At 51.0% G+C, this 55,693-nt stretch carries 61 protein-coding genes, 1 pseudogene and 1 riboswitch (1 of these 63 running past the window's edge); of the genes and pseudogenes, 45 read left to right on the top strand and 17 right to left on the bottom strand.

Annotation, left to right across the window (positions count from 1 at the left end):
- From ctaG to MHI42_RS17730, 8 genes are all read left to right on the top strand, one after another.
- On the top strand, positions 1–132 hold the 3' end of the coding sequence (gene ctaG / locus MHI42_RS17765) for a cytochrome c oxidase assembly factor CtaG (RefSeq protein WP_340949016.1). It extends 795 nt beyond the left edge of the window; the window shows 132 of its 927 coding nt (coding positions 796–927); the start codon falls outside the window, past its left edge; it ends in the stop codon at positions 130–132.
- A gap of 18 nt (positions 133–150) precedes the next feature.
- Complete coding sequence (locus MHI42_RS17760) at positions 151–615, top strand: DUF420 domain-containing protein (RefSeq protein WP_042133229.1); 465 nt, start codon at positions 151–153, stop codon at positions 613–615.
- A 312-nt stretch (positions 616–927) separates the two neighbouring features.
- Positions 928–1,656, top strand: coding sequence for a hypothetical protein (locus tag MHI42_RS17755; protein WP_342424627.1), 729 nt, complete (start codon positions 928–930; stop codon positions 1,654–1,656).
- Positions 1,657–1,710: 54 nt separating this feature from the next.
- Positions 1,711–2,106 carry a GntR family transcriptional regulator gene (locus tag MHI42_RS17750; protein ID WP_342424626.1) on the top strand — a complete coding sequence of 132 codons (396 nt, stop codon included), beginning with the start codon at positions 1,711–1,713 and terminating at the stop codon, positions 2,104–2,106.
- Complete coding sequence (locus MHI42_RS17745) at positions 2,103–3,050, top strand: ABC transporter ATP-binding protein (RefSeq protein ID WP_342424625.1); 948 nt, start codon at positions 2,103–2,105, stop codon at positions 3,048–3,050. Before MHI42_RS17750 ends, MHI42_RS17745 begins: the two co-directional genes overlap by 4 nt.
- 3 nt (positions 3,051–3,053) lie before the next feature.
- Positions 3,054–3,956: an ATP-binding cassette domain-containing protein gene (locus tag MHI42_RS17740; protein ID WP_171720222.1), complete on the top strand. Its 903-nt coding sequence runs from the start codon at positions 3,054–3,056 to the stop codon at positions 3,954–3,956.
- Positions 3,949–5,238, top strand: a complete 1,290-nt coding sequence (locus MHI42_RS17735; RefSeq protein WP_342424624.1) for an ABC transporter permease — start codon at positions 3,949–3,951, stop codon at positions 5,236–5,238. The genes MHI42_RS17740 and MHI42_RS17735 overlap by 8 nt, the downstream gene beginning before the upstream one ends.
- Before the next feature lie 264 nt (positions 5,239–5,502).
- Positions 5,503–5,697 carry a hypothetical protein gene (locus tag MHI42_RS17730; protein WP_342424623.1) on the top strand — a complete coding sequence of 65 codons (195 nt, stop codon included), beginning with the start codon at positions 5,503–5,505 and terminating at the stop codon, positions 5,695–5,697.
- Positions 5,698–6,077: 380 nt separating this feature from the next.
- Here MHI42_RS17730 and MHI42_RS17725 read toward each other — a convergent pair whose 3' ends face one another.
- The 5 genes from MHI42_RS17725 to MHI42_RS17705 all read right to left on the bottom strand — a co-directional run bounded on the left by MHI42_RS17725 (position 6,078) and on the right by MHI42_RS17705 (position 8,317).
- Positions 6,078–6,677 (bottom strand): ZIP family metal transporter, encoded by a 600-nt coding sequence (locus tag MHI42_RS17725; protein WP_342424622.1) that lies wholly within the window; start codon positions 6,675–6,677, stop codon positions 6,078–6,080.
- 110 nt (positions 6,678–6,787) lie between these two features.
- On the bottom strand, positions 6,788–7,003 hold the full coding sequence (locus MHI42_RS17720; RefSeq protein WP_342424621.1) for a helix-turn-helix domain-containing protein: 216 nt from the start codon (positions 7,001–7,003) through the stop codon (positions 6,788–6,790).
- Positions 7,000–7,170: a YvrJ family protein gene (locus MHI42_RS17715; protein WP_342424620.1), complete on the bottom strand. Its 171-nt coding sequence runs from the start codon at positions 7,168–7,170 to the stop codon at positions 7,000–7,002. Before MHI42_RS17715 ends, MHI42_RS17720 begins: the two co-directional genes overlap by 4 nt.
- Positions 7,163–7,612, bottom strand: a complete 450-nt coding sequence (locus tag MHI42_RS17710; RefSeq protein ID WP_342424619.1) for a sigma-70 family RNA polymerase sigma factor — start codon at positions 7,610–7,612, stop codon at positions 7,163–7,165. Before MHI42_RS17710 ends, MHI42_RS17715 begins: the two co-directional genes overlap by 8 nt.
- 384 nt (positions 7,613–7,996) lie before the next feature.
- The gene (locus MHI42_RS17705; protein WP_342424618.1) at positions 7,997–8,317 is read right to left on the bottom strand and encodes a hypothetical protein; all 321 of its coding nucleotides are present in this window, start codon (positions 8,315–8,317) and stop codon (positions 7,997–7,999) included.
- A gap of 965 nt (positions 8,318–9,282) precedes the next feature.
- On the opposite strand from MHI42_RS17705, the pseudogene ltrA reads away from it, so the two are divergent.
- Positions 9,283–10,633, top strand: a pseudogene (ltrA, locus tag MHI42_RS17700) (group II intron reverse transcriptase/maturase).
- A gap of 89 nt (positions 10,634–10,722) precedes the next feature.
- Here ltrA and MHI42_RS17695 read toward each other — a convergent pair.
- Positions 10,723–11,043 carry a hypothetical protein gene (locus MHI42_RS17695; RefSeq protein WP_342424618.1) on the bottom strand — a complete coding sequence of 107 codons (321 nt, stop codon included), beginning with the start codon at positions 11,041–11,043 and terminating at the stop codon, positions 10,723–10,725.
- Between the two features lie 191 nt (positions 11,044–11,234).
- Here MHI42_RS17695 and MHI42_RS17690 point away from each other — a divergent pair, with 191 nt between their 5' ends.
- Positions 11,235–11,816 carry a hypothetical protein gene (locus MHI42_RS17690; RefSeq protein WP_342424617.1) on the top strand — a complete coding sequence of 194 codons (582 nt, stop codon included), beginning with the start codon at positions 11,235–11,237 and terminating at the stop codon, positions 11,814–11,816.
- A 110-nt stretch (positions 11,817–11,926) separates the two neighbouring features.
- On the opposite strand, the gene MHI42_RS17685 is transcribed toward MHI42_RS17690, so the two are convergent.
- Positions 11,927–12,583, bottom strand: a complete 657-nt coding sequence (locus MHI42_RS17685; RefSeq protein ID WP_342424616.1) for a class I SAM-dependent methyltransferase — start codon at positions 12,581–12,583, stop codon at positions 11,927–11,929.
- A gap of 129 nt (positions 12,584–12,712) precedes the next feature.
- Between MHI42_RS17685 and MHI42_RS17680 the strand changes: the two genes are divergently transcribed.
- The 3 genes from MHI42_RS17680 (at position 12,713) to MHI42_RS17670 (ending at position 13,784) form a co-directional block, all read left to right on the top strand.
- Positions 12,713–13,054: a hypothetical protein gene (locus MHI42_RS17680; RefSeq protein ID WP_342424615.1), complete on the top strand. Its 342-nt coding sequence runs from the start codon at positions 12,713–12,715 to the stop codon at positions 13,052–13,054.
- Complete coding sequence (locus tag MHI42_RS17675; RefSeq protein WP_342424614.1) at positions 13,054–13,512, top strand: hypothetical protein; 459 nt, start codon at positions 13,054–13,056, stop codon at positions 13,510–13,512. The genes MHI42_RS17680 and MHI42_RS17675 overlap by 1 nt, the downstream gene beginning before the upstream one ends.
- An 83-nt stretch (positions 13,513–13,595) precedes the next feature.
- Positions 13,596–13,784 (top strand): hypothetical protein, encoded by a 189-nt coding sequence (locus MHI42_RS17670; RefSeq protein WP_039306684.1) that lies wholly within the window; start codon positions 13,596–13,598, stop codon positions 13,782–13,784.
- A gap of 348 nt (positions 13,785–14,132) precedes the next feature.
- Here MHI42_RS17670 and MHI42_RS17665 read toward each other — a convergent pair whose 3' ends face one another.
- Entirely contained in the window at positions 14,133–14,579 is a 447-nt protein-coding gene (locus MHI42_RS17665) for a hypothetical protein (protein ID WP_342424613.1), read from the bottom strand.
- Between the two features lie 173 nt (positions 14,580–14,752).
- Positions 14,753–14,922: riboswitch (cyclic di-AMP (ydaO/yuaA leader) on the bottom strand.
- Between the two features lie 591 nt (positions 14,923–15,513).
- On the opposite strand from MHI42_RS17665, the gene MHI42_RS17660 reads away from it, so the two are divergent.
- Entirely contained in the window at positions 15,514–15,915 is a 402-nt protein-coding gene (locus MHI42_RS17660; RefSeq protein WP_342424612.1) for a MerR family transcriptional regulator, read from the top strand.
- Entirely contained in the window at positions 15,912–16,934 is a 1,023-nt protein-coding gene (locus MHI42_RS17655; RefSeq protein WP_342424611.1) for an oxidoreductase, read from the top strand. The genes MHI42_RS17660 and MHI42_RS17655 overlap by 4 nt, the downstream gene beginning before the upstream one ends.
- A gap of 72 nt (positions 16,935–17,006) precedes the next feature.
- Here the strand turns inward: MHI42_RS17655 and MHI42_RS17650 are convergent, their stop codons facing one another.
- Together MHI42_RS17650 and ytxJ are read right to left on the bottom strand one after the other, a co-directional pair.
- The gene (locus MHI42_RS17650; RefSeq protein WP_042133269.1) at positions 17,007–17,249 is read right to left on the bottom strand and encodes a glutaredoxin family protein; all 243 of its coding nucleotides are present in this window, start codon (positions 17,247–17,249) and stop codon (positions 17,007–17,009) included.
- Positions 17,246–17,572, bottom strand: a complete 327-nt coding sequence (gene ytxJ, locus MHI42_RS17645; protein ID WP_039306673.1) for a bacillithiol system redox-active protein YtxJ — start codon at positions 17,570–17,572, stop codon at positions 17,246–17,248. The genes MHI42_RS17650 and ytxJ overlap by 4 nt, the downstream gene beginning before the upstream one ends.
- Positions 17,573–17,803: 231 nt before the next feature.
- On the opposite strand from ytxJ, the gene MHI42_RS17640 reads away from it, so the two are divergent.
- The 4 genes from MHI42_RS17640 to MHI42_RS17625 all read left to right on the top strand — a co-directional run bounded on the left by MHI42_RS17640 (position 17,804) and on the right by MHI42_RS17625 (position 20,270).
- A complete protein-coding gene (locus tag MHI42_RS17640) occupies positions 17,804–18,526 on the top strand; it encodes an SDR family NAD(P)-dependent oxidoreductase (protein WP_342424610.1) in 723 nt (240 codons plus the stop codon).
- A 72-nt stretch (positions 18,527–18,598) separates the two neighbouring features.
- Positions 18,599–19,234 (top strand): ThuA domain-containing protein, encoded by a 636-nt coding sequence (locus MHI42_RS17635; protein ID WP_171719681.1) that lies wholly within the window; start codon positions 18,599–18,601, stop codon positions 19,232–19,234.
- A 135-nt stretch (positions 19,235–19,369) separates the two neighbouring features.
- A complete protein-coding gene (locus MHI42_RS17630) occupies positions 19,370–19,735 on the top strand; it encodes a MerR family transcriptional regulator (protein ID WP_171719682.1) in 366 nt (121 codons plus the stop codon).
- A gap of 193 nt (positions 19,736–19,928) precedes the next feature.
- Positions 19,929–20,270, top strand: a complete 342-nt coding sequence (locus tag MHI42_RS17625; protein WP_171719683.1) for a thioredoxin family protein — start codon at positions 19,929–19,931, stop codon at positions 20,268–20,270.
- Between the two features lie 183 nt (positions 20,271–20,453).
- On the opposite strand, the gene MHI42_RS17620 is transcribed toward MHI42_RS17625, so the two are convergent.
- Positions 20,454–21,356 (bottom strand): CHAD domain-containing protein, encoded by a 903-nt coding sequence (locus tag MHI42_RS17620; protein WP_342424609.1) that lies wholly within the window; start codon positions 21,354–21,356, stop codon positions 20,454–20,456.
- A 287-nt stretch (positions 21,357–21,643) separates the two neighbouring features.
- Between MHI42_RS17620 and MHI42_RS17615 the strand changes: the two genes are divergently transcribed.
- On the top strand, positions 21,644–22,540 hold the full coding sequence (locus MHI42_RS17615; protein WP_342424608.1) for a lipoate--protein ligase family protein: 897 nt from the start codon (positions 21,644–21,646) through the stop codon (positions 22,538–22,540).
- A 994-nt stretch (positions 22,541–23,534) separates the two neighbouring features.
- Here the strand turns inward: MHI42_RS17615 and MHI42_RS17610 are convergent.
- Positions 23,535–24,314 carry a carbon-nitrogen family hydrolase gene (locus MHI42_RS17610; protein ID WP_342424607.1) on the bottom strand — a complete coding sequence of 260 codons (780 nt, stop codon included), beginning with the start codon at positions 24,312–24,314 and terminating at the stop codon, positions 23,535–23,537.
- 109 nt (positions 24,315–24,423) lie between these two features.
- Here MHI42_RS17610 and MHI42_RS17605 point away from each other — a divergent pair, with 109 nt between their 5' ends.
- The 9 genes from MHI42_RS17605 to MHI42_RS17565 all read left to right on the top strand — a co-directional run bounded on the left by MHI42_RS17605 (position 24,424) and on the right by MHI42_RS17565 (position 32,644).
- Positions 24,424–24,852: a MarR family transcriptional regulator gene (locus MHI42_RS17605; RefSeq protein WP_342424606.1), complete on the top strand. Its 429-nt coding sequence runs from the start codon at positions 24,424–24,426 to the stop codon at positions 24,850–24,852.
- A gap of 39 nt (positions 24,853–24,891) precedes the next feature.
- A complete protein-coding gene (locus MHI42_RS17600; RefSeq protein ID WP_171719688.1) occupies positions 24,892–25,527 on the top strand; it encodes a nitroreductase family protein in 636 nt (211 codons plus the stop codon).
- Between the two features lie 58 nt (positions 25,528–25,585).
- A complete protein-coding gene (locus tag MHI42_RS17595) occupies positions 25,586–25,882 on the top strand; it encodes a putative quinol monooxygenase (protein ID WP_076246217.1) in 297 nt (98 codons plus the stop codon).
- 27 nt (positions 25,883–25,909) lie between these two features.
- A complete protein-coding gene (locus tag MHI42_RS17590; protein WP_342424605.1) occupies positions 25,910–27,097 on the top strand; it encodes a pyridoxal phosphate-dependent aminotransferase in 1,188 nt (395 codons plus the stop codon).
- A 242-nt stretch (positions 27,098–27,339) separates the two neighbouring features.
- Positions 27,340–28,968, top strand: coding sequence for a phosphatidylserine/phosphatidylglycerophosphate/cardiolipin synthase family protein (locus MHI42_RS17585; protein WP_342424604.1), 1,629 nt, complete (start codon positions 27,340–27,342; stop codon positions 28,966–28,968).
- Positions 28,969–29,033: 65 nt separating this feature from the next.
- Positions 29,034–29,411, top strand: coding sequence for a hypothetical protein (locus MHI42_RS17580; protein WP_342424603.1), 378 nt, complete (start codon positions 29,034–29,036; stop codon positions 29,409–29,411).
- Between the two features lie 112 nt (positions 29,412–29,523).
- Positions 29,524–29,850: a metalloregulator ArsR/SmtB family transcription factor gene (locus MHI42_RS17575; protein ID WP_039306638.1), complete on the top strand. Its 327-nt coding sequence runs from the start codon at positions 29,524–29,526 to the stop codon at positions 29,848–29,850.
- Positions 29,851–29,958: 108 nt separating this feature from the next.
- Complete coding sequence (locus MHI42_RS17570) at positions 29,959–31,737, top strand: SulP family inorganic anion transporter (protein WP_076246224.1); 1,779 nt, start codon at positions 29,959–29,961, stop codon at positions 31,735–31,737.
- 205 nt (positions 31,738–31,942) lie between these two features.
- Positions 31,943–32,644, top strand: a complete 702-nt coding sequence (locus tag MHI42_RS17565; protein ID WP_171719692.1) for a DUF1361 domain-containing protein — start codon at positions 31,943–31,945, stop codon at positions 32,642–32,644.
- Here MHI42_RS17565 and MHI42_RS17560 read toward each other — a convergent pair.
- Positions 32,620–33,012: an MGMT family protein gene (locus MHI42_RS17560; RefSeq protein ID WP_342424602.1), complete on the bottom strand. Its 393-nt coding sequence runs from the start codon at positions 33,010–33,012 to the stop codon at positions 32,620–32,622. The two genes, MHI42_RS17565 and MHI42_RS17560, sit on opposite strands and share 25 nt — an antisense overlap.
- Before the next feature lie 282 nt (positions 33,013–33,294).
- Here MHI42_RS17560 and MHI42_RS17555 point away from each other — a divergent pair, with 282 nt between their 5' ends.
- From MHI42_RS17555 to MHI42_RS17510, 10 genes are all read left to right on the top strand, one after another.
- Positions 33,295–34,842 carry a spore germination protein gene (locus MHI42_RS17555; protein ID WP_342424601.1) on the top strand — a complete coding sequence of 516 codons (1,548 nt, stop codon included), beginning with the start codon at positions 33,295–33,297 and terminating at the stop codon, positions 34,840–34,842.
- A complete protein-coding gene (locus tag MHI42_RS17550) occupies positions 34,839–35,993 on the top strand; it encodes a Ger(x)C family spore germination protein (RefSeq protein WP_342424600.1) in 1,155 nt (384 codons plus the stop codon). The genes MHI42_RS17555 and MHI42_RS17550 overlap by 4 nt, the downstream gene beginning before the upstream one ends.
- A gap of 2 nt (positions 35,994–35,995) precedes the next feature.
- Positions 35,996–36,199: a hypothetical protein gene (locus MHI42_RS17545; protein ID WP_171719696.1), complete on the top strand. Its 204-nt coding sequence runs from the start codon at positions 35,996–35,998 to the stop codon at positions 36,197–36,199.
- Between the two features lie 27 nt (positions 36,200–36,226).
- Positions 36,227–37,321, top strand: coding sequence for an endospore germination permease (locus MHI42_RS17540; RefSeq protein ID WP_171719697.1), 1,095 nt, complete (start codon positions 36,227–36,229; stop codon positions 37,319–37,321).
- 124 nt (positions 37,322–37,445) lie between these two features.
- Complete coding sequence (locus MHI42_RS17535; protein WP_076246237.1) at positions 37,446–38,066, top strand: hypothetical protein; 621 nt, start codon at positions 37,446–37,448, stop codon at positions 38,064–38,066.
- Positions 38,067–38,081: 15 nt separating this feature from the next.
- The gene (locus MHI42_RS17530; RefSeq protein ID WP_039306615.1) at positions 38,082–38,378 is read left to right on the top strand and encodes an antibiotic biosynthesis monooxygenase; all 297 of its coding nucleotides are present in this window, start codon (positions 38,082–38,084) and stop codon (positions 38,376–38,378) included.
- A gap of 17 nt (positions 38,379–38,395) precedes the next feature.
- Positions 38,396–39,211 carry a phosphotransferase gene (locus MHI42_RS17525; protein ID WP_042133294.1) on the top strand — a complete coding sequence of 272 codons (816 nt, stop codon included), beginning with the start codon at positions 38,396–38,398 and terminating at the stop codon, positions 39,209–39,211.
- Between the two features lie 27 nt (positions 39,212–39,238).
- Positions 39,239–39,784, top strand: coding sequence for a DUF1697 domain-containing protein (locus MHI42_RS17520; protein ID WP_342424599.1), 546 nt, complete (start codon positions 39,239–39,241; stop codon positions 39,782–39,784).
- A 261-nt stretch (positions 39,785–40,045) separates the two neighbouring features.
- Positions 40,046–42,124 (top strand): glycosyltransferase family 39 protein, encoded by a 2,079-nt coding sequence (locus MHI42_RS17515; RefSeq protein WP_342424598.1) that lies wholly within the window; start codon positions 40,046–40,048, stop codon positions 42,122–42,124.
- Between the two features lie 30 nt (positions 42,125–42,154).
- Complete coding sequence (locus MHI42_RS17510; RefSeq protein WP_342424597.1) at positions 42,155–43,138, top strand: glycosyltransferase family 2 protein; 984 nt, start codon at positions 42,155–42,157, stop codon at positions 43,136–43,138.
- 580 nt (positions 43,139–43,718) lie between these two features.
- Here MHI42_RS17510 and MHI42_RS17505 read toward each other — a convergent pair.
- The 3 genes from MHI42_RS17505 to MHI42_RS17495 all read right to left on the bottom strand — a co-directional run bounded on the left by MHI42_RS17505 (position 43,719) and on the right by MHI42_RS17495 (position 46,864).
- Positions 43,719–44,285: an FAD-dependent oxidoreductase gene (locus MHI42_RS17505; protein WP_342424596.1), complete on the bottom strand. Its 567-nt coding sequence runs from the start codon at positions 44,283–44,285 to the stop codon at positions 43,719–43,721.
- A gap of 225 nt (positions 44,286–44,510) precedes the next feature.
- A complete protein-coding gene (locus MHI42_RS17500; protein ID WP_342424595.1) occupies positions 44,511–46,181 on the bottom strand; it encodes a HAMP domain-containing sensor histidine kinase in 1,671 nt (556 codons plus the stop codon).
- A complete protein-coding gene (locus MHI42_RS17495; protein WP_039309913.1) occupies positions 46,178–46,864 on the bottom strand; it encodes a response regulator transcription factor in 687 nt (228 codons plus the stop codon). The genes MHI42_RS17500 and MHI42_RS17495 overlap by 4 nt, the downstream gene beginning before the upstream one ends.
- A gap of 481 nt (positions 46,865–47,345) precedes the next feature.
- Here MHI42_RS17495 and MHI42_RS17490 point away from each other — a divergent pair, with 481 nt between their 5' ends.
- From MHI42_RS17490 to MHI42_RS17480, 3 genes are all read left to right on the top strand, one after another.
- Entirely contained in the window at positions 47,346–48,509 is a 1,164-nt protein-coding gene (locus tag MHI42_RS17490) for a glucose-1-phosphate adenylyltransferase (RefSeq protein ID WP_171715674.1), read from the top strand.
- Positions 48,510–48,531: 22 nt separating this feature from the next.
- Positions 48,532–49,635, top strand: coding sequence for a glucose-1-phosphate adenylyltransferase subunit GlgD (glgD, locus tag MHI42_RS17485; RefSeq protein WP_171715675.1), 1,104 nt, complete (start codon positions 48,532–48,534; stop codon positions 49,633–49,635).
- A 105-nt stretch (positions 49,636–49,740) separates the two neighbouring features.
- Positions 49,741–52,173 carry a glycogen/starch/alpha-glucan phosphorylase gene (locus MHI42_RS17480; RefSeq protein ID WP_171715676.1) on the top strand — a complete coding sequence of 811 codons (2,433 nt, stop codon included), beginning with the start codon at positions 49,741–49,743 and terminating at the stop codon, positions 52,171–52,173.
- Between the two features lie 140 nt (positions 52,174–52,313).
- On the opposite strand, the gene MHI42_RS17475 is transcribed toward MHI42_RS17480, so the two are convergent.
- Positions 52,314–52,793 carry a GAF domain-containing protein gene (locus tag MHI42_RS17475; protein ID WP_039309920.1) on the bottom strand — a complete coding sequence of 160 codons (480 nt, stop codon included), beginning with the start codon at positions 52,791–52,793 and terminating at the stop codon, positions 52,314–52,316.
- 221 nt (positions 52,794–53,014) lie between these two features.
- Here MHI42_RS17475 and MHI42_RS17470 point away from each other — a divergent pair, with 221 nt between their 5' ends.
- The 3 genes from MHI42_RS17470 (at position 53,015) to MHI42_RS17460 (ending at position 55,584) form a co-directional block, all read left to right on the top strand.
- Entirely contained in the window at positions 53,015–53,314 is a 300-nt protein-coding gene (locus MHI42_RS17470; RefSeq protein WP_039309934.1) for a hypothetical protein, read from the top strand.
- A gap of 177 nt (positions 53,315–53,491) precedes the next feature.
- Positions 53,492–54,052: a GNAT family protein gene (locus tag MHI42_RS17465; RefSeq protein ID WP_342424594.1), complete on the top strand. Its 561-nt coding sequence runs from the start codon at positions 53,492–53,494 to the stop codon at positions 54,050–54,052.
- 26 nt (positions 54,053–54,078) lie between these two features.
- A complete protein-coding gene (locus tag MHI42_RS17460; RefSeq protein WP_342424593.1) occupies positions 54,079–55,584 on the top strand; it encodes an MFS transporter in 1,506 nt (501 codons plus the stop codon).
- Positions 55,585–55,693 lie beyond the last annotated feature (109 nt).

The following is a 55,693-nucleotide window of genomic DNA, read 5'->3' as shown; positions in this document are numbered from 1 at the left end:
TTTATTTTTGCCTCGATGCTTGCTTATGTGTTCTATCATTGGTATAAAAAAGAGAACGGACAAGAGGACACGGAGTTGTCCGCGCCTGCCTCTGAACTTGCGGAGGAGGGTCTGAACTATAAGGGCTGGTAAGTGCCGAGGGGGATAATCATGGATATTTTCACATTGTTTCCAACGATCAGTACATCGTTCATCGTCATTAGCGCGGTGCTGGTGGCTATCGGCTGGAGACAAATCATTCAAGGCAAACGCGAAGCGCACAAGAAAACAATGATTGCAGCTGCTGTGGCGGCAATTCTCTTTTTCCTGGTGTACTCGTCAAGAACGATATTCGTGGGGAATACGACCTGGGGCGGACCGGATGATCTGTCGACGCTGTACCATGTCTTCCTGATCTTCCACATTGTGCTGGCTACCGTAGCTGCTGTATTCGGCATCACTACGCTGACGCTGGGCTTCAAGGCCAAGTATGCCAAACACCGTAAGTGGGGAAGAGTGACGGCTATGATCTGGTTTGTCACCGCTATTACGGGTGTTGCCGTTTATGTGCTGCTCTACATCTTCTATCCGGGCGGACATACGCTGCCGGTCTGGAAAGTCATTATGGGCGGTTAGCTGTAATTGAAGACAAGCCTGTACATCTGCTGTTCCGCTTATGCGGGGCGGGTGTATGGGCTTTTTGTTTGTGGTGCATGTGCGGCAGCGGGTCCATATTATTCCGTAATAGCACAGTGAACCGGGAAGGCGTGTTTCCGGGCTTTATAATAATCCGCATAATTACTTTTGTTGAGAACCCTTGACACTGGAAAATACAGGTCATATACTGTGTATATAGATATATACAGTAAGCACAGAGAGAAGCACAGTAAACTGTGTAAATCTGCTGCCGACTGCCGATGATGAAATCACAAAGCGAGGTTAACGGTTATGACAACATTAAAGAATGCATGGTTCATCGTGCGCAGCGATTTCCGCGGTGACAGGCTGAAGCTGCTGTGGGCGCTGCTGTTCGCCGTCGTCTTCATGGGTTATATGGCCGCACTGGCCGGAATGGTATTGGATGATGCGATGGACCGGGGTGAGGGGAGGCTGCTGAGCGATGTGTTGCTGGTCACCATTATTTCTATGCTGGGCATTACCTTCTCCCGGAGAAATATGAAGTATTTGGCGGATGATACCTATACCCGAATGCTGGTGTATATGCGGTCCCTGCCGGTACCTGCTGAGGTCATTCTCTGCAAAAGAAAACTGAATACGCTGTTTGCCTTTATCTTAAACAGCACACTGTACTTTGGTTTAATCTATACGATCGGCGCCAATATACGCAGCGAGCTGCCGGTCAGCGCGTATCTCGCATTTGCCCTTACCTGGATTGGATGCGGTCTGGTCATTGCCGGAATATACATTTTAATCGAGTTCTCGTTCAGCGGCAAAGCATATTTCCTGATTATGATCATCGTCATGTTTCTGGCCATAGGTATTGCTGGACTGGTCTATCTGGCCGGAGGGAATCTGCTGCTTGCCAGTGTGGCTGTCTCCAGGGAGTGGGGGCTGTTGTCTCCTCTGATGTGGGGTTCGCTGCTGCTCGGCATTGTATCGGTGCAGCTGTTCTCCCGGTGGACGATTCACCGGCTGAAGAGCCGTGATCTCGTATGAAACGGGGCAAAGTGTTAGTCCGGCATGCCGGAGCGTGGAAGGCAGGTGCGTATCATGTGGATACCCATTCAAATTAATGAGAACAGTGCAGAGCCGCTGTATCATCAGATCGAAACCCAGCTGAAATCGCTGATTATCTCTGGTACGATCACGGAGGGCACCCTGCTTCCTTCCATCCGTGAATTTGCGGGTGACCTGAAGTGCAGTGTGATCACCGTCCGGCGGGTCTATCAGGATCTGGAGAATGAAGGGCTGCTGCGCACAAGACAGGGAACGGGCACCTTCGTCTCCCATGTAGGAGACGGAACCATGGCAGGCTATAAGCAGGATGCCATCCGCAAAGCGCTGGAGAGTGCAGTGGATGTGGGGCTGTCCGTACATTGCAGTGAAGATGAGCTGACACAGCTGTTCAAGGAAATTGTGCAGGACAAATACGGGAGACAGAAATGAAGGACGGGGATCTCATGGTACAGCAAGCCATAGAACTACGGAATGTGTGCAAGAAGCGGAGGGGCAAGACGGTAGGGCCGCTTAATGTTAATCTGCCGCATGGCTACATTACTGCGCTGGTGGGCCAGAACGGCTCCGGCAAAAGCACGCTGCTGCACATGCTGCTGCAGCTGACTTTTCCAGAGGAAGGCGAGATCCGCTGGTTTGAGGAAGCCTATCGTGACGGGCTTCCGCTGGAGCTCCGCCAGTCGATCGCCTATGTACCGGAAAACTCGCAGAATGAAGAGAATCTCTGGACAGCCCGCGAGGCTGCCGGATTCCGCCGACACTGGTATCCTTCCTGGGACCAAGGCTATTACGAGGAGCTGCTCCTGAAGCTGGAGGTGCCGGAGAATGCCAGGCTGGGCAAAATGTCCAAGGGTGAACGCCGCAAATTCGAGATTGCCGCGGCCCTGGCTGCGAAGCCCCGGCTGCTGCTGCTGGATGAGCCGTCTTCCGGCCTTGACCCTTTTGCCTGGAAGATTATGATTGAGACTCTCCAGCGGTATATGGATGAGCATGAGTCCACCATCGTAATCTCAACCCACATTGTGGAAGAGGTACGGCGGCTGGCGGATTACATTGTCCTGATGCATCAGGGGCAGCTGCTGGGAATGGCCGAGAAGGACAGCTTGTTCGGCTCCTGGAGTGAAATATGGGTTCAGGCAGAAGGCGGACAGGCGCTGGAGGAACTGGCAGCAGAGCTGCCGCAGGCGCTGGAGCTTAAGCTGGAGACGCCGGGAGTGGCTTCATTTTTGACCCAGCAAATCTATCAATATGAGAAACGCATTCATGATTTGGGCGTAAAGGTTATCAAGAGCCGCAGCCTGGAGCTTGATGAAATCCTAAGCTTATGGAGCCGGGGACATCGTCCGGTTCTGATTGACCAGAAGAGAGGGGAATAAGGAATGGAAGCTTTGCATTTGGAACAGGTAGTGAAGCAGTACGGGGATAAGACAGCAGTCAACGGAATCAGTCTGAAGGTAGAACAAGGCGAAATTTACGGTCTGCTGGGTGCAAACGGCGCCGGCAAAACGACGACTATGCGCATGGTGCTGGGTCTGATCTATCCAGATGAAGGCCGGATTCTTTATAACGGCAAGCCGTATAGTACGGAGCTTCAGCATCTGATGGGTTATCTTCCAGAGGAGCGGGGGCTCTACCCGAAGGTCAAAGTAAGCGATCAGATTATCTATCTGGCCCGGCTTCGCGGCATGCCGGCAAGTGAGGCGGATAAGAGCCTGCGTTACTGGCTGGACCGGTTCGACGTTCCGGAATATTACAATAAGAAGATTGAAGAATTGTCCAAGGGCAATCAGCAGAAGATGGGCTTCGTTGCTGCCGTCGTCCATAAGCCGAAGATTCTGATTCTGGATGAAGCCTTCAGCGGCCTCGATCCGGTGAATGTGGAGCTGCTGAAGGATACAGTCAGAGAGATGCGGGATCAGGGCACGAGTATTCTTTTCTCCACCCACCGGATGGAGCATGTGGAGGAGTTATGCCGCAATATTACGATTCTCGACCGCTCGAACACCGTAGTTCAGGGGGATATCCGTGAGATCAAGAAGGGGTATCCGCGGGAAGCAGTCGTACTGCGTACAGCCGGGGAAGTGAACGGGCTTGCGGAGATTGCCGGAGTTACTGCAGTAGAGCGCCAGGAACGCGGATATCTGCTGTCCATCAGCGATATTGGCGCAGCACAGCGCATTCTGCAGCTGGCCATGGCTCAGGGCGAGGTAGAGCATTTCGAGATTAAGGAACCGACGCTAAACCAAATCTTTATCAGAGCGGTGGGTGAATCTAATGAATAAGATGGGGAGCATTATCAACTTCACATTCAAGAACAAGGTAAGAACCAAGTCCTTCATGATTACAACATTAATTCTGGTGCTCCTGCTGAGTATCGGGATGAATGTTCCTTATCTGATCAAGGTGTTTAAGGGAGAAGACGGTGCTAAGGAAGCTACGCAAATCGGAGTGGTTGCCGAGCAGGGCTTCCGGCCTGCCGAACTGCTTCTGGCGTACACACCACCGGCTGAAACAGATGCTCAAGTCGAATTCACAGCTTATACCTCCGCAGATGATGCTGCGCTGAAGCAAGGGCTGGAGGACGAGAAGATTGAGGGTTATCTCACCTTTGCTCCAGAGGGCAGTGAGGGGGTACCGCCGGTAACGTATCACAGCAAAGACGGGGATATCAGCGACAAAGTGCAGAGTTATCTTCAAACTGCTTTGCAGCAGGTGAATACCGGACTCATTGTCGGCGATAAGTTGACGGAGAGCCAGGTAGCGGCGATATTCGCTCCAGTTTCAATTGGCACAGAGCAGCTGAATGCAGATGCAGCAGCCTCCGGTTCAGAAGAAGGGGATGCCAAGCCGGTCATTAACTATGTTGTCGTCTACGTCCTGCTGATGCTATTCTTCATGTCGGTGATGATGACCGGCAACATGATCGCCGCTGAGATTACCTCGGAGAAAAGCTCGCGTATCATGGAGATTCTGATCACCAGCGCATCACCATTAACACAGATGTTCGGCAAGGTCATCGGGATCTTCCTCGTCGGCCTGCTGCAGATCGCTATTATATCTGCCAGCATCGCTGTCAACCTGATGCTGCCGCACAATTCTGGCATCCTATCTGATTTCAACCTGGATCTGGGACAGCTGAATGCCAGCATTCTGGTGTATGGATTTATCCTGTATATCCTGGGTTACTTCCTGTACGCTCTGATGTATGCAGCTGTGGGTTCGATTGTCAGCCGGACAGAGGATCTGGGACAGGCAGTTATGCCTGTGATGATGGTTGGCTTCGTCAGCTTCTACCTGCCGCTGTTCAGCATCTCGAACCCGGATACCCTGCTGGTTAAGGTAGCGAGCTTCGTTCCATTCACCTCTTCACTCAGCTTGCTGCTGCGGATCGGCGTTGGCCATGTGGCCTTCTGGGAGATCATGGTCTCGCTGGCAATCCTGCTGGCAACAACCTTCGTCTTCGGCTGGCTCGCCGCCAAGATCTACCGCACCGGCGTCCTGATGTACGGCAAGCGTCCTAGCATTAAGGAGATTAGAAAAGCGATGAAGGCTTATAAGATCTAAGGGGTGGGAGTTATGGATGTGAGTAGCCGCTATAGTTCAGACTGATCATGTTGAGACAAATCGAACCCTTGATTTAAAGAAGACGTAGATAAATCAAGGGTTCGAAGTTTTAAAAGTAATCAAATGCAAAACTGATTGTTGCGAGAGAAACATCACCAGGCGATACAAAGAAGGCGAGCATTTATAAATCGGACATATTGTTACTTCTTCAGGTATTTTAGAGCTAAAGGTGAAGAGTTGAATTTACTAGGGACTGTGGGTAGAGTGGATAAAAAACAACAGCAGAATGTAGCGATGCTGTTCTTGGCTTCTTCCTCACCGATTGGCGTCAGTCAAATTATCCAGTCAAACGGAAGTTATCTAATGGATTTCTCGCAAGGGATGTTAACGGGAATAGGAATTGCGGGGATGTTGCTGGCTATCGTAACCGCGGGAAGATATAATAAGCGTAGCCAATAGTACGGACTTTTAACAGAAAAAAAGCTCATCCCGATCTAGGGTGGGCTTTTTAGTGTGTTTATTACTAAAATATTTATCGGTTGATTATTACTAATAAACAATCTGTTGGATTGTCGATATATAGGCTGGAAGTGTTTTAAGAAAGTAAAGTGTTAGACTAGCAGGCACTTCCTTAAGTCGAATGTACAGGATAGTTGATTCTATACGCAAGTATTTAATTATAGTGAAAGCGAATTTTGCAGAATTGAAAGGAATGATTAAAAAAAGATGATTGAAGATTTTTATACATTCCCGACGTTATTGGCATTAGTAGTATTGGGTATTGGTTTTGCTACTGTCATAATTCAATCAACTTAATCATTTCATCAGATAGATATTCTTTAGTGTAGAAAGACATGTAAAGGTAAATAGATAATAGTGCCAATAAGGGGATATAGTTTTGAAGATCTTTCTTGAGAATGTTCAACTAATATGGAGATATTAACCAGAGAAATGCTTAAAAATATACCTGCAGTTAATGAAACTGCAATTCCTGATATTGCCGAAAATAACCCTGTTTGCTCTATAAAGAAAGCTGCGACTACCATACCTAAGATACTAAAAAAACTTAGTGCTATTAAATATTTCATTAGTTTTAAAGAGTTTTTTAAGATTGTTCCTAATATTAAAGACAACATTAACACTTCAGTAACCTTATGTAATAGCATAGATGAAGTTATAACAGTAGCCATGTGATGTTCTAGGAATAATCCACTAGTTATGATTAATCCATCGAAAAAACTATGAACAGCCGCACCAATAAAAAGGAATTTAAGAGATTGAGTTGATTCCATATCACTATTATGATGATGGCTATGATGATGAAAAAAATTTGGTAGTAAGATACCTATAACAACAAAAATCAATCCCTTATGAGAAATGTCAATAGCGGATGGGATAAGTTCTATAACTGTAAAGGCAAGAAGCAACCCCATATTCAAGGATATAACTTTAACGTGATGCCGGCTAATCCAGTGAATGTTGGAATTTACTAGGATTCCAGATAACACAGAAATTAAGATTAGTGCATTTGCTATCAAAAAGTAAGGCATCACTTCATCTCCTCTGTCGATTGAACATTTAGTTCAAAAGTCTGAACCACTTCAATAAACTTAACGATTAATTCCTGTTTCAAATCCTCGCGGTTCTGAATGCTAGTCTGATAAAGTGATTTTTTTATTTTCGGTTCAAATCTATTGATGATTTTAAGCATCGCAATGTTATCTTCTTGTTTTGCTTTGGTCAGTAGATCATATAATTGGCTCATTTTCTTCCTCCTGTATTCGTGTTGTTATTAATAACATCAATTAGTTTTCCTATCGTATCGCTTAAGATGTCGATCTTCTTTTCGAATCGAACTAGCAGATATAAGCTTACACCTATCGGAAATCCTACATTAGCAATTATTTGTACAAAGCTAGGTATATCATCCATTTTTTAGACCCCCATTCATGTTCATTGAATTCCGTAACTTCCGTATAGCATTTTTCTTGGTTTTTGAGATACTTTGTTGAGTCACTCCTAGTTGATGTGCTATCTCAGTATCGTTTAGGTTCTGGCACATTGTTAGATTCAATATCTTTCTTTCTCTTTCTGTTAGAGACATAAAAGCTGCAAATATAAAAGGATTGCTAATCTGATCCTCTAAATTTTCAAAGGTGTTTTCATTTGAACCTTCGTCTTCGGTGTAAGAATCCTCCATTTCTGACACTTCATCGAAGATCAATGAAAATCTATCGGTATACTTTCTCTTTTTCTTATCGAAATTTATAGAATTATAATGGAGCATACTTGAGATGTAACTTACGAATCTTCTTTCGATATCTATAATTACGTTATTCTCTTTTTGGTCTATTGAGTGATCGTCTTCGAGCATATAATTCCCCCCCTTGTTATATAAAGAGATACAAGTTGTGAAAATAACAACCAAAAAAGAGAACTAGTGTTCCTATTATTATACCATTATTTTGATTATGAATAAAAATTATCTATTTATCTTACAATTAAAAACTTATTTTCTTTATTTTGGTTTATTCAATGAAAGAAACACTATGTCATCTTTCTGAATAAAACATACATAGTAACTGATAAGTGCCATCATATTCCCTCTTATTACTGTCAATATGACTATTGGCTAACGATTGGCTTTCATCAGCAAACTATAGGTGTAAGCTTATTGTTAGTTATCTCAAGTGACCGGCAATACAATAAAAAGCAGCATGTTCACTTGGGAACATGCTGCTTTTGTGTATCCTAATAATTAATTAAAACCAACGAATTTGTAACCGGGTAGTGTTGCAGCCGATGTATATCGAATCAAGCTTCTATTGATTTTTGCTACCGCTACTCCATCTTGAGCACTGAGGGAAATAATGCCTCCCTGAGTAACGTAGTCTGCAATTGGCCAACCAAAGTGTGGAAAACCAGAGGAAATAAATGCCTCTGCGCAACCTTTGCATTTGTACCAGCCGCCTCCGGCAAAAGTGGCAACATTATTACCATTCTGATCCACCACTCTTGGTAAGTTACCGGCCACCATGTGGTGGCCATCAGCATAATACGGACATGGATTTTCTGCCATTTAAAATCACTCCTAATATTTTTTCAAAAGCGGCATCTCATTGTTGATCGCCCTTGTACCATATAAAGAGCTACGGAGTCTAAAAAGAACAACCATTTGAGTTAACTAATTTGAAATTCTTCCGATAGATAAAATGTCATGGACTGAGTTTGAAATCGTCAATAAGAAAGAAATAAGTTGTAGACTAGATCCACGAAATTTATTACGTAAAAGAGTAAAATAATTAATGTATACGGCTTTTTCTGCAAAGGAACAGAATCAACTTGCCATCCCGTACGCACAACCAGTACCATTTGGTTTCGTAAGGAGCAACCAGCACGTGGAGTTGTAGCAGCACGATATAGCACTGAAACCGCATGTTCACTGGCTTTGTTCAAAATAGACCCAGTGTACGCACGAAGTTGCAGGGTTCCGCCGAGTTAAGAAATCCGTAAGTGAGTTTGATCCACGAAACTTCGTCTGAAAACAACCAATTGATCATATCTACAACAGCTGGTATACACAAGCTATACAACAAAAAAGCAGCATGTTAGATGAAACATGCTGCTTTTCATTAGTACGCCCAGCATGGGCGTCATCTCTAGGGTGAAAGTCCCGAGCGGGGGCTGGCAAGCGCCTAACGTTAGCCAAGGGCAAGGGTTTCCATCGTGAGGTGGAATCTGAAGGAAGCCGGAGGCGAAAGCACGGCCTGAGGTACACGAATCCAATTTGAGGCGGTTGCAGCCGGATGAGTCACCTAAACATAACAAAATCCAAAGCTGCCAAGAGCTGCAGCCGTATACTTGGGCAGGCGCGGGCGGAAAGATGGCGTTCTTATCTGGGGAGACCTGCCGGATATGGAAGAAAAAAACTTGTAACCGTAGCCAGGAGGCTGCGCTGAACTGGCAGGAGTCAGCAGAAGCCATAGTACGTAAACTGTTGCAACAGTTTACGGAAGGACTGAACCGAAAGGAGCGAGGAAAGCGATGCGTTCGCATGAAGAGCAACGACAGCAGAATATCTCGCAAGAGAGCTTGCGGCAAAGAGAAGCGGTGAAGCCGTCAGGGTATGCCGGAGCGCCGAGTTCTTCGTCGGCACAAGTCGTCCCTTCCTCTCGCGAAGACCAGAACAACTTGCTGGAGCAAATGCTCGAAGGAGATAACCTTCGACTCGCTTACAAACGAGTGGTGCAAAACGGAGGAGCGCCCGGTGTGGACAATGTAACGGTAGCGAATCTACAAGCTTACTTGAAAACACATTGGGAACCGGTGAAAGCCGAACTTCTAGCGGGAACTTACAGACCTGCGCCAGTCAAACGGGTGGAAATCCCCAAACCCGGAGGTGGTGTACGGATGTTAGGCATTCCGACCGTGATGGACCGTTTTCTCCAGCAGGCGCTTCTACAAGTCATTAACCCGATCTTTGACGCGCAATTTTCATGGTACAGCTACGGCTTTCGACCGGGGAAGAGCGCACATGACGCAGTGAAACAAGCCCAAAGATATATTCAAGGTGGCCTGAGATGGGTGGTAGACCTCGACCTTGAGAAATTCTTTGATAGGGTAAACCACGACATGTTGATGGCAAGAGTGGCGCGGAAAGTGGCGGACAAAAGAGTACTGACCCTGATTCGCGCGTATCTGAACGCCGGAGTCATGGTGAATGGAAAATTGGAGCACAGCCGGGAAGGAACGCCGCAGGGCGGTCCGCTCAGTCCGCTTTTGGCAAACATTCTGCTGGATAACCTGGATAAGGAACTAACTGGACGAGGATTACGATTCGTGAGCAGGAACACGCGTCATGGGATCGGTAAGTCGGTTTGTAGAAGGAAGGCTAAAACTAAAAGTGAACCGGGAGAAAAGTGCGGTGGCCAGACCTTGGCACCGAAAGTTCTTAGGATTCAGTTTTCTGAGTCAGAAACAGGCAACGATTCGAATCGCACCGAAGAGCCTCTCAGCTTTTAAAGAAAGGATTCGAGAGTTAACAAATCGCACCTGGTCCATTTCCATGGAAGAAAGGATTAACCGACTGAATCGCTATCTGATGGGTTGGCTCGGTTATTTCCGTCTAGCCTCGGCGAAGACACACTTCCAAACACTGGACCAGTGGATTCGGAGGAGACTTCGAATGTGTCTGTGGAAACAGTGGAAACGAGTACGTATACGAATCCGTGAGCTCCAAGCACTCGGGGTTCCAAAGTGGGCTTGTTTTAAGATGGCCAACTCGCGGCGAGGCGCGTGGGAAATGTCCCGGAACACGAATAACGCCCTTCCGACTTCCTATTGGGAAGCGAAAGGGCTGAAGAGTTTACTTTCACGCTATCTGGAACTTTTTTAACCTTTTGGAACCGCCGTATGCGGACCCGCATGTACGGTGGTGTGAGAGGACGGGGGCTTGCCGCCCCCTCCTACTCGATGTCCTAATAATTAATTAAACCCAACGAATTTGTAACCGGGTAGTGTTGCAGCCGATGTATATCGGATCAAGCTTCTATTGATTTTTGCTACCGCTACTCCATCTTGAGCGCTGAGGGAAATAATGCCTCCTTGAGTAACGTAGTCCGCAATTGGCCAACCAAAGTGTGGAAAACCAGAGGAGATAAATGCCTCTGCGCAACCTTTACATTTGTACCAGCCGCCTCCGGCAAAAGTGGCAACATTATTACCATTCTGATCCACCACTCTTGGTAAATTACCAGCCACCATGTGGTGGCCATCAGCATAATACGGACATGGATTTTCTGCCATTTAAAATCACTCCTAATATTTTTTCAAAGGCGTCATCTCATTGTTGACCGCCCTTGTACAATATAAAGAGCTACGGAGTCTAAAAAGAACAACCACCGAGCTAACTAAAAAAGAATTTTGAAACTAAGTTGGAACAGAAACGTAAAATATGGTAAGATTAAATAAAATATGGGAAAATAAGGAGTGTAATTATGCGAAATAAGCTATTATTTGGATCCATCGTTCTTTCTTTAGCATTATTTACCGGTTGTAGCCAAGATAATTTGAACAATGAAAAACAAAATACCAATTCAGCTTCTGAAAATACTGTTACAAATAATGGAGAAAGCAATTCTATAAATAAAGAAGCTGTGAAAGAGGCAATCAAAGCCGCACAGGAATATAAAAATATAGAGTATACCGTCGAAAATTCTGAAGATGTTTTATCTGAAGATGCAGTTCAATCGCGAAATGAAGAGTTAAAACCATTTCTTACAGAAAGCTTTTATACAAATGCAGTTGATACCCGCTACACAACATTACCGTTAACCATTGCTGATAAACAAAAACTTTCTATTAAGCCTGAAAATCTTAAATTTAATCTTGTAGATGATAAAAATGATATTATTGAATTGAGATATATTGTGGACCTGGTACTAATTGATCAAGGGGACAAGGAGAGCAAGCGTGTTCCTTTAGAGGGTATTCTAACTTTAAAAAATGTAAATGATAATTGGCTTGTGCAGGGAGATAGATACGACTCAGCTGCTTTTAACAAACTCACTAAGGAGTAAACGTCATTATAGACAGTAAGTTTCTCTGATCACGTAGGGACTAACCACTATTTGTTAGAATAATTAGACACCTCTTAAAGTTTGAATTCTATTCTGATAGGATTTCGACCTTAGAGGTGTTTTTGTATTTGGTAGCTGAGGGGATCCTTTTTACATTTTACAAATAAGAAGTTTATGGAAGGCTTGTTTTTCATATTCTTACCGGGCTCATCTATTTCTGATATCTCGACCAGGCCATAGTTGGCAAAGTCTTGTTGAATGGAGTCAGCATCATAAAAAAACATTTTCACTCGGTCCATGATTTCGAAATAGTCTGTATCCAGTTGGACGCCCTTACCGTACATTGGTGCTTTTTTGGATACCGTTGTAAAGACCATATATCCACCCGGCTTCAGCTGATTATAACAATCCTGAATGAACTTCTCCCGCTCACGCTGATCCAATAAGTGAATCAGGGCATAGCAGAAAATACCGTCATAGAGTTTGTTGTCAAATGGCATATCGGTTACCGAGCCGTGAAAAACATTCATATCCAGCCCGCTCTGCCTCGCCAGATCAATCGCTGTTTGCGAAATTTCAATACCAGTAACATCTATTCCATTGTCCATAAAAACCTTTGCATTTCTGCCATATCCAATGCCGGGAACCAGGATGTCTTTAACATTCTTTTCAAGGAAAAAATCCTTGGTTAAGATGGCCGAGTCAGAATGTTCAAATCCCCACATCGTTTGTTTTTCTATGAAGCTTGCTTCCCAGAACTCAGTCATAGCCCGATCTCCTTTAATTACACTAAATAGTTATTACGGACATATTATATCTACGATAGAGCTGATTTGCAATGTTATTGTTAATCCTCGTATTTAAACAGATAGACTTTTGTGAAGCGGCCGGATATTATGTTAGATGGATTTAGAACGATTAAGCAGCAGAAGCTAAGTGATGATCCGGAGCTGAACAGTGTGGTAGTGAGCTACCTGGATGATTTCATCGCGAAAGTGCACATGTGGTGTTCCGGAGATACCTCAGAAAGTAAGACGATAGATGAAATGAAGGCTCTGTATGATGAAATCAGCAAGGAGACGGCAAATATAACAGATTACGAAATTAATGAAATGAATAAAATAGACGCTGATGAATATGAAGTGGTAGCGGACAGGTCCTGGGATAACGGGAGTGATGATACCGCTGTCTATTCAATAATTAAAATGGATGGGGTATGGAAGGTGGATGACCTGTAGTGATGAGGAGAAGTACGAAGACAAATAAGGCAATGCGTTATTTACTTAAAAATGTGCCACCTTCAGTCCATGTAGCCTCGGAGGGACCGAGTCCTAGTTTTACGGAATGGGATCATTGTATTTTGATAGATACCACTGAACTTGGAACTTTAAAAACAGTCAAAGAAACAACATACCCGGACAGAACTGGATTAGAAGCATCAATTAATCATTTACATGTAAGTGATATAGCAACTGGAATGCAAATAATAGATCGGTGGACAGGGAAGATGCAAGAGTACTACAGCGATAGGCAGTTTATTATCGTATTGAGCTCTCAGCTGGATGGAAAAGACGTGGTTGTAAGATTCTATCAGTATAGAAAAGATGACCCGGAATGGGTGGCGCTAGATAATCTTGAAGGCTATAAACAAGAAGCGATACTTGTTATCGGGCTTATAAATAATGCTGTTCTATAGAGTGAGTACCCCCCCCCCAACTGGTTAAAACCCAGCAGATAGTGTACCTTAGTAATATTAGTAATTAGGAGTGGTGATTTTTTGTGAAAAAAAGTAGACAAACCCCCGTGCTGGTCGTGGTCTCCATCCTGCTGATCATTATCAGCAGCCTGATCCCGTCGGACAAATCAACCTGGCTGGGAGCACTGCAGACCATCTTGCTGGGCGTCGGGCTGCTCGGATGCTGCATGGCTTTTTGGCGGTTCGCCAAGGGCGGCAAGGGCAAGCGCTGATTTCTGGCACTGGAACGGATAGCATAGCATAGCAAATGGAGAGTCGTGGCGGATGCTGCGGCTTTTATTAATATGTACGGCGTCAGCGGATTTACTCCATGCAGCGCTTGCTACGCGGAATGAGAGGACCTTATTTTGTGAAAAAGCCTGCTTTTTTACCCGTTGCGGACTCAGGAGCGCTTATATTGTTCGAGGGAGCTCAAAATGAGGCGAAACTGGTTAGTTAAGGTCCTCTGAGTCCGCATGGATCGCTGAATGGCCTGATTGGGCGAAATAACGGATCTACAGTCCGCATGGATCGCAGTGGCATGATTAAAGCTATTGTTGCAGGCCCAGCCATCTTCCCTATTATCCCGCCGACGGGCGCGGGACAGCTGGCCGCGCAGCAGCCATCTGTTCGCGAATCCCTCTGAGCTGCGCTTTCAGCTCAGGGACGCTTCGCTGCAGGATGAGGCTGATCTCGGGCAGAGGCAGCTGGATGCCGTACCATAAGGCGCTGGCGATCTGATCCTCCCAGGTGAGCAGGGCAGAAGAGCAGCGGCCGCGGTCTTGAGCAACCAGCGAGCATTGCCGGATGCATTCCCTGTAGGCGGTAAGGGAGTAAGCATCTGCTTGGATGCTGCCCTTGAGCCAAGGCTCATAGAGTGCCGCGAATGTGGCAACTGCGGCTTGATCGGCGCGGGCGCCCTTCTCCAGCAGGAGACAGCTTAGCGCATAGATGGTTCCGCTATATTGCTCAATATAGCTGGTGAATCCGGCAGCGGGAGCTGCGTTGGACGATAATGGGTCTGGCATGTGGACACGTTCCTTCCTGAATGTGGGCGATTTATAGTTTGGATATGTAGTTGATAGGTTTGCCGAAATGCTGATCCTCCGGAATAAGTGCGCAAAAAACCGCAGACAGAGGAGGACCTCTGCTGCGGTTTTGTTGCAGGCGTAAGAAGCCTGGGGCAAAATCGTGGCGGATCAAGATCTCTCTCTTTACGCTTACGGGGTTAGCTGTCGGATTCGGACGGTGAGAGTCGCCCTACCTTTTGAGACTGCGTAATTGAAGTCTCCTTCGGATTCACCCCAAGTAGGCCTGCGGCCTGATGGTTCCCCCGTTTTCCGCTTGGCGGAAATTCAGCGTGCATTCACATTTTCACTGGTAACTTTCAACACGAATCATACCCTTTCAGGGTTGTCTTTGTAAAAATGGAAAAGAGTGCTTCTGCGCCGGATTTGCAATAAATTGCTGCTTTGCGAGGAATATTGGAGACTAAAACCATATATGTGGCCGATTATCATCCGTTTATCTCGCTCAATCGCCGTTTTTTATTTTTGGGAGGCAGCGGCAGGAGAACTCCGGAAATATTAATGCGTTAGACGGAAACGGCGTCGATATCGAATTTTTGTGAAATGGGCGTATTAGTGAGATATCGGGAGATAATGAGAGATTGAAGATAAAGTAAGCGTTACCCGTCAGGCAAATAGATGCGTGATTGTGTTATTAGAGTAATTACGGCGGTTTACAAATTGTACCTGAATTAGAGCCCGATTCTACGAAAAGGGTATCCTTTCTAGCCGCACAAACCATACATCCGGGAGGGCCTAATTCCCGCTTCCCGAATGCTTGACTTGGACCATACTCCAGGGATTATCATTTGATTCTGTAAGGGCAGACTGTCAGTAAATTACCAAGACTGAAAGCCAAACTAAGAAGCTAGATTAAGAAGGAGGCCAGCAGCAAATGGAGCCTGTTTTTACGATTGCCGAGGTAGCAGAGCGGACAGGACTCAGCCAGGATACCATCCGCTATTATGAGAAAATCAAGCTCCTGCCCCCGGCAAGCCGCAAGGAGAACGGCCAGCGGGCATACAGCAGGCGTGAGCTGGACCGGGTGCATTTCGTTGCTATTCTCAAAAGAACCCATATGCCGCTGCGCATCATTCAAGAATACATCCGGGCGTCAGCGGAAGAGGACTACGATGAATGCTACAGTGTGCTGGACGGGCATAAAACGTTGATTGAAGAGCAGCTCACGGAACTTACGGCGGCCCTGGAGCTTATGAAATACAAGCTGAAGAACTTCCGGGAGCTTAAGGACGGCAGGTTCATCGCGGAAATGGAACAGAGGAGGAACGAGGAATGAATACTGGGTTGAATCAGGAGACGAACAAAGAGTTGAATCACGCGAAAGTTAAGCAGCACCCGATTCCTTCGGGGTTTGGGCCGGACACTACGGCGGAGCAAGTAATCCAAGGCCATAATCTGAGCGGCAAAACAGCCATCGTGACCGGCGGCTACTCCGGCCTGGGTCTGGAGACCACACGTGTCCTGGCTGCGGCCGGAGCTACATTGATAGTTCCCGTACGGACACCGGAAAAGGCCCGGCTCGCCCTTGCCGGCATCCCCGGAGTCCAGCTGGAGTCACTGGATTTGCTGGAGCCGGTATCCATCGATGCCTTCGCGCAGCGGTTCCTGGACTCCGGCCGGCCGCTGGATATCCTCATTCACAGCGCAGGCATTATGGCTTCGCCGCTGGCCCGGGATGCTCGCGGATACGAAGTGCAGTTCGCCACCAACCATCTGGGGCATTTCCAGCTGGCAGCCCGGCTCTGGCCTGCGCTGGTGAAGTCCGGAGGCGCACGGGTAGTCTCCGTATCCTCACGCGGCCACCGCATTGCCGGTGTTGATTTCGCAGACGTGAACTTTGAGCGGCGGGCCTATGAGAAATGGACAGCCTACGGCCAGTCGAAGACCGCCAATGTGCTGTTCGCCCTTGAACTGGACAAACGCGGGCAAGTACATGGTGTCCGGGCATTCTCCGTGCATCCCGGCAGCATCCTGACCGATCTGGCCCGGCATCTGTCGGATGACGAGCTGCGCGGCATGGGGGCGCTGGATGAGGCGGGCAACCGTATCCCGGCCGGGCGTATGAATCATATGAAGACGGTCCAGCAGGGAGCCGCGACCAGTGTCTGGTGCGCGGTGAGTCCGCTGCTCGACGGCACGGGCGGCGTGTATTGCGAGGATGCCGACATCGCTCCTGTTGCGGAGTCCGGGGATTCGCACCAGCCTGGGGTGCAGGACTGGGCGATCGATTCGGGCAACGCCCTGATGCTATGGGAGCTGAGTGAAGCTATGACGGGGGTTACATTCCCGGCCTGACAGATCTGAACGACAAAAATGGTGCCGGCCCTGTAAAGAGGGCGGCACCATTTTGCATAACTGACTGAATCCTTACTGTACAGCTGCCTCAATAAGCTCCTGAAGCTCAGGGAGATTGAAGCCCTTGACAGCCCGGTCTCCGGACACGGTGACTGGAACACCCATGAAGCCCAGCTTCTCGACTTCTTCCTGATAGACGGTACTGGTCATCACATCTCTGACTTCGAAGGGAATGCCCTTGCTCTCAAGCAGCTGCTTCACCTGATTGCAGTCGCTGCAGCCGGAGGTGGAATAGATGATTACGTTCTGGCTCATTGCTCCACAGCTTCCTTGATGGCGCCGCGGGTGATTTTCCAGTGGGAAGTGTTCCAGCGGACCTCACCATCCTCCAGCAGGAAAATCTGCGGCGATTCATGCTTAATCCCGAAATCCTCGGCAATCTGATTGGAGACCGGACGGTCTTCGATAACATGTACAATGGCGGCAGGCGTGTCGGAATTCTGTGTATAGGCCTGGAACTCCTCATTTGCTTTGGCGCTGATCGGGCAGGTGGTGCTGTGCTTGAAGAGCAATTTTTTGCCGGGTTGCCCTACGTATTGTTGCAGTTCATCCAGTGTATGGATTTGTTGAATAGACATCAGAGGATCACCTTCCTGGAATAGAATTTAGAAAGCATCTTGTCAACAATTGTGTTGTTAACAACTATTATTCTTGATTGTAACATAGTTCAAAATTAAAGCAAAAGAATGTTCAGCAGGCTTATCCCCCTCCCTTGCAGGATGTTGATAAAGGCCAATTGCCATGCTAATGTGAGAGTGATGCAGCAACGCTCTGCGCATAAATAAGCAGGTATGAGGGGTGTGCAATTCATGAAAAGGGTCGCTTTTGTAACCGGTGCCGACCGCGGGCTCGGGTTTTATCTGGTACGCTTTCTTCTGGAGAATAAATACACAGTGTTTGCCGGCCGGTATTTACCGGAAGCTGAGGCACTGGAGGTTCTGAAAGCGCAATACCAGGACACGCTGATGCTGGTCCCTCTTGATATCGGCAGCGCAGAGAGCGTGAAAGAGGCAGCGCGGAGTATTGCCGGCAGTACGGGACACATCGATATTATTATCAACAATGCCGGTATTATCCACCAGGCGGACAATGCTACAATGCTCGTGGATATGGATGATGAGGCCATGGCGCAGCTCTATAATGTGAATACGCTCGGCGCGCTCCGGGTGAGCAACGCGTTGATGGGATTGCTTTTGCAGGGCAAGCAGCGGCTAATTATTAACATCTCCTCAGAGGCAGGCAGTATCAGCCGGAACAAAAGAATTAATATGTACGGCTACTGCATGTCGAAGGCGGCGCTGAATATGCAGTCCTCGCTGATGCACAATCATCTGCGTAAGCTGGGCGGACAGGTGATGGTCTTTCATCCCGGCTGGCTGCAGTCTTATATGAGCGGAGAGAAGAATATGGAAGCGCCGATTCCTCCGGAGGAATCAGCGTATAAGATCATGAATATCGTACAGGATCATAAGAAATATCTGGGCGAGGAACCGGTGTACATCGATCTGGACGGCAATCTCTGGCCCTGGTAACAGCAGCGCAATTTATGAAATAATGGACTCATAGATTATAGATTAACTTTGCACAAGAGAGGTGTGAATGCAATGACTTCCTTCAAAGCACTTGCGTTTGGCAGCTATACCGAGGTTAAATATCATCCGTTCACGGGAGTAGACCGTGAGATCGAGCAGCTGCTGGAACCGGAGCTTCAGGTCGTATCGACTGAGGATTACGGGCTGATGAACAAGGAACAATTGTCGGACTGCAAGCTGGTGGTCTCCTATACTGAATTTTCGGATGAGAAATTATCCGCTGCGCAGAGCGGCGCACTGCTGTCTTATGTGGCTGGCGGCGGCGGTCTGCTCGTAGTGCATAACGGGATCTCCCTGCAGCGCAATCAGGAACTCGGCGTAATGCTGGGCGCCCATTTCACCCACCATCCGGACTATACCGCGCTTCATATGACGATTCCCAGCCGGGAGCATCCGATTATGCAGGGCATCAATGACTTTGTGATTGAGGATGAACCGTACTATTTTGAGCAGCTGCCATATTTCGAATCAACCATTCTTGCAGAATATCCCCATGGAGGGGCGATGCGGCAGGCGGCCTGGTGCCATGAATTCGGACAAGGGCGGGTAGTCTACCTGATGCCTGGCCATCATCTGCCTTCCTTCTCGGTAGAGCCGTTCCGCCGGATGATCCGCAGAGGCGGGTTATGGGCAGCGGGACTGCTGTAAGATAATGTGGAGACCAGCTTAAGTTATGCTTAGGCTGGTTTTTTTATATTTTTTAAAAAACACCTTGACCCTGACACTAGTGTCAGGGTTTATACTGAGTGCAGACCATTTCTCATGAACCCCGGGGAGAATGCCATGAAAATAGGTGAATTAGCCACACTTACGGGCGTAAGCGTCCGTTCATTGCGATATTATGAGCGTCAGGGTCTGATCAAACCGCTGCGCCAGGACAACGGGTACCGTGAATACTCTCCGCTTGCCGTGGATACGGTGGAGACGATTAAGCTGTATTTGAATCTTGGCTTGTCGACAGAAGAGATTGCCGGATTCCTGAACTGTGTTCTGAAGAATAAAGAGGCGTTCTGTGCGGAAGTGATGCCGCTGTACCGCAGCAAGCTGGAAGAGATTGAACGCCAGCTGGTTGAGCTGAATCAGATCAAGCTGAACCTGCAGGACCGGATGGCTTCAATTCTGCAAGAGCAGAAGAATGAAGAGGAATAAGGCGGATCGATAAGATGAATAGAAGAAAACAAACTAGAAGCTAGAGAGATCGAAGGGGGATTTTGGAACTGTAGGAGCGACAGCGTCCGGAAGTCCAAATAGTCACCGTAGTGACGACTAAGCTTTAAGTTAGTATCTTAATTCAGCTTATATAATTGAGGTTAATCATTTGAGAGTTGAAGGAGGGCTTGAGATGGCTATGATAATTGCTGATAACGCCGGAGCTGTGCGTGAACAGCTGAAGGCTGGCGGAACCGTGCTGGTGGATTACGGTGCTTCCTGGTGTCCGCCCTGCAGAACCCTGCTGCCGATTCTGGAAGAGCTGAATGCCGAATACGGGGATGACGTGAGTATGATTAAGGTGGACTGCGATGAACTGCCGGAGCTTGCATCGGAAGCCGGTGTGATGAGCATGCCTACAGTGATCGTATACAGCGGAGGCCAACCTGTGGAGAAGCTGGTCGGCCTGCGGCCGAAATCCGTATATCAGGGTGTATTGAACAAAGTTGCCGGAGCGGTGCGCGGTACTCTTTAAGGTATTGTAACGGGGAGGGGCGGGAACGCCGCTTCGCCGCCGATATCGTGGATGGAGCACAGGCCCGCGATTCTTCCCAGGCAGCGTTCTCTGGCACTCGCAGACCAAGAATTAAGGCAGGATGCCGCATGAATATCATGCAGCGTCCTGCCTTTGTATTTTCAGGAAATATATATAATGCCGCTATTTCGTGCTCTCTGCTGCCGGAACTACAGGGACAACCTCATTCTGGTGCAATGCCTCCAGTACCTCTGCGCGCAGACTTTCGGTGAACGCCGCCCATGTTTTTTTACCGACATCCAGCTCTTCACGTCCAATGGAATTCAGTGTTTCGAGCCACACGCGCTTATCATTAATCACCCCGAGCTGCTCTTGAATATCCTTGTAGATGGCCTCGTGGGCATGGAATTTCTGATTCAGCGCAAAAGCGGCCGCATTAGCGGTATAGCGCAGATGCTTGGCGGCAATCCGCAGCTCATGAAGCGCTTCGAAGGCTTCCTTCGATTCAGCCTCAGGCCCCTTGAACAGGGTCTTGCAGGCTTTTTTCTTCTGCTCAAAAGCGACTTCCAGCTCGCGCATGACCACATTGGCATCTTTTTTGGCGGCGAGCGGCTCCAGCTGTGTATCGATAAAAGGGGTCCACTGCGCGTCTAGGGCCTTGCCGGTCAGCTTGGGAAGTGCATCCTCCAGCTTCTTGCGGAATATCTTCCGCTTGGCCTTCTGGTGTTTGATTACTGCAGTGAGCAGTTCGGCGGTTTTGACATCGCCCGCCTCTTTGGCGGCCTTGCGCCGTTCCTTGAACGATGCGATCAGTACATCTGCGTCCCTTACCTTGCCGAGCTTCTTCTGTGCCTGCTTGAATGTGCTGTACAACTCTTCCGTAGCCGAATGGCCCGGATCAAGAATAGACAGGAGCGTCAGCAGCTTGCGGCTGTTGACTCTGGCCTGATGAATATCTTCATCTCCGAAGCCCTTCAGCACATCTTGGCTATAGTCCCGGAAGTTGATATACAGCTTGTTCATTGCCTGCTCCCATTGTCTGGCCTTGCTTAGTTGCCTGTCCTTTGTCAGTTGTTCGGTTGTCATGCGGCATCACTCCTAAGGGTTGTGTATAGCATGAGCTTCAACGCGATTCTTATGGCTGGGATTATCTTCTTATCCTCTAAGGATAACGGGTTCCAGCCGCCATTTCAAATACAGAGTTTATAGGCTCCAGGCTTCGCGGCCAGTGTGCAGATCGGTTACAATAGGACTAATTAAGAAAGTGTAATTACAACACAGCGGAATACGCAGCGTGACTTGCGGGATCAGGGCGGTGCCCGGCCTGCCGTATCCGGGAAAGAGGTAGTCAGTGGGACTCGCAGGCAATCCGAATGAGAAGTGAACCTTATAATGTGCTGGAAAATGGAGTGGCGGGCAGGCTGCCTGAAGAGATGGTGCTCTTCACGCATTTGAGCGGGGAAGCGGAGGAAACGGAATCCGGGCAGGATATGCTGATTCCGTTTGCCTTCGAGGAAATGCTGTGCCGGGATGTCGGAGCCGGACAGGTTCCGCCGGTACTGCACCTCTGGAGCCACCCGGGCGGTGTGGCGCTGGGGCTGCGGGACAGCAGGCTGCCCCGTGCAGGGGCGGCGATGCAGGCGCTTGAGGAGCAGGGAATCCGCACGGCGGTCCGGCATTCAGGCGGCGCAGCAGTGCCGCTGGATGCCGGGATCATCAATGTGTCCCTGCTGCTGCCCAAAAGTCCGGGCAAGCTGGACTTTCACGATGATTTCCGGCTGCTGGCTTCGCTGATTGCCGAAGCCGTAGCTGTGAGCCATCCGCAGGCGGCGGCGCTGATCCGTGCCGAAGAAGTCACCGGGTCGTATTGCCCCGGTGACTTCGATCTGGCCATCGGCGGCCGCAAGTTCTGCGGCATCGCCCAGCGGAGACAGAGCAACGCGTACTTCGTCCACGCGTTTGTTGTCGTGTCCGGCTCCGGGCTTGCGCGCGGAGAACTCATCCGCAGCTTCTATGCAGAGGCAGCGGACGGGGACGAATCGCTGGATTATCCCCGCGTGCGTCCGGAGACGATCGCCGCGCTCGGGGAGCTTGGCGGCCCGGACTCGGCCGCAGTCTTCACGGCAGGCATCCGGCAGGCGGCTGCCCGCCGGGGCACCCTGCTGAAGCCGGCGGACCGCCTGCAGCAGGAGACCGGCTACAGCCTGCAGTACGGCGATCCGCGTGTGCTGGAGGCGGCGCGTGTGCTGCGGGAGAGGTATGCGCACTGAAGCAAGCGCGCAATGTAACGGGAGTCCCGGGAAGCGTGGGGAGCGGGCGGTCATTGAAGAGTGCAGGCAGGTGCCTACGAGAAGGGTGCAGGCAGGTGCACACGAGAAGGGTGCAGGCAGGTGCACACGAGAAGGGTGCAGGCAGGTGCACACGAGAAGGGTGCAGGTAAATGCAGACGAGTGCAGGCGAGCTAAATTCGCCTGTGCTTTTTGCTGTTTGGGGAGATAGAGGAAAAAATCCCTTTAAATTGGTTGGTGGGAGGACATTTGGAGGTAGATAGAGGGAAAATCCCTTTAAATTGGTTGGTGGGAGGACATTTGGAGGTAGATAGAGGGAAAAATCCCTTTAAATTGGTTGGTGGGAGGACATTTGGAGGTAAATAGAGGGAAAAATCCCTTTAAGTTGGCGGTGGGACGACATTTGGAGGTGGATAAAGGGAAAAATCCCTTTAAATTAGTTAGTGGGAGGGGATTTGGCGGAAATGAGGGGCACAATTGCCCCTGAATTCGTGAGAAGCGGGCATTTGGCGGAAATGAGGGGCAGAAGTGCCCCTGGATTCGAGGAAAGTGATCATTTGGAAGGAAATGAGGGGCAGAAGTGCCCCTGAATTGGAGGGAAGCGGGCATTTGGTGGAAATGAGGGGCAGAAGTGCCCCTGAATTGGAGGGAAGCGGACATTTGGTGGAAATGAGGGGCAGAAGTGCCCCTGAATTGGAGGGAAGCGGACATTTGGCGGAAATGAGGGGCAGAAGTGCCCCTGAATTGGAGGGAAGCGGGCATTTGGAGGAAATGAGGGGCAGAAGTGCCCCTGAATTGGAGGGAAGCGGGCATTTGGAGGAAATGAGGGGCAGAAGTGCCCCTGAATCCCGAGGGAAGCGATCATTTGGTGGAAATGAGGGGCAGAAGTGCCCCTGAATTGGAGGGAAGCGGGCTTTTGGCGGAAATGAGGGGCAGAAGTGCCCCTGAATCCCGGGGGAGGGCGTGTTACCCGCCCCTACCTGTACAGCTCCGGACGCCGGTCGGAGAAGACCGGGATCTGTCCGCGCACTTCCTGCACCCTGGCGAGGTCGATCTCGCCGCTGAGAATTTCTTCGCTCCCTGAAGCCTCGCTCACAATCTCTCCCCAAGGGTCAATAATCATGGAATGGCCGCCAAAGGTGTTAGCCAGATCAGATCCGGAGCGGTTGCAGGCCACCACGTAGCACTGGTTCTCAATCGCCCGGCTGATCAGCAGAGCCCGCCAGTGGGATAAGCGGGGCAGCGGCCACTCTGCACTGACGAACAGCACTTCAGCGCCCTCTGCCATATGAACACGGACCCATTCGGGGAAGCGGATGTCATAGCAGATTAATCCGGCGCATAAGGTGCCGTCCAGCTTGAACAGTCCTTTGGCTGACCCGGGCTGGAGGTAGAGATGCTCATCCATCAGCTTGAACAGATGCAGCTTGCTGTACTGCCCGGCGGGTGCTCCGGTACGGTCGAAGACGAACATGCTATTGGTAACTCCGGTATCCTGCCTCACGGCGACGGAGCCGGCGACGATATTAATCCCGTATTCCCGGGACAGACCTGAAATAAGGGCCCCCGCAGTGCGGCCCCCGTGATCTGCGATCTCGTCCAGCCGGGTCAGATCGTAGCCGGTCGTCCATAATTCAGGAAGGATTATGCAGTCCGGGTTACCGGCGGCGGCTTCGCGAATTTTGCGTTCTGCCGCAGCATAATTCACCTCCGGATTGCCAAATGCTATATCGAGCTGAATCAGGGCTATTTTCATACGGGCAAACTCCTCTTTAATTTTATTAGTTGACGGGTCAACGATTCCGGTGTAAAGTAAGGTTTGTCAAAAAGGTTTTGCACAATATATTTGCGTAAGGGGGTTAATTTTGACAGAACATCTGCCCGATGAAGATACAATCTTTGAGCTGCTGCAGGCGCTGCATAAGGGAATCAGCCCGAAGTTCGAGCGCTGTGCGGGCATTACACCCACCCGGTTCCGCCTTCTCCAGGAATTGTTTCGAGTCTCCGAGATCAGCCAGATTTCGCTGCAAAAGACACTCGATATCGATGCCGCCGCGGTCACCCGCCACTTAAGAGGACTTGAAGACAGCGGAATGATTGCCCGCCGGAATAATCCTGCCGATAACAGGGTCACCCTCGTCTCCCTGACCGATCACGGCCAGGATCATATTAATTCCTACCGGGAAGAGAAGACCCGCTTCATCAGCGAACTTCTTACCGGGTTCAATGAACAGGAACGCACCGTACTCGCAGAGATGCTTACCCGGCTGCAATATAATATTAATTTACTGTAGCCGTCACCTATAATCAAACCATAAAGGAGCTTATTATTCATGAACACGACCAGAAACAACGATTTCACTAGCATTATTACAGGACGCCGCTCAATCCGCAAATACGATACCTCCGTCAAAATCAGCAAAGAGGAAATGACAGAGATCCTTACTGAAGCAACTCTGGCCCCTTCCTCCGTTAATATGCAGCCTTGGCGTTTCCTTATCATCGAAAGCCAGGAAGCCAAAGCCAAGCTGGCCACCATTGCCAAATTCAATCAGCTTCAGGTAGAAACCTCCGCAGCAATGATTGCCGTATTCGGTGATCTGAACAACTTCGACTATGCTGAAGAAATCTACGGAACGGCTGTAGAACGCGGACTGATGCCTGCTGAGGTAAAAGAAAGACAGCTGACCTCTCTGGGTGCCCACTTCGCGAAGCTGCCTGCGGACGTTAACAGAGAAACGGTGTTAATTGATGCCGGTCTGGTCTCGATGCAATTGATGCTGGCAGCCCGTGCCCATGGCTATGACACGAACGCGATCGGCGGATTCGAGAAGGATCAGATTGCGGAATTGTTTGATATGGACAAAGAGCGTTATATCCCGGTCATGCTGATATCGATCGGCAAAGCGGTTGAAGAAGGCTATGCATCCGTCCGTCTGCCGGTTGACACTGTTGCCCAGTGGAAATAAATATTGGATAATACTGGACCGTTGAGTTAATATTCAAGAAACTTAGGAGGAATACTAAATGATTATTATTCACGCATTGCTTCAGGTAAATCCCGCACGTGAGCAGGAGTTCCTTGAAGTCGCGAAGACTCTGGTTGCCGCAACCCACGAAGAAGAAGGCAACATCTCATATGAATTGTATAAGCATACAGCGGACGGAAATACCTACATCATGGTCGAAATCTGGCGTGACCAGGCGGCTGTAGCTGCCCATAATACAAGCCCGCATTTCACCGGCTTCGCTGCCAAAGCAGGAGAATTCCTGACTGCACCGCTGGATGTTAAGCTGTATAACGCTGAAGAATTGAGCAAATAATTCCGGTTTGAAGAGGGGAGCATGCCCGTGAATCGTTTTGAACCTTCACAAATGCTGAAATCTCTGCCCAGGCAATTCTTCGCCGCGCTTGTCGCCAGAGCCGGAGCCGTTGCTGCCGAAGGGCATGATGTAATCAATCTGGGGCAAGGCAATCCGGACATGCCTACACCGGCCCATATCGTGGAGTCCCTCCAGCTGGCCGCAGTGAACCCTCTGAATCATAAATATCCGCCGTTTCGCGGCCATGTTTACCTCAAGGAAGCCGTGGCCGAGTTCTACCTGCGGGAATATGGAGTAGAGCTTGAACCGGAACGCGAGGTCGCCATTCTGTTCGGCGGCAAGACCGGCCTGGTTGAGGTGGTGCAGTGTCTGCTCAATCCGGGGGATACGGCGCTGGTGCCTGATCCCGGTTATCCGGACTATTGGTCGGGGATTGAGCTGGCACGGGCTGTTATGGAGATGATGCCGCTGACGGCGGAACACGGGTTTTTGCCCGATTATGGCAGCATCAGCCCGGAGGCCGCAGCGAAGGCGAAGCTGATGTTCCTGAACTATCCGAATAATCCTACGGGAGCTGTGGCGACCGCGGATTTCTTCAGGGAAACGGTGCAGTTCGCATCGGATCACAACATTTGTGTGGTGCATGATTTTGCCTACGCCGCCATTGGTTATGAAGGGCAGAGGCCGCTGAGCTATCTCCAGACCCCGGGTGCGAAGGAGAATGGCATCGAAATCTACACCTTGTCCAAAACCTACAATATGGCCGGCTGGCGCGTCGCGTTCGCCGTAGGGAATGCCAGCGTGATCGAGAGCCTTAACCTGCTGCAGGATCATATGTATGTCAGCCTGTTCGGCGCGGTGCAGGAGGCAGCCAGAACGGCATTGCTTGGCCCGCAGGCTCCGGTACAGGCGAATGTGGCCCGCTATGAGGCGCGGCGTAATGTCCTGATTCAGGGTCTGAGCAGCATCGGCTGGGAAGTGGAAGCCCCCCGCGGCTCCTTCTTCGCCTGGCTGCCGGTTCCTGCAGGCTATACCTCGCAGAGCTTCGCTGACCTGCTGCTTGATGAAGCTCATGTGGTGGTAGCGCCAGGCATCGGCTTCGGCGCCTATGGCGAAGGATATGTGCGGGTGGGGCTGGTCACTGAGGAGGCCCGGCTTGCGGAAGCGGTAGGGCGGATTGCCGCGCTGAAGCTTTTTCAGCCCTCCGGGCTATAGTTCTGTAGCTCTCCTATTAAGCTAGCTAATATACACACTCATTAAGGGGAAACCCCGGCAGTCTTAACGGCTGCCGGGGTTTCCCCTTTGGCATCCCGCAGCGGGAGGCGGAAGAAAATAATGCTAAGAAGCGGAACGTTTATAAAACAGGCGTGCCGGGTATCTAAGCTTACCCTTACACGAGCTGTAACGCGCAGGCGGGACCTGAAGAGAGTGGGGAATGAAAGGGATGAGGGGATCGAATGGGAAATATACATAGGAACAAGCAACTGCCGCAATTACCTGCAGCGCAGTGGGATGAACGGCTTCGGCAGGATCTCGCGGATTATGTGAATTACCGGATATCCGGCGGCTCTTTAACAACTATTACTAAGAACACGGACGCCGCCGATTCTATTATTGAGCCTATTCTGGACAGCGCTGCTGTCCGTGCTTACCGGCAGGCACAGCATGGGGGTGTGATCACCGATGTCCGGCAGCTGGAGGAGCTTCCCGGATTCAGCCCGGAGCTGCTTGAGCAGCTCGCATCAGCCGTGTCCGGCCTGGATTCCGGCAAGCTTAGAGCGCTGGCGCCGCAGACTACAAGGCATAACAAGGTGGATCCATATGTGAACGGGCCGCAGTGCCTGGAGATGCTGCTGGAAGAGATCCGCAATGCACAGCGTTATATCCATCTGTCCGTGATGCTGTTCTTCAATGACCATTCGGGAAAGCTGATCGCCTCGGAGCTGCTTCATGCGCTTCAGCGGGGAGTAGAAGTCCGGATGCTGGTGAATTACACCGTCACCGCCTTGGGATACGGAAGCAATCTTGAAGTAGGAAGATTCTCCGAGCTTGCAGCAGTCCTTGAGCAGGCTGGAGCCCGGCTGAAGGATACATTTCATTCCTGCTACGCTGCTGCGGAATGGGCAGTGAAGCGTGAGGAACTGAAGTCTCAGGGCGTCCCTGAGAGTATCCTCTTTCTGCAGGACAAGGTGCAGGAGGATGTCAAAATTACCGGGCTGAATGTGATCGACCACCGTAAATTTATGGTCATTGACGGAACAACGTCCATTATAGGAAGTCTCAATATCGGTGACCAGTATACTTTTGCGACGCCTATCCGGGAATCGGCAACTGAACAGATTGACGGTCGCCCGCTTGGGATTCCCTCCAGGGAAGAGGAGTGGCATGACGGCTGCTTCCGGATTCAAGGGGAGGCTGCCCGGCCGCTGAATGAGGCTTTTCACGCCAGATGGCTTCTGCTTGGAGGAGATCACTTTGAGGTGGAAGACCCGTTCTACCACCCTGCGGGAAATTATGAATTCGGCGGGGAAGAATGTACGCTCTTTCTAAGTTTTCCCGGAAATCCGGTGAACTTGATTCAGCAGTATTATCTGGATTTGCTTACGTATGCCGCCGAAGAGACTATAATTGTGAATCCTTATCTGATCGACCAGGCTTTCTGGGACCGGCTCGGTGAAGTTGGACCGGAGTGTTCCCGCCATATCTCGATTTGCAATCCGCTTGAGGTCAATGATCATCCTACGAACAAGGCAGCGGTGCGCAGCAATATGTTCATTCCTTTCTGCAATGGGGTGTCCTTCTATGACTACAGCTCTACAGAACGCTTCTCCCACTGGAAAATCACTTATGACCACAGAGCGCAGGCTGTATTCCACGGCTCGTATAATATCAACGAACGAAGTGCCTGCCATGATTTCGAAATGGGAATGCTGGTTAAGAGCGAGCCGTTCGCAGACAAGGTGAAACGGATGATTGATTATGATCTTGGGGTGTCCCGTAAAATCAGCGATAAGCACGAATTCTTCAAACATCCCTGGCTGCATCCCAGCACGTATCTGAACAAGGCGACGCAGAATTACACCTGATATGTCTGCTGGCCCCATGTCATGTATAATGAGCGGTATAACATATGAAGATGGAGCTAATGAGGATGAACATAAACATACTTGGGACAAGCCTGAAGAAGAATGAGGTATTCTTCGCGTGCGAATTCGGTGAGGGCAGAGGAACCTGGTGCGGTGCCGCTGTGGCTGCCGGGGAGACCTGCGAGGCTGAATTTGAGCTGCCCCCGCTGTTCATGCGCTGGGTGGATATTGTGCCGGCGCACGGAGGCCGTTGTGAGATACGTATGGACGGGAATGTTGTCATATTGACGGGTATACTGGAGAATATAGAGGAAGACGGAACCGGTTATCTGCGGCTTGGCCGCGATGTAATCATGTTCGAGTGTCTGGGTGAACCAATGGCGCTGGGCGGATTCGTGGAGATCAGGACCGGGGAGATCAAGCTGTACCCTGTCAATCCTTGAGCCTGCGGGGCGTATGCCGGACTAACTATTTCCTGCTCCGGCGTAGCCACCTTCGGCTAAATGAGCTAAGATAATATACATTAGAAAGTATAGCAAGAGGAGCAGAAGTCCCATGAACAGCGATATTCAACAATTTAAGACGGAATTCTTCAAGGCGCTGGCTCATCCGATGCGGATCCGCATTCTGGAGCTGCTCAGCGAAGGCGAGAAGAATGTGAATGAGCTGCAGGCGATCCTCGGCTCGGAGGGCTCTGCCGTATCCCAGCAGCTGGCCGTACTCCGTGCCAAGAACGTAGTGGCCAGTGTCAAAGAAGGAACCACTGTAATTTATGCCCTCCGTGATCCTCTGATCAAAGACCTTCTGGCTGTAGCTAAACAAATATTCGACAATCACCTTGTGAACACCATCTCCCTGCTTGAAGGCATCCGCAGCGAATGACCCCGGCTTCCCGGGGGGCGGATTACCCCGTTGACAAGAACGGCAGGCAGGAGTAATGTGAGTCTTATATTCAAATAATCAGATATTCAAAGAAAAGAAGGTTAAATGATGACAGGGTGGGGCCGTTTTAAAGGCTACAATATTGCTTCTCTGCGCAAGGATATCATTTCAGGGACGATCGTCGGCGTGATTGCCATCCCCTTGGGGATGGCATTTGCTATTGCCTCCGGTGTGAAACCGGAGTACGGAATTTACACGACCATAGTAGCCGGTATTCTCATTTCCTTATTCGGCGGTACAAAGTTTCAGATTGGCGGGCCTACGGGTGCGTTTATTCCTATTTTATTCGCGATTGCCATGCAGTACGGGTACGAGAATCTGCTGATTGCCGGAATGATGGCCGGGGTCATTCTCGTGGTGATGGGCGTTCTGCGGCTCGGGGTGCTGATCAAGTTCATTCCGAAGCCGGTGACAATCGGGTTCACGGCAGGAATTGCCGTTATTATCTTCAGCGGGCAGATCGCCAACTTTCTCGGACTAAGGGATATGGAGCGGCATGAAAGCTTTCTGGACAATATGAAAGAGATCGGCGCCCATATCTCGACAATCAATCTGTACAGTATTCTGACGGCGGCGATTTGTCTGGCTGTCGTAGTGCTGGGGATGCGCTTCGCGCCGAAGGTGCCCGGTTCACTGATCGGGCTGCTCTGCGCTACGGTCATTGCTGCCTTATTCTTCAGCGGCAAGGTGACTACCATCGGTTCAGCTTACGGGGATATCCCGAATACACTGCCGAGCTTTCATTTCCCAGTCATTACCTGGGAGAAGATCAGGCTGCTTATCCGCCCGGCCTTCATCATCGCGATGCTGGGCGCCATTGAGTCGCTGCTGTCCGCAGTAGTCGCCGATGGCATGTCAGGCAGCCGCCATGACAGCAACCGTGAGCTGGTTGGCCAGGGGATCGCCAACATTGCTGCGCCGTTGTTCGGCGGGATACCAGCAACCGGGGCGATCGCCAGAACCGCTACCAATATCCGCAGCGGTGCGGCTTCGCCGCTCTCCGGTATCATTCACGGCGTTGTTGTGTTTCTGATCCTGCTGTTATTCGCACCCTATGCCTCCAGCATTCCGCTGGCCGCGATGGCCCCGATCCTGATGGTCGTGGCCTGGAACATGAGTGAACGCAAGGAATTCCTTCACCTGCTTAAGCTGAAGACGGGGGATTCACTGGTGCTGTTCATTACCTTCCTGCTGACTGTATTTGCGGATCTGACGCTGGCGGTAGAGGTGGGGCTGGTGCTCGCGGTGATACTCTTCGTGAAGCGTATGGGAGAAGTACACATGGTCTCCAAAGTGCTGCCCGACCCTTCCTCCGTGAAGGTTGAGGCACATATGGTGACGGACAGCCACGATTGTCCGCAGATCGGAATCTATAATGTCGAAGGACCGCTGTTCTTCGGGGCCGCCTACCGCTTCGACAGTACCATGCCGGGACTGGGGCCGGATCAGCCGAAGGTCATTCTGCTGCGCATGGGGAAGGTGCCGCTAATGGACACCACCGGTGAAGCCAATCTGGCTGGCCTGGTGAAGCAGCTGCACGCGGATGGCGGAAGACTGATGATCTCCGGTATCCAGAGCCAGCCGCTGGATCTGCTGAAGAAGACAGGTCTGTATGACAGAATCGGGGCTGCCCAATTCTATGATCATACAGGGGAAGCGATCAATGAAGCGCTGGGAAGCATTGATTACAGCCGGTGCCTGGGCTGCAAGCATGCTGCCTTCAGAGAATGCAGCGCATTCTCAGGGCTTGATGAGGCCTACCCGCGCAGCGCAGCCTTCAAAGGGCGCACCCCGGCTGTCGCCAGGAAGCTGAGCGGTGGGGTATAGAGACCGGAATCCGGTCCTGCTGTTCCAGATTTACATTAATAGCAACAGCTCCAGCCCGGACATTTACGCGTCCGGGCTGTTTTTATAGCTGCCGCATACAATATTGGACTAAGCGGTTCCATATTTGTACAATTAGAGAGAACGAACCGGATTTTGCCGGAGTGTACATAACTGGACTATAACAAGGTAAGGAGATTATTCCCTCATGAAGGAACTGAATTATTCGAAGGTATTTATACTTCTGGCTGGAATGACGGCGGCAACACTTGCCGTATATCGTGTAGTTTCGCTGCAGACTGATACGTTCTATGCCTTTCTGCTCTGGAATCTGTTTCTGGCCTGGGTGCCGTTCTTCTTCTCCATGGCCGCGCATGAGCTGGATAAGCGGAAGATCGGGGGGCTGCTGATTCTGCCGCTTGGCATAGCCTGGCTGCTCTTTTTCCCGAATGCGCCTTATATTATGACTGACCTCGTGCATTTAACCATCCGCAAAAGCAAATACATCGTAGGCGGGACGATCCAGAACCGGTACTGGTACGATCTGACCACCCTGCTCTTATTCACCTGGAGCGCCTGGCTGACCGGATTCTTCTCCCTGTACCAGTTCCAGCATGTGATCTACCGCAAGACCAATGGGGTGCTGTCCTGGATCTTCGTGCTCTTTGCCTGCGTAATGGGCGGTTATGGCGTTCTGCTGGGCAGAGTCTACCGCCTGAACAGCTGGGATGTGCTGACAGACCGCCACCAGCTGTACCAGCTGGTTAAGGACAGTCTGAACCGGCAGTCCGTATTCTTCAGCTTATTCGTAGCCTTTGTGCTGCTGGTGATTTATGCCACGCTCTATTGTCTGCTGAACGGACTTGCCAGCGGGAGCGGCAAAGCTTATTCGAAGGGCGGCAGAAGATGATCTTCAGGGTCAGGGTTGAAATCCTGCTCCGGCTCCAGCTCTAATTCCAGCTCTAGCCCGGGTCCCGGATCGTACTGATAACGTTCAAGATCAATCACACCCCGCTCGTCAAAAATAATCCCTTCACCCAGCAGGTACAGCTGCTGCAGTGAGCCGGATTCGTCTTCGGTGAGCGAGATCATGCCTTTGGAATTGATGACCCTATACCATGGCAGCTTGTACTTCCTGCTCATAGCGTGCAGAATACGCACCACCTGCCTGGCTCCCCGGGGACTTCCGGCCGCGCGGGCAATTCCGCCATAGGTCATGACAGCTCCTTCCGGAATGGACTGAATAATGGTGATCACTCTTTTGGTGAATGGCGTCATGTACAGGCTCCTTTGTCTATAACAGAATCATCCGCTGTATGTACTTAGAACAACCATAACATAAAGCGCCGCATAGAGCATCTGCCGGGATAGGAGCAACCGCGATAGCCTGATAGTCCTTCTCCCGGTCCCGCCCGGCCAAGTCCCTGTCTATACAGACAGGGGCTATTTGCTGTGCGCTGCCTAAGCCTGAGTTCTTCCTCTACAGCATAATTATGGCGAATAGGAGTTAGAGAGACGGGGGATAATCAGAGCAATAGAAATGTGACAGGAGTGACTGCTGTGAAGAGCGAGGATGCTGCAATAAACAGTGAAGCTGACGGCAAAATATCATCTTCCCAGCCGTTAAGTCCTTCGCTGGATGATACGCTGGCTCTGTTCCGGAAGATTTTCAGTAACGATGGGACCCTGAGAATTCGTGTGATTGAGAATAATCATAGCATGCCCATCCGCTGCGGCTTGATCTACGTGGATGGAATGATTGACCGTGATCTTATACAGAATGGGATTACCAAGCCGTTCATGGCCTATGAATTCACAGATGAAGAGAGCGGCAATCCTGCAGAGCTGATGGAAAAAATCCGCATGGAAGTTATCAATATCAGTGACATTATGGTGTCTACGAAGCTGGATGAACTGGTTGGTGCTGTAGTCAGCGGGAAAACAGTATTCTTAATGGACGGCTACGCCGGAGCGCTTAATATCAATGCTCAAGGCTGGGAGACCAGAGCCATACAAGAGCCTACAACCGAAAAAGCGGTGCGGGGACCCAGAGAGGGGTTCACCGAGTCATTGCTCGTCAATCTCACCCTTATCCGGCGCAGGGTACAGAACTCCGATCTGAAATTTGTGTTCACTGACATCGGGACGCGTACGAAGACACAGACCTGCATCTGCTACATGGAGAGCCTGGCCTCACCCGATATTCTTAAAGAGCTCTACAGCCGGCTGGAGCGGGTGGAGATTGATTCCATCCTGGATACGGGGTATTTGGCTGAGCTTATCCGCGATGAGCCCTATTCCCCATTCGAGACGATCGGCAATACCGAACGGCCGGATGCTCTGGTGAGCAAAATCATGGAGGGCAGAATCGCTGTGCTCATTGAAGGTACCCCGTTTGCCTTGACGCTGCCGTATGTCTTCGTGGAGAACTTCCAGGCCAGTGAGGATTACTATATCAATTATTATTTCGCTTCCTTCAACCGTCTGCTCAGAGTGCTGGGAGCTTTCATGTCAATTAGTATTCCAGCCGGGTACGTTGCACTTGTAACCTACGCGCAGGAAATGGTTCCTACGCTGCTGCTGTTAAGCATTGCGACCGCAAGGCAATCCGTCCCCTTTCCTACGATCGTTGAGGCGCTGCTCATGCTGACCATCTTCGAGGTGCTGCGTGAAGCGGGGGCGCGGATTCCGACCTCAATAGGGCAGGCTGTCAGTATCGTAGGGGCGCTGGTGCTGGGTCAGGCTGCAGTAGATGCGCGGATTGTCAGTGCACCAATGGTTATCATGGTAGGACTGACGGGAATAACGACCCTGCTGAATCCAAGGCTGACAGGCCCTTTGATTATAGTCAGGCTTGCCCTGCTGTTTATCGCTTTTTTTCTGGGGATATACGGATATTTCTTCGGTCTGCTGGGTCTGGTGATTCATCTGATGAGCCTGCGCTCCTTCGGAGTCTCCTATATGCTCGGAGTAGGCTCGATCCGGCCGCAGGATATTAAGGACACGGCAATCCGTGCGCCCTGGTGGGATATGTATCTGCGGCCTGCGATGATCGGGGCGCGCAATATGAAGCGGAAGCCTTCTAATAAGCGGGCGAAGCGGCCATGAGCACCTTGCGCAGAGTCCTGTCCGTGCTAGTCTCTGTGCTGCTGCTGTTCAGCATTTCCGGGTGCTGGAATTATACCGAGGTGGATGATATGTCCATCGTAGCAGGAGTAGCGATCGACAAGAACAAGGCGGACGGCAAGCTGCTCCTCACTGTGGAACTGGTTGATACGAACGGAGGTCTGGATAAAACGCAGGCAGGGTTCAAGATGATTAGTCTCAGCGGGGATACGATGTTTGAGATCGTCCGCAATATCATCTCCATAACCGGCAAAAAGCTGTTCTGGAGCCATGCCAAAGCCATTATTGTCAGCGAAGAGGTTGCCAGAGAAGGGCTCATCAAAGCGATTGACTGGTACAGCAGAGATACGGAGACAAGATCGGATGTATTTATTTTCGTCTCCGGAGAGAAGACGGCCCGCGAGGTTCTTAATCTGAACAGTACGACGCAAGCGATTATGTCGTTTGAATTAGCCCAGATGATGCGGGATGAGAAGTATATCAGCAGTGCACCCACTGTGGAAATCTGGGATTTCATCGACAAGCTGGAGACCCTTGGGAATAATTCGGTAGCGCCGATGGTTAATATCCATGTGAAAAATAACCAGAAGAATGAACGTGTGGAAGGTACTGCTGTATTTGTAAGGGACAGAATGGTGGGTAAGCTGGACGGAGATGAGACGAAGTGTATGTTATTTGTCAAAAACTTAATAACAGGCGGTGTGCTGGATATTGAGGATAAGCATGGAACGCCGTCCTACTCCTTGGAGATTATCTCGAATCAAACGAAACTGAAGCCCAGGATGGCCGGCGGCAGGCTGCAGATGCAGATCGAAACTCTGACCCAAACCGGACTGGATGAAGTCATGACAGTTGAGGGATTCATGAAAGGGGAAACCATTCAGGACATTGAGAAAAGGGCTAGTGAGCGTATGGAGGCAGATATTCTTGCCTTAATCCATAAAGTCCAGCAGGAGTACGATGCCGATATTTTTGCCTTTGGCGAGAATGTTCATGAGAATCAGCCCAAGATTTGGGCTAAGGTCAAGGATCACTGGCCCGAAGCATTCGCTGATCTGGATGTGACGGTCAGCTCCAAAGTGGAAATTCAGAGCAGTGCCAAAACAACACGCGCGATTAGGCTGGGGGATTAGTTATGGTCATTTACATTGTGATGATCTATGTGTTTGTAGCCATCTTTGATCCCTACGGACTGCTGAAGCGGGGCATGAAGCGGGATTTCTATGTCTGTTCTACGCTGTACCTGATCTCCTTCTCCCTGGCCTTCGCGCTGTCGATGCATTGGGAGATTCCCAGCCCGTCCCCGCTGATTGTAGATTTAATCAAGAGGCTATACTAGAGTACGCTCCTGAAGGAGGAGGACAGCATGAGCAAAGAGATTATTCCGGCGGGTCAGTCCATCAGCATAGCTGTGTTATTTATTAGCGGCAGTTCACTGTTCATGGGCACATCAGGGCAGTCCGGCAACAGCAGCTGGATTGCTATCATTTTTGCGATATCGCTGGCTGTACCGCTCATGCTGATCTATGCGAGACTCCATGTGCTTTTTCCGGGCAAGGATCTGTACGATATGCTGATCGCTGTCTTCGGAGCAGTCTTCGGGCGGGTGCTTTCCTGCCTGTACATATGGTATGCTCTTCACCTGGGAGCGCTGGTGCTGCGTAATTTCGGGGAGTTCAGCAAGACGGTGGCCTTAACCTCCACGCCAATGATTGCCCCGATGCTTATGATCGGACTGCTCTGCATCTGGGTTGTGAATGCGGGGATGGAGGTGCTCGGCAGAAGCGCCAAATTTCTGCTGCTATTCTCGTTCATTGTCATTGTCCTCATACAACTGCTCTCTGTTCCCAAGTTCGAATACCATCATATGAAGCCGCTGCTGGATAGTGGGTGGGGTCCTGTATTTGCAGATACAGCAGGCTCCTTCACGTTTCCCTTTGCTGAAATTGTGATCTTCCTGGGCGCCTTCAATGTGCTTCCGGCCAAAGGCTCTGCCACACGGGTGCTGGTAAGCGGTTCGCTGATTGCCGGGATCATCATTATCTTTGTTACGCTGCGCAATTTGCTGGTGCTGGGGCCTGATATCCTTTCAAGCCTGTATTTTCCGTCTTATGTGGCAGTCAGCAGGATTAACATTGGTGATTTCCTGACCCGCATTGAAGGTTCGGCGGCCATCGTATTTGTCACGGCGCTATTCATAAAAGTCAGCCTCTGCCTGTATGTAACCTGTAATGGAGTAAGCAAGGTATTCAAGCTGAAGAGCTACCGGTCGGTTGTACTCCAGATGGGGCTCATCATGGTGTATCTATCCGATTTCATCTATAAGGATATTATGGAAATGCAGTATTTTGCTTATCACATCTACAAAGTGTATGCCCTCCCGTTCCAGGTGGTTATTCCAGTTATGCTGTGGATTGCAGCAGAGGTTCTCTCCCGCAGAAAGAGCAGCAAATCCATATGAGCTATGCCATCCCTCCACAGCCCCGCGTTGCGGGGCTATTTATTTTCAACCTGCGCGGAAGTTGGCTATAATGATAGGCAGAGAATCATGTTGTAGAAGAGGATAACGAAAGGCGTGAGAATAGATGAGTGTATCCAGCATCGTAATGTCCTCACATTGGGGCAGGGAAGTCAGACATAAGTATGTGGCACAAGGCTCCAAGTCGCTGGCCGTGGTGTTTCCGGGGCAGAATTATTCCGCCGAGCGTCCGTTGCTGGAGTATGCGGGCAAGCTGGCCCGGGAATACGGCTGTGATCTGCTGCTGCTGGAATATGGATACCAAAGTGCACGGGCGCCCTTCAAACGTGAAGAAATTGATATTGTCGCAGAGGAATGCAAGGTGGCGCTTGCTTCGCTTCCGGAGTATGAGCAGCTGCTGTTCATCAGCAAAAGCATGGGGACAGTGATCGCCGGCAAGGTAGCTTCAGAGACAGGAATAGGAGAGAAGGTTTCCCATCTGTTCCTCACCCCTGTTGCTGAAAGTATCCCGTACATTAAGCAGAGCCGGGGAAGCATTATTTACGGCGGGAGTGATCCGCTGTTCACGGAGCAGCATTCCGCCGAGCTCAGCGGCCTGAAGCAGGTGCGGGTGTACAGGATTGATGATGCCAACCATTCGCTGGAGGTAGGCAGTGTCAACGAGTCACTGGCCGTGCTGCTGGTCATTATTAATTTCTATCATGAGTTTTTCCGCGATTCACTTTAAGAGGGAGATGAGAGCATGATTACAGAAGCGGCAATGCTGCAGGTAAAGCCGGGATTGACCCGGCAGTTTGAGCAGAGCTTCAGGGAGGCATCCCCGCTGATTGCCTCGATTGACGGTTATTTGGGGCATGAGCTGCAGCACTGTATGGAGGACGACCATAAATATCTGCTGATTGTCAGATGGCGCAGCCTGGAGGATCATACGGTGGGGTTCAGAGAATCCGCCCAGTATCAGAAGTGGAAAGCGCTGCTGCATCATTATTACAGCCCATTCCCTGTAGTTGAGCATTATACCCGTATCATTCTGGATTAGAGGAAAGGAAGCACAGTATGTTGGGGAAAGTAATCGGTAAAGGCCGGACTGCGGAAGTTATGGAGTATGGCGAAGGAACGATTCTTAAGCTCTATCTGAATGAGGTGCCGGAGCATCATGTGGACTGGGAATACCACATCAGTACCTATGCCTATGAACAGGGAGTGCGTACCCCGCGGCCGGTTGAGCTTGCCGCGGAAGAGGGCAGAAAGGGCATTGTGTTTCAGCAGATCCATGGCTCCCCGCTGCTGAAGCTGATGGGTGCGAAGCCGTGGCTAATTGCCAGCTACGCCAAGCAGATGGCGGCTCTGCAATACAGCCTCCATCAGCTTGCAGGCCCGGGTGAAGCCGGAGAACAGAAAAAACGGCTGAAGCAGAATGTTATTGCCGCCCCCATGCTTAATATGGAAGAGAAGGCACCTATTCTATCTCAGCTGGAGCTGCTTCCAGGCGGGAATAAGCTATGTCATGGTGATTTCCATCCGGACAATGTGCTGATGGACGGACAGCTGTGGGTTATCGACTGGATGACTGCCGTTTCAGGAGATCCTGCAGCAGATGCTGCACGGTCCATAGTCATGTTCAGTATAGGAGCCATGCCCAAACATGCCTCCCTGTTCACCAAAGTGTTCTTAGGCTTCGCCAGAAAGCGGATGACGAGTCAATATACTCGTGAATATATGAGACTATCAGGGGTATCCCGGGCAGATATTGAAGCTTGGATACTGCCGGTCGCGGCTGCACGGCTGGTGGAGTGGCTTCCGGTATCAGAGAAGGAGCAGCTGGTCCGCGAAATCCGCAAGCGCTTGAGATCACTGCCTTCAGCCCGATAACCATTCATTGAGAAAGCAGGTGAGCTTATGAATACATACATCGCACTGCTGCGCGGAATTAATGTCGGCGGCAACAAGTTGATCAGAATGCAGGAGCTTAAGGCGATGTTCGGGGAGCTTCAGTATGCGAATGTACGGACATATATCCAGAGCGGCAACGTGGTATTTGAGAGTGAAGCGGCTTCCGGCGCAGGGCTTGCCGAAGTGATCAGCCAGCGTATCCGGGAGACCTTCGGCTTCGAGGTCCCTGTGATCCTCCGTTCCGTGGAGGAGCTGGAAGCGGTCATTGCCGGCAATCCGTTCCCGCTGACAGAGCAGGAGGAATTCAAACGCCTGTATGTTTCATTTCTGGCTGACGAGCCTTCGGCTGAAGCGCTGGAGAAGGTTCGTCCCTATGAGGATGGAGCGGATCAGGTACGGGTGATCGGCAAAGAAATGTACACTTACTATGAGGTGAGTGTAAGCGAATCGCCGCTGTTCAAAGTGCAGTTTGACAAGCTGCTGGGCACGAATCTCACCGCACGCAACTGGAATACCCTCGGTAAGGTGACAGCGCTGGCCCGCAAGCCGTAGGTAAGATTAGCTTAAGAATATTGCCCTGTGTGCTTTATGTATACCCCCGCATCCGTTCTCTAGAGTGCTGCTCAGGCAGCATGGACGGCTAAGCGGGGGTGTTTGCCGTTCCCTTTTATACAGTACCGTTTCAGCAAACATTCAGCCAGTATTCATTATGAGTTAAGGTAAGGATGCAATAATACACCTATACAAAGACAAGGCCGGTCAACAAGGCGTCTTACCGGATGTCAAGAAGAACGGATTGGAGCGGGTGAATCTATGAAATGGTTAAAAAGGCTGGGTTCCGACGTCGTCTTGCTGGGTATTCTGCTGCTGGCGGCAGTTCTGTACGGCTATGGAATCTGGAATGATCAATATGTCAATTCGTACTACACTACGGCAGTAGGGAGCATGCTGCAGAGTTTCCATAACTTCTTCTTCGCCTCACTTGACTCTGCCGGATCCGTAACTGTCGATAAGCCGCCGGTAACGTTCTGGCTGCAGACCCTAAGTGCGCTGATCTTTGGCCTGCATGGCTGGAGTGTCATTCTGCCGCAGGCACTGGGCGGTGTAGGGTCGGTCTTAATCGTCTATCTGCTGGTGAAGCCTACTTTTGGAAAAGCCGCTGCACGGCTCGCTGCCCTGGCTATGGCGGCTACACCGGTAGCAGCTGCAGTGAGCCGCACGAACAATATTGATGCGCTGCTGGTATTTACTTTGCTGCTGGCGGCATGGTTTCTGTTCAGGGGCATCAGAACCGGCCGGATGGGCAGCTTACTGGCTGCATTCGGGCTGATTGGTGTAGCCTTCAATGAGAAGATGCTGCAGGCCTATATGGTTGTTCCGGCATTCTATCTCTTCTATATTCTGGCGGCCAAGGTCAACTGGAAGAAGAAAACCGGGATTCTGGCCGCCTGCACCGCCGTGCTGCTGGCGGTTTCGCTCTCATGGGCGGTAATTGTTGATTCCATACCGGCGGACAAACGTCCTTATATCGGAAGCAGCGGCACCAACTCTGTACTTAATCTGGCTTTTGGCTATAACGGGGTCTCCCGTTTAACCGGTGACCGCAGTACGGGCGGCAGCGGAAGCGGCGGCGGTTTTGGCGGCGGCGGAATGCCCGCAATGAACGGGGAGATGCCGGAGTTTGACGGTGAAATGCCGGCGTTGAATGGAGACGGCGGAGGCCGGGGAACGGCTCCTGGTCAGGCTGACGGAACGCAGGGGCAGGATAGAGGAGGCAGAACGGGCGGAGGCGGACGTCAGTCGGGTGATTGGGGCGGCGGGGACGGCGGCCAAGGCGGACGGGGCGGAATGAACGGCGGCGGTGGCGCTGGCGGGATGTTTAATACCGGTACCGCCGGCCCGTTGCGGCTGTTCCAGTCCGAGTTATCCGGCCAAGCCAGCTGGCTGCTGCCGTTCGTGTTGTTCGGCTGCATCGGGATTTTTGCCAGCCTGCGCCGGAAGAACTTCACCCGGAAGCATAAGGAGGCCTTGTTCTGGCTCGCCTGGCTGTTGCCGGTCATGGGCTTCTTCAGCATCGCCGGCTTCTTCCACCAGTATTATCTGATCATGATGGCTCCGCCGGTTGCGGCGCTGGCAGGTGCAGGGTGGTCACAGCTCTGGAGCTATTACAAGGAACGTGCGGTCTGGCTGTCCTGGCTGCTTCCGGCAGCGGTACTCGCAACAACGGTGCTCGAGGTATATATCATCCATCCGTATGACGATACCATCGGCAGCGGCTGGTCCATTGTTGTCCTGGCAGCGGGTGTTGCAGCTTCCGTAGTGCTGCTCATCCTGCGGCTGCTGAAAGCCAGCACAAATAAGCAATCATTATTGCATGCCGCTGCTGTAACAGGACTTCTCGTTCTGCTGATCGGTCCGCTCTACTGGGCTTTTACACCGATCACATACGGCAATAACAGCATGACTCCGGCGGCGGGCCCGGACAGCAGCAGTGCTGGCGGCATGGGCGGCAGGAATAGCGCTACAGGAGTTAATGAGAATCTGCTGGCCTATCTTAAAGAAAACAATACCGGCGAGAAATACCTGTTCGCAGCTATGGATTATGGAACGGCAGGTGCTTATATTATCGACGAGGGCGAATCGGTGGTTATCCTTAACGGATTCAACGCATCAGACGTTCCCTATACCACAGATACTTTGAAGGCGCTCGTAGAGAGCGGTCAGGTGAAATACTTCCTGGTCAGCAGCGGCGGTATGGGCGGCGGGCGCGGAGGCGGCAGCTCGGAAATTACATCCTGGATCACTGAGAACGGGACGGAGATTCCGTCCGCAGACTGGCAGGGAACATCAGGGGGCGCTGGCGGAACATTATACGAGGTCACGCTTAACTAAGTAACTACATCATTTGAGGAGGAGCTGCCCATGAGCACCCAAGTGCGCTATTCCATAATTATACCGATGTTCAATGAAGAGGAAGTGATTCAGGAGACGTACCGGCGGATCAAGAAAGTAATGGGAGCAACAGGGGAGTCCTATGAGCTGCTCTTCGTCAATGACGGCAGTACGGACAACTGTGCGCAGATGATCGAGGAGTACAGCTACTGGGATGAAAGTGTGAAGCTGATTGACCTGTCCCGTAATTTCGGCCATCAGATTGCTATTACAGCAGGGATGGATTATGCGCTTGGAGATGCCGTGGTTATTATCGATGCGGATCTGCAGGACCCTCCGGAACTGATTCTGGATATGATTGCCGAGTGGAAAAAAGGCTACGAGGTCGTCTACGCCAAGCGTATCAAACGAAACGGGGAGTCCCTGTTCAAAAAATGGACGGCAGCCCTCTTTTACCGGATACTCCGCTATTCGACAGATATCTCTATCCCGGTTGATACCGGTGATTTCCGGCTGATTGACCGCAAGGTATGCGATGAGCTGAAACGGCTGCCGGAGAAAAACCGTTTCGTCCGCGGACTGGTAAGCTGGGTGGGCTTCCGCCAGAAGGCGCTTGAATATGAGCGTGATGAACGCCTGGCGGGCGAAACCAAATATCCGCTGAAACGCATGATTAAGCTGTCACTGGACGGTATCACCTCCTTCTCCTACAAACCGCTGAAGCTGGCGGGCTATCTGGGAGTACTGCTGTCCGCATCCGGCTTTCTGTACCTTATGTATGTGCTCTACCTGGCGCTCTTTACGGACGAGGCCGTTAAGGGCTGGGCGTCGATGATCGGGATTACGCTAACCTTCAACGGATTTGTGCTGATCATGCTGGGCGTACTGGGCGAGTATGTCGGCCGGATTTACGATGAGTCTAAGGGACGTCCGCTCTACATTGTTCAGGAGTTCTATGGCGGCAAGAAGCAGCAGAGTGCACAGAAGCACAGAGTAGCGCATCTTAACAAATAACGGAAGGCTTGCGCGGGCGATTACGATTACGGCAAGCGAACCGTGATCGTCCGGAGCAGTTTTTTGCTGCGGCTGGCCTGGAGCATTATCGTTAACGCCTGGACCCCCGAACCCCCCGAACCCCCCGAACCCCAAAGGCCTCCTAGGTTCAACGCCCCGTTATAGCGCTCGGCTCATGAAATCCTGCATAAAATACAACAATCCAAAGATATTTACCCGGAAAAATCGGAAATCCTGCACGAAATGCAACAATTTAGCGCGCTGGAGTCTCGATGGCGCTGAAATGCTGTATTTTCTGCAGCAATATCTATTTTGTGGGGTTCCTGAGCTGGAAATCCTGCATTTAGTACAACAATCCGCAGTTTGGATAGGCTGCAGCAGACTCTGTTGCGATTAGCGGTTCTCGGATAAAGGTGTTTGTTCAAGGCTTGCACACTCAGTAGCGGGTATCTGCCAACAATAGCCTTGCTAGGCTAGCTGATTCTTCTCCCTTATAACAAAAAAACGACCCGCCCTTCATTCATGATGAAGGCAGGTCGTTTATGCATTTTTTATTGGGAATATTATTAGTCTGTGTGAATTAAGCCTTCAGCAAGTCGTGATCAACATACCGCGCACCGTTCAGCTCACTGATAACATTAACCGCAACCTTGGCGCCGTCTCCGGCAGTAATGATAGCGTGCACACTCACACCGGCAACTGTTCCTGCTGCCCAGATGCCGTCAATATTGGTTTTGCCTTCTGCAGTAGCCGCAACAACCGTCTTGATTCTTGGCTCCGTGCCATCCTTAGTTTCCACTCCGGCCTTGGCGGCCAGATCGGTCAGTACCCCTGTAGCCAGAATAACATGCTTGGCCTCGTAAGCAGCTCCGCTCTCCGTCTCGATTACGAACCCTTCACCGCTTGCGCTCAGTCCGGTAGCCTGCTCAGCGACCAGCTCGGCTCCGAATTTCACGGCCTGCTTATGTCCGGTCTCCACGAGGTCGGGTCCGCCGATTTCGCTGATTCCGTAAAAGTTCTCATACCAGCCTCTGCGGGTCATGCCTTTGTCATTGTCAATCAGCAGTGTTTTTTTGCCCGCCTTGGCGGCGAACAATGCGGCACTTGCCCCGGCAGGACCGGCGCCGATAATAGCGATTTCGTACATGATGTAACCTCCTAAAAGTTTTGTTGTAGCCCATACTCCGTGAATTCGCCTCGTACAAAACTCGCATCGGAAGCGTGGGCTTAAGTTTTGTTGTAGCCCATACTCCGTGAATTCGCCTCGTACAAAACTCGCACCGGAAGCATGGGCTTAAGTTTTGTTAGCCATGCTCAATGAGGACAGCTATTTCTTCTGCTTACTATTATATCGTTAATTACAGGTCATTAGCTAATCCGGCAGGCAGGGGAGAGAGACTTGGAAGATTGTGAATTCACCAGGAGTGCTGGTTACAGTAATCTCTCCATGATGCGCCTCCACGATTGACTTGGTAATGGATAATCCGAGCCCCGAGCCGCCGTACTTTCTGGTGCGGGATGAATCACTGCGGTAGAACCGGTCGAAGACATGCGGGAGATGTCCGGCAGCAATACCGGAGCCGTTGTCCTTCACAGTCAGAACAGCCCATGTTCCTCTGGCATGCAGCGAGACTTGTACCGCTCCGGATTCCGCATCCGTATGCTGCACGGCGTTATGGAATAGATTAAGAATAACCTGCTTTATTTTGTCAGCATCCACAGGGCCGCGTACGCCATAAGAAATATCGAAGTTCACCTTCCGTTTGCCGGCCAGCACCAGCAGCTGCGGCTGCATCTCGTCAATCATCTCACCGAGCAGCAGATTCTTGACCCGCAGCTGCGGAGCACCATCCATACGGGCGAGCAGGAGCAGATCCTCCACCAGTTTGTTGATGCGTTTGGCCTCTCCGTGCATGCTGTTGAGCGCGCTATAGAGCTGGTCCCGGTTATCGGCTGCTCCCCTTAGCAGTACCTCCAGAAATCCGTATATTGAGGTCAGCGGGGTTCTTAGCTCGTGGGATGCATCTGCCGCGAACCGGCGCATCTGTTCTTTGGCCTCGCGTTCATTGTGAAAAGAAATCTCCAGACGCTCCAGCATTCCATTGAAGGACTGGGAGAGCTTGTCGACCTCAAGCTGTCCCTGATCTACAGGGAAGCGCACATCGAGATTGCCGGCGTCGATGCTTTGGGCGGATTCCCCCATCTTGGACAAGGGAATCAGCGTTTTGCGCAGCGCGGGCAAGTACAGGAACAGTCCGGCCAGCAGTGCGACTACCGATAACGCGCCAAAAATCAGCAGTTGCTGCATAATCACATCTCTCAGGGGGCCGGTTTCTACGCTCATTTGCAGCAACAATTTAGTAGCACCCGGCCTGCCAAGGTTCATGAAGACAGCCAGATGCTCGTTGCCGTCTGCTGCGGTAATCAGCCTGTATTTCCCGGTAGCCTTATCGGATGCCTGCTTCAGCAGGCTGTTATATTCCCCGTTACTCATTCTTGGTGCTGCTGACGCAGACAGGGTTTCTTCCTGCAGATCCTTGAAGGTACCGTCTGAGCTGTATATGGCTATCGTAGTATGAGCATCAAGCAGCAGCGGGCGGCGGTCTCCGTAGAACCGCTTGTTGTCAGGGCTCATGTTGCCGTTATTCCCGGCGTTGTCAGTCCCGCCGGGAGTTCCGCTCTGGGGGCTGCTGCTCTGGCCCGGATTCATACTGGCGGTATTGCCGGGAGCATAGGTGCCGCCAGAAGTTCCGTTTGCTGCTCCCCTCTGGGTGCTGTCTCCGGCACTGTTGTTCTCAACTGCCGGGTTGTTCAGCGGATTATTAAGATTAATGTAATAGAATTCGCGCGGCACGGAGCGCATCTGGGTTTCCATCGCCTCCGCGCGGTTGCTGTAGATGAAATTCCGCATCAGAGCATACTGGAGTACGCCGATCAGAATCAGCAATACGGACAGGATTAACAGTGAGGTGGCCAGCAGCTGTTTGCGCAGGGATCGCGGTGCCTGCAGTTTGCTGAAGAAGCCCCGGGTCCGGGCAATCATACAAGGTCCACCCGGTATCCCGCGCCGCGAAGGGTGCGGATAATCCGGTGATCCTTGTCACCGAGCTTCTCGCGGAGGGAACGGATATAGACCTCAACAATATTCTCCTCGCCGCCGAAATCATATCCCCACACCTTGTCCAGAATCATGGGTTTACTCAGCACCAGCCCGTGGTTAATAACCAGATATTGCAGCAGCTCATATTCTGTGGGCGAGAGCTCCAGCACCTCCTCCTTGTGGCGGATTTCTTTGCGCCGGCCGTCAATCCGGAAGGGGCCGCAGCGCACCTCGCCGAGCAGTCCCGGGAACTGGTTGCGCAGACGGGCCTGTATCCTGGCCAGCAGCTCGTCGAAGCTGAAGGGCTTGACCATATAATCATCCGCACCGATAGACAGGCCCTTAACCCGGTCATCCACTTCATCCTTGGCGGTAAGCATGATCACGGCCACCTCCGCCTCCTCTGAACGGAGATAGCGGACGACCTCGAAGCCGTCCATGCCGGGCATCATGACGTCGAGAATCACGACATGCGGCTTGAACTCTGCGGCTGCAGCGATTGCACCTGCACCATCCGGCGCAGTCTGTACTTCAAATCCTTCGTTCATTAATCCCAGTTCGAGAAACTGGAGGATATGAGGCTCATCATCCACCAGAAGCAATCGGACGCCTTGCGCTGCTTTCATTAGCAGTTCCTCCATATTCAGTGATTATAGTGTCCATAGTATGACGCTATACGTTGAACGTTTGCTGAAAATAGGTCTTTGGAGCCAAAGATTGGATTCAGAATTGTCGTTCATGGTTAATCATAATGGTTAATCTAATTATACGGAAATATTAATGTTATTAATAAGGAATATAGTTAGAAATTAAAAGTTTTTGAAGCGGACAATAAAGGGTTTTGACGGCGGGTAGAGAACACTTTACAATAAGGATACAGTCCCGGTTTTGAGCGTTTTTTTTCTGCAAAACCGGCAGCATGTCCCGATTCTCTGTTTCCTCCCCCGTTTTAAATCTGATTCATTCCTGTCACATGCATTTCTTATGGTTTGCTTCTTTCCGCTTCATTTCTTTTTGGGTTTCAATGTGGGATCTACACTACACCGCACCAATCATTCAACCTATTTATTACATGTTTCATTACCCATAAGTCAAGGAGGCTCTTCCATGAAGAAAAAAGAGATGGTAGCCATGCTATTGGCGGGAGGCCAAGGAAAAAGATTGAAGGGATTAACCAAATCGATTGCCAAACCGGCTGTTTATTTCGGAGGAACCTACCGCATCATCGACTTCCCTTTAAGTAATTGCTCGAATTCGGGTATCGACACAGTGGGTGTACTGACACAGTATGAACCGCTGGTGCTGCATTCGTATATTGGAGTCGGCAGTGACTGGGATTTGAACCGCAAGGATGGCGGGGTATTTGTATTGCCGCCGCATGAGCGGGAGAATGGAAGCAGCTGGTACCGGGGCACGGCTGATGCGATTTACCGCAATCTTAAGTTTGTTGATCAATTTGATCCGGAGCATGTACTGATTCTGTCCGGTGACCATATTTACAAGATGGATTATCATGCTATGCTGCAGTATCACAAATCCAAGAACGCCGACTGCACCATCTCGGTCATTGACGTGCCCTTGGAGGAAGCGAGCCGCTTCGGCATACTGAATACGGAAGACGATCTCAAGATTTACGAGTTTGATGAGAAGCCTGCCAAACCTAAGAGCACACTTGCTTCTATGGGTGTATATATTTTTAAATGGGATGTTCTCCGCAAGCATCTGCTTGAGGACGGTGAGAACGCCGGCTCATCCCATGACTTCGGGAAGGACATCATTCCGCTGATGCTGAATGACGGGGAGTCCCTGTATGCTTATCCATTCGAAGGCTACTGGAGAGATGTCGGTACTGTAGACAGCCTGTGGGAAGCGAACATGGATCTCCTGAGTGACACTCCTCCGCTGAACCTGAATGATCCGAGCTGGAGAATCTTCACCCGTAATCCGAATCAGCCGGCGCAATATGTTGCACCGGGAGCCAAGGTGTCCAGCTGCATTATTAACGAAGGCTGCATTGTATACGGTGAGGTTAAGCATTCGGTACTGTTCTATGGGGTAGAAGTAGGCGAAGGCAGCGTGATTACGGATTCTGTGATTATGCCTAAGGTGAAGATCGGCAAGAATGTAAGAATCCACAAAGCCATCATCAGTGAGAACACAGTCATTGAGGATTATATGGAAATCGGCGTCGACCGGGAGAATGAGGACGAAATTCTGCTGATTGACAAACGCAGCAAAAAAAACAAAACCGTAGCAGCCAAAACCATATAACCACAGAGGACGGGGGATACCGATGAAAGAGCTTATGGGCGTAATCAATCTTGACCATGAACTGGATAATTTAAATGAATTGACCTATTTCCGCTGCGGGGCAGCGGTCCCGTTCGCCAGCCGTTACCGGCTGATCGATTTCGTCTTATCCAACATGATGCGTGCGGAGCTGGAGAGCGTGGGACTGTTCGTCCGCCGCAAGTACCGCTCGCTGATGGACCATCTCGGCGACGGGAAATCCTGGGACATGAACCGCAAGCACGGCGGGTTGTTCATACTGCCGCCGGACTGGAATGACCCTACGGACACGTCCCTTGGCGATCTGCAGCATTATCATAACAATCTGGATTTCTTCAAACGGGCGTCTGCCAAATATATTGTATTCTCCGGCAGCCAGCACATTAATACGGTTGATCTGCAGGATGTATACCAGTACCACCTGGAGCAGGGCGCAGATGTGACCATGGTCTACAAGCAGATCGATCAGCTGCAGCCGGAACATGATCCCTGCCTGCGGGTAGAGGTCGATGAAGACAACACTGTAACGAATATTCACCATGAGAAGCATCATCCCAATGTATATTTGGATATCTTTATTATGGAGAAGAAGCTGTTCCTGGAGCAGGTGGAGCATTGCATCGCCCATGGCGAAAGTTATTTCTTCCGCGATGCCATTCAGAAGAACCGCCACAAGTTCAAGATTGCCGCCTATGAATACAAAGGCTATCATTCCGTAATCAATTCGCTGGAGAGCTACTACAAGAACAGCTTGGAGCTGCTGAAGCAGGAGAATTATTTCGGCCTGTTCAAAGAGAGTCCGGTGCAGACCAAGATTAAATATGAAGCCCCTACCCGTTATCTGGACAGCGCCTCGGTCAGCAATTCGCTGGTAGCCAACGGCTGTATTATTGCCGGAACCGTGGAGAACAGTGTAATCTTCCGTGGTGTACAGGTTCGCAAGGGAGCCAAAATCATCAATTCTGTAATCATGCAGAAATGTGTAATTGAAGAGAATGCCGTAATTGAGAATGTCATTATGGACAAAGACGTGCATCTGAGCAAGGACCGGATACTCGTCGGAGACAGCAGGCGTCCGTTTGTCATTGCCAAGAGCAGCAAGATATAATATCTGGATCAGGGGAACTGTGCAGTGCGGCAGTTCTTCTGATCCAGTGTTGTAATAGGCAATATTTTTCCACAAATACAAGCATCTGTTAGGAGGAACCTGCTGTTGTTCAACGATAAAGAAACTTTCAAACAAGTGTTCCGTGAGAAACTCATCGGGAAATTAGGCAAACCGCTGGAGGAAGCTTCGAACGCCGATATTTACAATATCCTCGGTAATATGATCCGCGAGAATGCCGGCAAGAACTGGGCGGACACCAATCAGAAGTTCAAGATCGATCAAGATAAGCAGGTCTATTATTTCTCCATGGAGTTTCTGATCGGCAGGCTTCTGGGCAATAACCTGCTGAATATGGGTGTGCTGGAGGTTGTCCGTGAAGGTCTCTCGGAGCTTGGCTTCTGCCTGCAGGATATCGAGGAGGTTGAAGCGGATGCAGGACTTGGCAATGGCGGTCTGGGCCGCCTGGCCGCATGTTTCCTGGATTCGCTCGCCTCACTGCAATATGCAGGGCATGGCTGCGGCATCCGCTATAAATACGGCCTGTTCGAGCAGAAGATTGTAGACGGATATCAGGTAGAGCTGCCGGACTACTGGCTGCAGAATGATAATGTGTGGGAAGTCCGCCGTGAAGACAAACAGGTGGAAGTGCACTTCTGGGGACATGTGGATACCCGCTGGGAGAATGATGAGCTGTTCTTTGAGCACAAGGACTATGAAGCCGTGAGGGCCGTTCCGTATGACATTCCGGTTATCGGGGCAGACCGCAGGCATGTGAATACACTGCGCAACTGGAGTGCAGAGTCGATTACGCAGCCTTCGAGAGTATTCGGTGCGCTGGGGGGAACAGATTATCACAAGTTCCTGGAGTATAAGCGCTCCGTAGAATCCATCTCGGAGTTCCTGTATCCGGATGATTCACAATACGAAGGCAAGCTTCTCCGGCTGAAACAGCAATATTTCCTGTGTAGTGCAGGACTGCAGAGTATTCTGCGTACCTTCGCCAAGACAGGGGCTCCGATCGACAGCCTGCCTGATAAGGTGGCCCTGCATATTAACGACACGCATCCTACACTGGTTATCCCTGAGCTGATGCGTATACTGATGGATGTGCACGGGATTGGCTGGGATCAGGCCTGGGACATGACAACACGTATGGTCTCTTATACGAATCATACCATTCTGAGTGAGGCGCTGGAGAAATGGCCGCTTGGCATGGTCAAGGAGCTGCTTCCGCGCATCTTCCTGATTATTGAGGAGATCAATGCCCGCTTCTGCGGGGAGCTGATGAGCAAGTATCCGGGAGACCAGAACCGGATCAATCAGATGGCCATCATTCATGATGATCAGGTCCGGATGGCGCATCTCGCCATCGTGGCCAGCCACAGCGTAAACGGCGTAGCGGCACTGCATACGGAAATTCTGCAAAAGCGTGAGATGCGCCTGTTCAATGAGATGTATCCGCACCGCTTCAATAATAAGACCAACGGCATCACACACCGCCGGTGGCTGCAGCATGCCAATCCGGAGCTTGCCGGACTGATCAGCGAATCGATCGGCACCCGCTGGATTCATCAGCCGCAGGAGATGATTGGACTCATCAAATACAGTGAGGATTCCTCCTTCCAGGAGCAGGTGGCTGCGATCAAACGCCGCAACAAGCTGCATCTGTCCGACTACATCTACGGGAAGCACGGTGTCCGGGTGGACCCCGACTCTATCTTCGATGTGCAGGTGAAGCGGCTGCATGCGTATAAGCGCCAGCTGTTGAATGTATTGCACATTATGCATTTGTACAATCAGATCAAAGACAACCCTTCGCTGAACATCGTACCGCGTACGTTCATCTTCGGTGCGAAGGCGGCCCCGAGTTATCATCTGGCTAAGCGGATCATTAAGCTGATAAATACGGTGGCTGATGTAGTGAATAAGGACCCGGATATTAACGGCAAGATCCGCATCTTCTTCCTGGAGAATTATTCGGTATCGCTGGCGGAGAAGATTATTCCGGCAGCGGATGTAAGTGAGCAGATCTCTACAGCGAGCAAAGAAGCCTCCGGTACCGGGAACATGAAATTTATGATGAACGGTGCACTGACCGTCGGAACAATGGATGGAGCCAACGTGGAAATGCACGAAATGGTAGGGGACAATAACATGTTCCTGTTCGGTCTCCGGGCAGAGCAGGTCATGGACTACTACCAGTACGGCGGTTACCACGCCCGCGATATCTATAATGGCGACGGCCGGGTGAAGGAAGTATTGGATCAGCTGATTGTACCTGGACCGTTCTGCGCTCATGCCCAGGAATTCGATACGCTCTACCAGTCGCTGCTTGATAATAATGATGAGTTCTTCGTCCTCAAGGATTTCGCCAGCTATGTGGAGACCCATGTCAAGATTGACCTGGCCTACCGCAACCAGAAGGAATGGCTTAAGAAGTCAATTATCAACATCGGCCATTCCGGCAAATTCTCCAGTGATAATACGATCGCCCGCTATGCCTCCGAGATCTGGCATATCCATCCGGTTAAGGTATAACGCGTCAGCTACAGGCTGAATCTCCGCTAGCAGGAGCTTCAGCCTGTGCTATTTCTGCACATGAAGAAGCCGCTCCATCAGCAGGACATTCCTGCAGTGGAGCGGCTTCTTCATGCTAAGGCATATGGAGAGGAGGAGAATTACAGCACCTCGGATACCATGGCTGCGAACCGTTCAAGGAAACGGCGTTCCTCATCGTCGAAGCGGTGTTTGAGCGGGCTGTCGATATCCAGTACGCCGTACAGGGTATCCCCCTTAACCAGCGGAACTACGATTTCGCTGTTCGAGGCAGCATCACAGGCAATATGCCCCGGAAAGGCATGGACATCGCCTACGACAAGGGTGCGGCGTTCCGCAGCCGCTGTTCCGCATACGCCGCGGCCAAGCGGAATACGGATGCATGCCGGAAGTCCCTGGAACGGGCCCAGAACCAGCTCTTTGCCGTCAAATAAATAGAAACCGGTCCAATTGGTGTCCGGTAGAGAAAGCTTTAAAAGAGCCGAAGCATTGGATAAGTTGGCGATAGCATTGGGCTCGCCCTCCATAAGTGCCCCGAGCTGGCTTAGAACGGCTTCGAACCGTTCGCTGCGGGTGCCATCATAAGGCATGGCTTGAAACATGAAGCATCACCTTCCTGTACCTTGAGTCAGTATGAATCCATAACTGTTAACTAACAAGATAGTACAGCGGAGCGCAATACGTCAAGCAATAACGGAATTATCCGGTTAGTGGAAGATCAGGAAGATGTATGAATAGTCTCCGGGCGGATGTTTCCGGCAACCCCGGGCAGGGTAATGCTTTTATAAATATACCGAAGGCTTATAGCCGGAAGGAGTGGAATATGCGCGCCGACGTACAGAACTTGTTTATAGGGATCCATATGCTTTATTTCGCACATGAGAGGAATCTGACACTGACGGAGATGCAGCCGGAGCTGGAGGATTTGGGATACCGGGTAGCGGAACGCGAAGTGAAACAGGAGCTGGAGCGGCTGACCCAGGAGAACTTTCTCACGGCTCATGGTGAGGCATACAGCATTACCGGAACGGGAATAGAGGAATTCAAAGCGATTCAGGCCAAGCTGGGAGTGCTGTGCACCGAAGTGCTTAAGCCGGTTAAGGCTGCAGGTACATCGGGTTAATTCTACATCAAGTAACCATTCATGTTCAGAAAACGTACAGCGTCTGATCGCGCGGAAGCAAGCCGCGCGGAGCAGGCGCTATTTGTGTGGAGTGTGGAGTTCGGATTCATGTCAGATTTCGCTTAAGGGAATGCTTACATCTGATGTATACTTATTAGGATGAAAGGGGACGGGAAGATGTATATATGCGGCGGAGTAATTCCGGAATTAACCGGCCGGAGAGTGCGGCTCCGGGCTATGGCTGCCGGAGATGCAGGAGCGCTGTTCGGAATCTGGTGCCATCCTCAGGTTGCGCCCTGGCTGGATGCCCCTTTCTTGTCCTCTGCAGAAGAAGCGGGAGCACTGATTGCTCTGCTGGCACAGATGGCCCGGGAAGAAGAAAGCATACGCTGGAGTATTCTGGGGCCGGAAGGGGAGGTTATCGGAAGCTGCGGCTATAATCACTGGCAGCTTGAGGGGGCTTACCGGGGGGAGCTCGGTTTCGAGCTGTCACCTGCCGCCATGGGTCAGGGGTATATGCGGGAAGCGCTGGAGCTTATGCTGGAATTCGGCTTCGGCAGCATGGGGCTGAACCGGATTGAAGCCTTATGTCATCCTGACAATATCCGGGCGGAGCAGCTGATTACAAGGCTCGGCTTCCGGCAGGAAGGACTGCTGCGGCAGTACCGGCATACGGCTTCCGGCTATCAGGATGTACGGATGTATTCCTTGCTGCAAGGAGAGAAAGTGCGGGGCTGAGAACATAGAGAGAGGATTTGGATTGATTGAAGTCACCTGGTGAAACTGAACGCAAGTTAATTTTAATTGGAGTACTGCTGGCCACTTTTCTGGCAGCAAGCGAAGGGACGGTCACAGGACCGGCGGGACCGGCCATTGTCGGCGATTTTCAGGGCATGCAGTGGCTCAGCTGGATATTTACCGCTTATCTGCTGGCTATGGCGGTTACGACGCCTATTTTTGGCAAGTTAAGTGATCTGATTGGCCGCAAGCCTGTTTTCATTGGCGGGGCCGTGGTCTTTCTGGCAGGCTCGCTGTTATGCGGGATTTCGCAGAGCATGCAGCAGCTGATTATTTTCCGGGGGATACAGGGGATCGGTGCGGGTGCGCTCATTCCTATGACTTTTACGATTATCGGGGATATCTACAGCATTAAGGAACGGGCGAAGACTCAGGGCCTGCTCAGCTCGGTATGGGGGATTTCCTCTCTCGTAGGACCGCTGCTTGGCGGGTATGTGGTTGATTATTTGAGCTGGCGCTGGGTGTTTGTCTTTAATCTGCCTTTTGGGCTGCTATCTATTATATTCATCTCGCGGTATCTGAAGGAAGAGAAGGTCCGGCGCAAGACGAGAATCGATGTGGCCGGAGTGCTGCTGTTCGCGGCAGGAATGGGAGCGCTGCTCTTTGGTCTTACGGCGGGCGGGCAGAGTCTGGCATGGAACTCTCCGCTGCTGCTGGCTATCTTAGGGGGGGCTGCTGTGCTGCTGGCCGTGTTCCTGTTCGTGGAGCGCCGTGCTCCCGAGCCAATGCTGCCGCTGGAGCTGTTCTCTATCCGCAATATCGCTGTCTCTACAGGAGCTAACCTGCTGGTCAGCACCTTGATTATCGGGCTGTCTACGTACGTGCCGCTGTGGGTGCAGGGCGTCTTCGGCAAAAGCGCGGCCCTCTCGGGCCTGCTGCTCGCCCCGATGTCGGTGGGCTGGATGCTCGGCTCCATCGCTGGCGGAAGAATGATTCTGCGCGCGGGTACCCGCCGTACAGGGATGCTGGGGCTGTCGCTGATTGTTGTCGCAGCGGTAGGGCTGACTCTGATGAACGGGGATTCGTCCCAGCTGCTGCTATTGATTCTGATGCTGTTCTGCGGCGTAGGTTTTGGTTATGCTTCTACAGTCTTCACGATTATCGCGCAATCCTCTGTACAGCATGAGCAGCGCGGTGCGTCAACGGCCCTGAATACCTTCACCCGTTCACTCGGGCAGACGGTGGGGGTGGCGATCTTCGGGTCTTGGCTGAACTACAATATCGACAGGAAGCTGGCGGAACAGCCTGGGACTGCTGCTACAGGGGCTGATATCAATCAGCTGCTTAACCCGCATAGCGGGAGTACCCTGTCCGCTGAGGCCTGGGGCAGTCTGCACGGCGCGCTGGAGAGCGGCCTGCACTCGCTCTTCATTGTGATGGCGGTCTTTGCTGTGGCCTCCCTGGTTATTTCTGCGGGGCTTAATAAAGGGCTGCCAACCATTCAAGAGGGAAGTACCGCGTCCAAGCCATAATCTTCAAGCCTGCTTATTCATAACAAAGCGGCAGCGCATCCATCAGGATTGCGCTGCCGCTTTGTTATCATTACTATTATGCAGGTTAGTGAATAGATTCACAACTGCA

The organism is Paenibacillus sp. FSL E2-0178, assembly GCF_038593005.1.
Taxonomy (GTDB): domain Bacteria; phylum Bacillota; class Bacilli; order Paenibacillales; family Paenibacillaceae; genus Paenibacillus_AQ; species Paenibacillus_AQ phytohabitans.
Note: the sequence above shows the minus strand (reverse complement) of the source record. Positions and strands in the feature narration are given on the sequence as shown.

Coding starts and splice junctions, on each gene's coding strand:
- MHI42_RS17760 (WP_042133229.1), top strand. CDS start 151: ATGGATATTTTCACATTGTTTCCAACGATCAGTACATCGTTCATCGTC.
- MHI42_RS17755 (WP_342424627.1), top strand. CDS start 928: ATGACAACATTAAAGAATGCATGGTTCATCGTGCGCAGCGATTTCCGC.
- MHI42_RS17750 (WP_342424626.1), top strand. CDS start 1,711: ATGTGGATACCCATTCAAATTAATGAGAACAGTGCAGAGCCGCTGTAT.
- MHI42_RS17745 (WP_342424625.1), top strand. CDS start 2,103: ATGAAGGACGGGGATCTCATGGTACAGCAAGCCATAGAACTACGGAAT.
- MHI42_RS17740 (WP_171720222.1), top strand. CDS start 3,054: ATGGAAGCTTTGCATTTGGAACAGGTAGTGAAGCAGTACGGGGATAAG.
- MHI42_RS17735 (WP_342424624.1), top strand. CDS start 3,949: ATGAATAAGATGGGGAGCATTATCAACTTCACATTCAAGAACAAGGTA.
- MHI42_RS17720 (WP_342424621.1), bottom strand. CDS start 7,003: ATGAGCCAATTATATGATCTACTGACCAAAGCAAAACAAGAAGATAAC.
- MHI42_RS17715 (WP_342424620.1), bottom strand. CDS start 7,170: ATGGATGATATACCTAGCTTTGTACAAATAATTGCTAATGTAGGATTT.
- MHI42_RS17710 (WP_342424619.1), bottom strand. CDS start 7,612: ATGCTCGAAGACGATCACTCAATAGACCAAAAAGAGAATAACGTAATT.
- MHI42_RS17705 (WP_342424618.1), bottom strand. CDS start 8,317: ATGGCAGAAAATCCATGTCCGTATTATGCTGATGGCCACCACATGGTG.
- MHI42_RS17695 (WP_342424618.1), bottom strand. CDS start 11,043: ATGGCAGAAAATCCATGTCCGTATTATGCTGATGGCCACCACATGGTG.
- MHI42_RS17690 (WP_342424617.1), top strand. CDS start 11,235: ATGCGAAATAAGCTATTATTTGGATCCATCGTTCTTTCTTTAGCATTA.
- MHI42_RS17685 (WP_342424616.1), bottom strand. CDS start 12,583: ATGACTGAGTTCTGGGAAGCAAGCTTCATAGAAAAACAAACGATGTGG.
- MHI42_RS17680 (WP_342424615.1), top strand. CDS start 12,713: ATGTTAGATGGATTTAGAACGATTAAGCAGCAGAAGCTAAGTGATGAT.
- MHI42_RS17665 (WP_342424613.1), bottom strand. CDS start 14,579: ATGCCAGACCCATTATCGTCCAACGCAGCTCCCGCTGCCGGATTCACC.
- MHI42_RS17660 (WP_342424612.1), top strand. CDS start 15,514: ATGGAGCCTGTTTTTACGATTGCCGAGGTAGCAGAGCGGACAGGACTC.
- MHI42_RS17655 (WP_342424611.1), top strand. CDS start 15,912: ATGAATACTGGGTTGAATCAGGAGACGAACAAAGAGTTGAATCACGCG.
- MHI42_RS17650 (WP_042133269.1), bottom strand. CDS start 17,249: ATGAGCCAGAACGTAATCATCTATTCCACCTCCGGCTGCAGCGACTGC.
- ytxJ (WP_039306673.1), bottom strand. CDS start 17,572: ATGTCTATTCAACAAATCCATACACTGGATGAACTGCAACAATACGTA.
- MHI42_RS17640 (WP_342424610.1), top strand. CDS start 17,804: ATGAAAAGGGTCGCTTTTGTAACCGGTGCCGACCGCGGGCTCGGGTTT.
- MHI42_RS17635 (WP_171719681.1), top strand. CDS start 18,599: ATGACTTCCTTCAAAGCACTTGCGTTTGGCAGCTATACCGAGGTTAAA.
- MHI42_RS17630 (WP_171719682.1), top strand. CDS start 19,370: ATGAAAATAGGTGAATTAGCCACACTTACGGGCGTAAGCGTCCGTTCA.
- MHI42_RS17625 (WP_171719683.1), top strand. CDS start 19,929: ATGGCTATGATAATTGCTGATAACGCCGGAGCTGTGCGTGAACAGCTG.
- MHI42_RS17620 (WP_342424609.1), bottom strand. CDS start 21,356: ATGACAACCGAACAACTGACAAAGGACAGGCAACTAAGCAAGGCCAGA.
- MHI42_RS17615 (WP_342424608.1), top strand. CDS start 21,644: ATGAGAAGTGAACCTTATAATGTGCTGGAAAATGGAGTGGCGGGCAGG.
- MHI42_RS17610 (WP_342424607.1), bottom strand. CDS start 24,314: ATGAAAATAGCCCTGATTCAGCTCGATATAGCATTTGGCAATCCGGAG.
- MHI42_RS17600 (WP_171719688.1), top strand. CDS start 24,892: ATGAACACGACCAGAAACAACGATTTCACTAGCATTATTACAGGACGC.
- MHI42_RS17595 (WP_076246217.1), top strand. CDS start 25,586: ATGATTATTATTCACGCATTGCTTCAGGTAAATCCCGCACGTGAGCAG.
- MHI42_RS17585 (WP_342424604.1), top strand. CDS start 27,340: ATGGGAAATATACATAGGAACAAGCAACTGCCGCAATTACCTGCAGCG.
- MHI42_RS17580 (WP_342424603.1), top strand. CDS start 29,034: ATGAACATAAACATACTTGGGACAAGCCTGAAGAAGAATGAGGTATTC.
- MHI42_RS17575 (WP_039306638.1), top strand. CDS start 29,524: ATGAACAGCGATATTCAACAATTTAAGACGGAATTCTTCAAGGCGCTG.
- MHI42_RS17570 (WP_076246224.1), top strand. CDS start 29,959: ATGACAGGGTGGGGCCGTTTTAAAGGCTACAATATTGCTTCTCTGCGC.
- MHI42_RS17565 (WP_171719692.1), top strand. CDS start 31,943: ATGAAGGAACTGAATTATTCGAAGGTATTTATACTTCTGGCTGGAATG.
- MHI42_RS17560 (WP_342424602.1), bottom strand. CDS start 33,012: ATGACGCCATTCACCAAAAGAGTGATCACCATTATTCAGTCCATTCCG.
- MHI42_RS17550 (WP_342424600.1), top strand. CDS start 34,839: ATGAGCACCTTGCGCAGAGTCCTGTCCGTGCTAGTCTCTGTGCTGCTG.
- MHI42_RS17545 (WP_171719696.1), top strand. CDS start 35,996: ATGGTCATTTACATTGTGATGATCTATGTGTTTGTAGCCATCTTTGAT.
- MHI42_RS17540 (WP_171719697.1), top strand. CDS start 36,227: ATGAGCAAAGAGATTATTCCGGCGGGTCAGTCCATCAGCATAGCTGTG.
- MHI42_RS17535 (WP_076246237.1), top strand. CDS start 37,446: ATGAGTGTATCCAGCATCGTAATGTCCTCACATTGGGGCAGGGAAGTC.
- MHI42_RS17530 (WP_039306615.1), top strand. CDS start 38,082: ATGATTACAGAAGCGGCAATGCTGCAGGTAAAGCCGGGATTGACCCGG.
- MHI42_RS17525 (WP_042133294.1), top strand. CDS start 38,396: ATGTTGGGGAAAGTAATCGGTAAAGGCCGGACTGCGGAAGTTATGGAG.
- MHI42_RS17520 (WP_342424599.1), top strand. CDS start 39,239: ATGAATACATACATCGCACTGCTGCGCGGAATTAATGTCGGCGGCAAC.
- MHI42_RS17515 (WP_342424598.1), top strand. CDS start 40,046: ATGAAATGGTTAAAAAGGCTGGGTTCCGACGTCGTCTTGCTGGGTATT.
- MHI42_RS17510 (WP_342424597.1), top strand. CDS start 42,155: ATGAGCACCCAAGTGCGCTATTCCATAATTATACCGATGTTCAATGAA.
- MHI42_RS17505 (WP_342424596.1), bottom strand. CDS start 44,285: ATGTACGAAATCGCTATTATCGGCGCCGGTCCTGCCGGGGCAAGTGCC.
- MHI42_RS17500 (WP_342424595.1), bottom strand. CDS start 46,181: ATGATTGCCCGGACCCGGGGCTTCTTCAGCAAACTGCAGGCACCGCGA.
- MHI42_RS17495 (WP_039309913.1), bottom strand. CDS start 46,864: ATGAAAGCAGCGCAAGGCGTCCGATTGCTTCTGGTGGATGATGAGCCT.
- MHI42_RS17490 (WP_171715674.1), top strand. CDS start 47,346: ATGAAGAAAAAAGAGATGGTAGCCATGCTATTGGCGGGAGGCCAAGGA.
- glgD (WP_171715675.1), top strand. CDS start 48,532: ATGAAAGAGCTTATGGGCGTAATCAATCTTGACCATGAACTGGATAAT.
- MHI42_RS17475 (WP_039309920.1), bottom strand. CDS start 52,793: ATGTTTCAAGCCATGCCTTATGATGGCACCCGCAGCGAACGGTTCGAA.
- MHI42_RS17470 (WP_039309934.1), top strand. CDS start 53,015: ATGCGCGCCGACGTACAGAACTTGTTTATAGGGATCCATATGCTTTAT.
- MHI42_RS17465 (WP_342424594.1), top strand. CDS start 53,492: ATGTATATATGCGGCGGAGTAATTCCGGAATTAACCGGCCGGAGAGTG.